The following is a 54,099-nucleotide window of genomic DNA, read 5'->3' as shown; positions in this document are numbered from 1 at the left end:
GGTTGAAAGCACCGGTCTTGAAAACCGGCATACGTTAATAGCGTATCTAGGGTTCAAATCCCTATCTCTCCGCCACTATTAAGAAGCCTTGCTAGAAATAGCGAGGCTTTTTTCATTTCCGTACATCTTTATTACTCTATCTGTGCTTGCCAAAAATCAATTCCATATGCGATCTACTTTTCGACAAAGTAATATTGGTATCGGTATTGGTTGTGACATTTTGATTTTTGCTAAGAAGTGCAGTTGCTTCTAAAGCTGTTCATCCTCATCACTGCATGCTGTCCCGATAAGGTTGTTGGAGATGCTTTGTTAAGGTGTTGAACCATCTATTGTCTTATCGTTCTCTTAAAGCACTACCATTGCTTCTCTAGCCCCTTTTACCGGATAGACCGAACAAATAAGCATACTCAAATAGCCACTGTTTCACTGATGTATCTTTTTGTTTTACTCAGTCTAGCGACGCGTGTGCTCTATTGCCTAAATCTAGCTACGTCTTAAAACCATACATCAACAGGCTAAAGTTACGTATTCCTGCATCTTTTAAAATTGTTTTGGATTCTGCTGGAATGACAGGATCAGAGTAGTCAAAAGAGAAGAGGAAAGTGAAACGATAGTGAGTTGCTAGGAAGTTGAGAACTACTTGGGAGCCAATGAATTGGATAAACATATTGATGACTAAGGACTGAAGGGTTAATAGCAGGCAATAAAAAAGCCGACAGGTAAGCTGTCGGCTTGGTTAGGTCATCTTAAGTTAGTCATTCTGTACGAGCGTGAGAGCTTTACGAGAGACTTCGTGAGCAGCTTTGGTTAGATTTTGCTTCTCTAGTGTGTCTGCTAGGAATGCATAGTCAGAGACGTCAGAGCGAAGCTTTAAGGCGATCTCAAAGTGATCCTGGGCTTCTTGCCACCTCTCTTGACGGAAATAGAAGTGCGCTAATGCGCTATGGGCAGCGGCGTTATCCGGTTCTTTCTTCACTACTCCCTCTAAGAAGACCACGACAGGGTGGGTATCTGGCAGGTTTAGATCTGGCAGAAGTTGATAAAGCTCTGGGGCAGGTTGTTTTTTTAATGCTTCTTTTAGCACGGTAAAGGCTTCTGCATCAGCTTTTCGTGTGATGAGTTCTCGAGCAAAACAGGCAACGAGGTTTGTGTCTTGTTTCACTTTACGTGAGAGACTATTCCAATGGGAGATTAGCCCTTCGCTACCTTGTTGTTGCGCTACTTCATGGAGTAAGCCGCACTGCGCCTTTTGAATCAGCTCTGCATGTTCTTCTTCCGTGATGAGTTTTGCTTTGGTTAGTTGTGGCAAGAGGTCAATAAGAGGTTGCCACAACTTTAGCTGCATGTACGTTGTTTTCAGCAAGTTCAATACAATAGAGTTACTCGCATACTGACTTTTTAACGATTGCAAGGTATCGAAAGCGGACTCGAACTCGTTGTCGCGGATAAATTGTTTCGCTCGAGTCAGTTCTACTGCGAGATGGGCGTTCTCTTGTTGGCTCGCTAGCTCTAGATAGTGATCTCGTTTTGCTTTATCACCTTGGCCTTGTGCGGCTTCAGACGCAACCAAGTAGCAAAGCAGCGGCATATCGTGATGATTTGCCCAGCGAGTTACTTTCTTCTCAGCACCTTTCCAGTCACCTTCTAGAAGTTTAATAATGCCTTCATTGGTGTATCGGCGGGAATGGCGCATTTTGCGAACACTGAAGTAGTTCCATGTTGTAGAACTAGCATAAACTAACTTCTTAATCAGGTACTCAAGCAGAAAAAGACCTGCGAGTGCAGCGATAACGAAAACCACTAATGTCGTTACGCTCATCTCGATCGTTTTCTCGGCAATGGAGATGAGTACATAGCCTTGCTGACCAGAAAACTGGGTGCCAACAAATAGTCCTGCGCCTAGTACAACAAATAGGAAAATAAGACGAAACATTACTTATCCTCCATGCCTGTCATCGTTGTGACTTCACGACGTAGGCGTTCACGGATGACATCTGATAGTTGAGACTGACTTTGCAGTTTTGTTGGGTATTCCACTTGAATATTTTGCTGACTTAGTAGGTTAACCGTTTTGTTGAACTCTTTAACAGAATTATCGTCTTGGTTGAAGAAAGCTAATGCCCATTTGTCGGCTGTTTTTAGAGATGTGGTGTAAATTTCACCTTGTTCTTGGTACACCGCTTTTATTGCCGTTTCCAATTTGGCTTTGATGTTTTCTTTCAGGTAAAAGTGTTGCTCAGGAGAAAGCAGTGGAATGACGTTACCATCGCGCGTGCGGAAGGTAATGAAGTTTTCTGAAAAGTCCTTCAAAGAGGTCATTAAGTTATCTTGCCAGTTTGCGATATCTTCAGACACTTCAGTGTTTTCTACGGCTTCAGCTTCAGGTAGCAGTGCATTGGCGAGAGGGAGCTTGTCTACTTGCTGTTGTAGGGCAGTTAAGCGTAGTACCAATCCATCACGGTCAATTAGCGGGATAGTGCGAAGTTTGGTGATATCGTTCGCCATTGCTTTACGTAGTTTGACGAGGCTAGGGTCATTCAGTGCTGCAATGCGTTGGTCTGCACTTTCCATCAGTTGAGTCGCGCTTTCTACATCGTGCTCTAAGAACAATTTACGACCAGCTAATTTGACAAGGTAATCGGCTTCCGCTAATAGCCAGTCGTTTGGTCGACGACCTTTCACATCGGCAACGGCGAGCTGTAAGCTTTCAATGCTCTTCTGTTGCTGTCCAAGTACCACTTCCGCTTTGTGTGTCACGGTTGTTGCTTTCTCGATGGTTTCTTCTTGTACCCGGCTGAGTTCTTGCTTCATGGAAGCTTGAGTGCTTTCTAGCTGACTTTTTAGTTGGGCGATCTGCGCTTGGTAATCGGCTTGCTGTTGATGCAGCTTGTACGCGAGGCCACCGCCAAAAATAATCGATAAGATGATAGCGACCGTGCCTAGTTTGACACCGCGTTTACCTTGTTTTTCTTCAAACTCGACTTTGGTTGGCTCTGCTGTTTTTGGGGGCTCGGCCGCTTGTGGTTGCTCTTTTTTAAGGTCCGCATCCTGCTGCGATGTGGTTTTTTCGACTAGCGGTGCCGATGAGGTTTCTTCGGAAAGGTTTTTATCGTTATTTTTTTGGTCGTTATTTTTACTTGTCATGCCTATATCCTGTGTAGCTAGGGCTGGAGAGCCGCCAGTAATTCTTGGTTGGATGCGCTTCCCGTGCATCTCACGCGAGTGAACCCCCTTTGAATTGCGATGTCAGCGATACGCTGACTGGGGATATACAACTCTTGTTGATTAAGCCAAGTCAATTGCTCCGACGTCAATTGGCTGCACAAATAATCCAGTTGTTCACCACTGGTGACAATAATCTGGTTAATTTGTAGGTTTTTCCATAGTGAGATACAGCTTACTGGATCGAATGGGATGAATTCTCTCTTGTAAGTCTCACTATAGTGAACTTTTGCGCCACGCCTCACCAATGCATCTTTGATCAGCTCTCTTCCGCCGTTACCACGAAGGATAAGAACTTGTTGTTGTGCCACATTGTTGAGCTCTGGCAGTCGCAATAAGTGTTCACTATCACTGACTTGGGGATAGTGTACTTTCTGTTGGGTACATTTGCTTAAATAGTGTGCTGTTTTTTGACCAACGGCAAGGTAAATAGCTTGTTTCGGCCATGACATCCCGTTGCTGGCTAAGATTTGCTGTGCACATTGCACTGCATGTCGACTAACAGCGATAACAATTTGAGCTTGATGTAGATGTTTAGAGAGGTGCGTGTCCGTGAGATCGGCGACAATGTCGATCAGAGGATGGTGATATGCGGAAATGCCGTGCCTTTCGAGCAGAGAGCAAAGCGCGCTGCCTTGCTCTCCCGGCCGAGTGACCAACACTGCCATGGTTATTCGTGATCTGCGTACAGCTTAGTTAGGATTTCACGAGCGCCGTTATCTAGCAGCTCATTGGCTAGCTGCACTCCTAATGCTTCGCCATCTTTACGATGGCCACGAATTTCACCACGAACAATTTCGCTGCCATCTGGTTCGCCAACTAATGCGCGTAGCCAAATGTTGTCGCCGTCTAGTAGGGCATAGCTGCCGATAGGTACCTGACAGCCGCCTTCTAGGGTCAGATTCATTGCGCGCTCACACAAAACGCGGTCTACGGTGTCTTGGTGGTTAAGTGGCTCAAGCAGCTTAAGCAGTCTTTCATCGTCAAGGCGGCACTCAATACCGACAGCACCTTGGCCTACCGCTGGTAGTGATTGCTCTGGTTCGATAAAGCTACGAATGCGCTCTTCAAACTTCAATCGTTTAAGGCCAGCCGCAGCAAGAATGATTGCATCATACTCACCCGCATCTAACTTACCAAGGCGAGTGCCCACATTACCGCGAAGCTCTTTGATGATGATGTCCGGACGATATTCTTTCAGTTGGCATTGACGGCGCAAACTGCAAGTACCAACCACGGCACCTTGAGGGAGCTCATCAATGTGGCTATAGGTATTAGAGACGAAGGCATCACGAGGATCTTCACGCTCACAAATGGTCACGAGGCCAAGGCCTTCTGGGAAATCGACGGGTACGTCTTTCATTGAGTGAACGGCGAGGTCTGCACGTCCTTCTAGCATCGCGATTTCAAGCTCTTTTACGAACAAGCCTTTGCCGCCAACTTTTGCTAGTGGTGTATCTAAAATCACGTCACCTTTGGTCACCATGGTTACTAACTCGACTTCCAAGCCTGGGTGAGCGGCTTGAAGGGCGTCTTTAACAAAGTAAGCTTGCCATAAAGCAAGAGGGCTTTTTCGAGTTGCAATGCGAATCGGTGTGGATTGTGTCATGATCTTCTCAATGCTGTTTGGATTTGGGTTTATCCTACCATTCTCATCAAGAAATGCTTACTGTTAGTTCGTTATCTCTGAAGGCTATGAATGGAATTACATGACGTTATGAAAATAGTGTGACTGGATTCTCAATTAGACTAAGGACTATTATTAGTAATAGGTAATAAGAGCGACACTACCGCGCGATTAATTTTGTGACTAAAGTATGGTTTTGTATCCGGAGTGATACACGGGCGTGAAGCTTTACCCGCACCAATAAAAGTGTTAAATTGATCACGTTTTTAAGCCGTTTTGGTTTAAAACGTCAGCAGATTTTCGTGATTGTTCAACCAAGGAATTCCCCTTGCAGGCTTACACCCAAAAAATCATCCAGCGACTAGATAATTTGAATCAGCAGCGAGTTGATCGCGCGTTGGCGCTTATGGATTCGCAAAGCCAGCAAGTCTTCCACTTGATTCCTGCCTTGTTGAACTACAACCATCCTGTAATTCCTGGCTATTATGATGCCGATGTCCCGTTTGGTGTGCATGGGCTTGAACTAAATAGCATTCAGCAACAATTCATAGATGATATTCAACTTGCCATTGGTCAGCCGCTCAAGACGGTAGAAAAGCCCGCTATATTGGGTTTGTACACCATGGGCAGTACCTCCTCGATTGGTCAAAGTACTTCCAGTGATTTGGATATTTGGGTGTGTATTTCACCAGAGATGGATTGTGACGAACGCGAGTTATTGACCAATAAATGCCTACTCATCACGGATTGGGCACAAAGCAAAGGCGTGGAAGCGAACTTTTTCTTAATGGATAAAGAGCGCTTTAGAAGCAATCATTCTGAGGAGATGACAGGTGATAACTGTGGTTCATCTCAGCACTTACTTTTGTTAGATGAATTCTATCGTAGTGCGGTGCGTATTGCCGGACAGCGTTTGTTATGGCAAATCGTGCCGCCAGAAATGGAAGAGTGTTACGACGAGTACGTTTCTCAATTGTGCAGTGATGGTTACATCGATTGTAGTGAATGGATCGACTTTGGTAAATTGAACTGCATTCCTGCTGAAGAATACTTCGGCTCGAACTTGTGGCAGTTATACAAAAGCATCGACTCTCCCTACAAATCGGTATTAAAAGCCATCTTGCTAGAAGCTTACTCGTGGGAATACCCGCATACTCAATTGTTAAGTATCGACACTAAGCGTCGCTTCTTTGCCCATGAGCCTGATCTCTATGGCATGGATGCGTACTACTTAATGTTGGAAAAAGTAACCCGTTACTTAGAGCGAATTCAAGACGATACACGTTTGGATTTGGTGCGTCGCTGTTTCTATCTCAAAACCCATGAAAAATTATCTCGTGAGCCGAATGTTGGCTCAGTAGCTTGGCGCCGTGAAGCGCTGAGCGATATGATTGCAAAATGGAATTGGGATGCAAGTGTCGTTGCAGAGCTCGATGACCGCCGTAATTGGAAGGTTGAACAAGTGAAGGTGGTACATCATGCATTACTGGATGCGTTGATGCAAAGCTACCGTAACTTGATTCAATTTGCGCGTCGTAACGACATCACTTCTGCTATCAGTCCGCAAGACATCAGTATTTTGGCCCGTAAACTCTACGCTGCTTTTGAAGTATTGCCGGGCAAAGTAACGTTACTAAACCCACAGATTTCACCTGATCTGCACGAGCCTGACTTGAGCTTTATCGAAGTGAAAAAAGGGGGAGTGAACAAGTCTGGTTGGTACCTCTATAAACAACCGCTTATTGCGCACCGCATTTTGGGGCAACCATATCTAGAGCATCATGAATACTTGAGTAAGTTGGTTGCTTGGGCATTCTTCAATGGCTTGATCACTGAATCGACTCGTTTACATGCCGTGGTACGTGAAGCGCAGCTAGATATTGATAAGTTTTACCAAATGGTGAGTGACTTACGAAATACTTTTGCGTTGCGTAAGCGTCGTCCATCTATGCAGGCGCTAGCGAGTCCTTGTGAAATAAGCCAGCTTGCGATGTTCATCAACTTCGAAAATGATCCGACGTCTGAACTTTCTGGTCGTTCGTTGAAAGTGGATGTTAAGAACACCGATATTTTTAGCTTTGGTCCAGAACATAAAAATTTAGTCGGCAGTGTTGACCTTGTTTACCGTAACTCTTGGCATGAAGTGCGTACGCTGCATTTCAAAGGGGAAACGGCTATGCTGGATGCACTGAAAACCATTTTGGGCAAAATGCACCAAGATGCGTTGCCACCAGAATCAGTGGATGTGTTCTGCTATGCGAAGAACATGCGTGGTGTGATGCGTAATATGGTTTACCAGCTTTTAGCTGAATGTATCGACTTACGCTTGAAACCAGTAGAGCAAGAGAAACGCCGCCGCTTTAAAGCGATGCGTCTTGGTAACCAGACTTATGGGTTGTTCTTTGAACGTCGTGGTGTGTCGGTGCAGAAGCTAGAAAATTCCATCGATTTCTACCGCAGCATTTCTACTAACAAACTCAAAGGCTCGCCGCTGTTAATGCTCGATCGTGAGCAAGAATATCAAATGCCGGAGGCGGTGGATGGGTTTGCCAGTGAAGGTCTGGTGCAGTTCTTCTTTGAAGATAACGAAGATGGCTTCAATATTTATGTGTTGGATGAGTCAAATCAAGTAGAAGTGTATCACCAATTTAGTGGCTCCAAAGATGAAATGATTTCGTCTGTAAACAGCTTCTACACGTCGGTAAAAGACGATAGTCGCGTCGCGTCGAAGTTTATTAATTTTAACCTGCCTCAGTACTATCAAATTATTCACCCTGAAGAGGGGAATGCGTATATCATTCCTTACCGTAATGACGGTTGTTCACCGAGTCGCCCGACCAAAACTGTGAACGCGTAATTAAACCCTTATCAATAAACAAAAAGAGCACTTCGGTGCTCTTTTTGTTTTGGTGACGATTGACCAGTATTATACCCAATCAATGGCTTCGCCCGCGTGCTTTTCACACTCTTGCTTCACCATTTCAAATAGCTCCATACCCGTTTTTGAGCAGGTCCATTTATCTTCAATAAGTTTGAAGTGGAAACCACCAGATTTGGACGCTAGCCAGATCTCATGCATCGGCTCTTGGCGATTAATGATGATTTGGCTGCGGTCTTCAAATTCCAATGTCATTACGTTGCCAGTGACTTCGTAATCAATGTCTGCGCCTGAATCATCGATGGATTCTTCGATGATTTGCATCTGCGCATCCACCAGTTGATGAAATTCAGTATCGTTCATCCGTCTATCCTATTGCTTTTCCTGAGTGTGGTGCGATTATAGGGGGCATTGATTCAATAATCACGATATGCGAAATGAAAAAATTAGTTACTGTGTTGTTTGTGATGGTTGCCGCGACCTTAGCGGGGTGTGGTCAGTCTGGCTCACTATACATTCCAGATGACACTCAACAGAATGAGCAATCACAATAAATAACCGCACCTTAGGGTGAAATTAGGGTTCAGCAGTCGAATAAAATAAGGGAAGCGAATTTTGGATTACTTCAACTATCAGGATGATGGCCAGCTTTGGGCCGAAGACGTCCCACTTCAAGCTCTTGCAGAGCAATATGGCACTCCTCTTTACGTATATTCTCGAGCCACGCTAGAGCGCCATTGGAAGGCGTTTGATAGTGCTGTGGGTCAGCATCCTCACCTGGTTTGCTACGCGGTGAAAGCCAACTCAAACTTAGGCGTATTGAACACGCTAGCGCGTTTGGGATCGGGTTTTGATATCGTGTCGGGTGGTGAACTTGAGCGTGTGATTGCCGCAGGCGGTGATCCGAAAAAAGTCGTTTTCTCTGGTGTTGGTAAAACACCGGCAGAGATGAAGCGCGCTCTTGAGCTAGGTATCAAATGTTTCAACGTTGAATCTGAGCCAGAGCTAGAACGTTTGAACAAGGTTGCGGGTGAGCTTGGTGTGATTGCGCCAATTTCTCTTCGTATCAATCCAGATGTCGACGCGAAAACACACCCTTACATTTCGACTGGTCTTCGCGACAATAAATTCGGCATTGCGTTTGATCGTGCGCCAGATGTTTATAAATTCGCGCAAAGCCTGCCGAACTTGAATGTGCAAGGCATCGACTGCCACATTGGTTCTCAGCTGACCAATATAGACCCATTTATCGACGCGACAGACCGTTTATTAGCCCTGATTGATGATTTAAAAGCGCAAGGCATTAACATTCGTCACCTTGATGTCGGCGGTGGTTTGGGTGTGGTCTATCGTGATGAATTACCACCTCAGCCTTCTGATTACGCCAAAGCGTTACTTGGTCGTCTTGAAAATCACCAAGACTTGGAGCTGATCTTTGAGCCAGGCCGTGCAATTGCTGCGAACGCAGGTATCTTGCTAACGCGTGTTGAGTTTTTAAAACATACTGAGCATAAAAACTTTGCGATTATCGACGCTGCAATGAACGACTTGATGCGTCCTGCGCTATACCAAGCATGGCAAGATATTGTGCCAGTTTCACCGCGAAAGGGTGAAGCTCAGACTTACGACTTGGTTGGTCCTATTTGTGAAACCGGCGACTTCTTGGGTAAAGATCGCGCACTCGTTTTGCAAGAAGGTGATCTACTCGCGGTTCGTTCAGCAGGTGCCTATGGTTTTGTGATGTCTTCGAACTACAATACTCGTACCCGAGCAGCAGAAGTGATGGTGGACGGTAAACAAAGCCACTTAGTTCGCCAGCGTGAGGAGCTGACCAGTTTGTGGCAGCTGGAACAGATTCTACCGGAGTAACACACAACAAATGCATTTCCACTTTTCCAAAATGCACGGTTTGGGCAACGACTTCATGGTCGTCGACTGTATCACCCAGAACGTGTTTTTCTCGCAAGACCTGATCCGCCGCTTGGCGGATCGTCATACTGGCGTTGGTTTTGACCAATTGCTTGTGGTAGAGGCCCCTTACGACCCTGAAACCGACTTCCATTATCGGATTTTTAATGCCGATGGTAGTGAAGTTGAACAGTGTGGTAACGGTGCACGCTGTTTTGCCCGCTTTGTTCGCTTGAAGGGGCTGACCAATAAATACAGCATCAGCGTGAGCACCAAGAAAGGAAAGATGATTCTCAACATCGAAGATGATGGGGAAGTGACGGTCAACATGGGCGTGCCAGAGTTTGAACCGAACAAAATTCCTTTCAAAGCGAAGCAAAAAGAGAAAACTTACATCATGCGAGCAGGCGACAATACCTTGTTTTGTGGTGCTGTGAGCATGGGTAACCCGCACGTAGTGACCGTGGTCGACGATGTGGATACGGCAGAAGTGGAAACTCTCGGTCCGCTGCTTGAGTCGCATGAGCGTTTCCCAGAGCGCGTCAACGCTGGCTTTATGCAGGTGATGAGTCGTGACCATATTCGTCTTCGAGTTTACGAGCGAGGCGCAGGAGAGACACAAGCTTGTGGTAGTGGTGCATGCGCGGCAGTCGCGGTTGGGATTCTGCAGGGCTTGTTGGATGAAAACGTTAAGGTTTCTCTACCTGGTGGTGAATTGCGAATTGCATGGCAAGGCCCTGGCAAGCCGTTGTTTATGACCGGACCTACAACGCATGTATTTGATGGTCAATTGTCTTGCTAGTTGAAGAAAAAGGAAACGGTTTGTCTCAAGTAGAAGCAGATGCCTTAACGGCTGAAGTAGTGGCCGAGTACCTCAAAGATCATCCAGACTTTTTTGTGCAACGTCCGGAGCTTGTGGATCGTTTATCTTTCCCACACTCAGACTTAGGCGCGGTATCTTTGGTACACATCCAAATGAATCGCCAACGTCAGCGCATTGAAGAGTTAGAGGAAGAGATCACTACACTAATGTCGCTTGCGGCGAACAATGATCGCACCTTTTACGAATTTATGGATTTGCAGGGGCAGATTCTAAAGTGTGGTGACTTTAAACAAGTCATTCATTCTATCGAAGAGAAAGCCAAAGCATTGGGCTTACGTGCGTTTGTTCGATTGTTTAGTCAATGCGACGCATCGATTCAATTGAGTAAGGAAAGTTATCAACGCTTTGCGACCACTCACTTAAATGGCAAAGATGCGTACTTAGGACGTCTTCGCAAAGTGGATCGTGAAGCTTTGTTTGGCAACATGGAAGTGCCGGAAATGGGGTCCTATGTGGTACTGCCGCTCGTGAAACAGCAAACTCTGGGCGTGCTTGCTTTTTCTAGTGAAGATGGCGGCCATTTTCAGCCAGATATGGATACCTTGTTTTTGCGTCACCTATCATTAGTAGTGGCACATCTCGCTCAAACACTGGTATGGCAAAGTTACGATGACGACAACTCCCAACACTCCTCTGCCAAATAGTCTGCAAAAGCCTCTTGAGCGCTTCTATGAATTCTTACGAAGCGAAAAGGGGCTTAGCCTACATACTCAGCGCAATTACAAACAGCAGCTAGAAACTATGGCGCAGCACTTAGCTGAAATGGGGCTCAAAGATTGGTCTCAAGTGGATGCTGGTTGGGTGCGCCAATTAGCAGGTAAGGGCATGCGAGAAGGCATGAAAGCCAGCAGTTTGGCAACGCGACTCTCATCGCTGCGTAGCTTTTTCGATTTCCTTATTCTGCGTGGCGAGATGTCGGCTAACCCAGCCAAAGGGGTTTCAGCACCTCGCAAAAAACGCCCGTTGCCCAAAAACCTCGATGTTGACGAAGTGAGCCAATTACTTGAAGTCAACGAGGACGACCCGTTGGCTGTGCGCGATCGCGCCATGATGGAGCTGATGTACGGCGCCGGTTTACGTTTGGCTGAGTTGGTGGGTGTGGATGTACGTGATGTACAACTGCGTAGTGGTGAGCTTCGTGTTATTGGTAAAGGCGATAAAGAACGTAAAGTACCGTTCTCTGGGATGGCAACCGAGTGGGTCGGGAAGTGGTTACGCGTTCGTGGTGATTTAGCCGCTCCAGGTGAGCCCGCCTTGTTTGTATCTAAGCTCGGAACGCGTATTTCGCATCGTAGCGTGCAAAAGCGCATGGCTGAATGGGGGCAGAAACAGTCTGTCGCAAGCCATATTAGTCCGCATAAATTGCGTCACTCATTTGCGACACATATGCTCGAATCAAGCAATAACTTACGTGCGGTGCAGGAGCTTTTAGGGCACGAGAACATTTCGACGACCCAAATCTACACGCACTTGGATTTCCAACATTTGGCGCAAGCCTACGACCAAGCCCACCCACGCGCACGCAAAAAGAACGGGGAGTGAGCCGAAGTATGAAATTTTATCGCCGTATCGAGCCTATTAAGGCAATGACCTTTGACCTAGATGATACCCTCTATGACAACTATCCTGTGATCGTTCGCATGGAGCGTGAGTTGCTATCTTGGCTCAAGCACCATCATCCAGCGGTTGCTCATATGAACAAAGCGGATTGGTTTGCTCTCAAACAGCGAGTTGTGCAGCAACAACCCGAGCTGAAGAGCGATGTCACTTTATGGCGTTTAGTGCAACTTCAGCAAGCTTTCTCCCAAGTAGGCTACGACGAAGACGCAGCACATGCCGCCGCGAAAGCCGCAGTAGACGTTGCGTTGGACTGGCGTAACCGTTTTGAAGTGCCGCAGCAAAGCCTCGATGTACTGGAGAAACTCGCGCAGCACATCCCGTTGGTGGCAATCACCAACGGTAATGTGGATTTAGACCGCATCGGTCTTACGCCTTATTTCCAACAGGTACTTAAAGCAGGACCAGATGGATTGGCGAAACCCGCAACCGATATGTTTACTAAAGCGAAGCGATTCTTGGATATCCCTGCGGAGAATATTCTGCATGTCGGTGATCACCTAACCACGGATGTGCATGGTGCAAAGTTGGCTGGTTTTGCAGCCTGTTGGTTTAATGATATGAATAAAAATGTCATTAACCATTCAAAAACACGTACTTTACCTGATATTGAAATCAATAGTTTGCAGCCGTTACTCACACTTTTTTAATTGCTTTCGCATTAATCCATTCTAATCTCATTTTGTGTCTAGAAAAGCAGCGCAAAGCCACGTAAATTATTCTCTATTAAATAAAAATAGTAACGCCACACGTCGTGGTGAAGATAGTGTTACGGCAGTGGTAGGTCCATGCGAGCTTTTTCAAAACTGGTTCACGATGTCAGTCAACTGAATGACTTTTTAGTCACTTTTCCGACTTCCTCAGATAAACAATATTTAGTACAAATATTGTCGACGCAATCGCGCGAAATTACGACCACACTTGCAGACGCCGTTTTGTCGTCGCTGCCGAATGCTCATGTAATGGGGCATAGTACGCGTAATGTGATTCTGGAAGGGGAGATATTTACCTCTGGTTGCCTAGTGAGTGTGATTGAATTTGAGCAAACCACGCTGACTTCTGCGGTACAAACATACTCTTACTCCCCTGACATTGATGGCGGGGAACTCAAGCGCTCTCTTCTAATGCAGCATAATTCACAGGTGATCCTCAGCTTTGCTGTGCAAATTGAACGACGTGACTATCCCTTGTTTCAAACCTTCGCCAGTGAAGAAGTAGTGATTTCTGGAGGGTTGGCGCAGAGTATTGACGATGGCTGCTGGGTGCTATATCAAAACCGAGTTTACGATAACGCTGTGGTTGCCGTAGCTTTGCACAGTGATACCTTGAAGCTATGGACTGATGCGTATTCGGAATGGAACCCGATTGGCATGCCACACAAAGTCACTCATGCAAAAGGAACGCGCTTGTATTGTTTAGGTGAGAAGAAAGCGCTGGACGTATACAAGCGTTACTTGGCGGATGGCCATGACGTGACGCTGAGTCAACTGCTCAGCTTTCCTTTGTATCGAGAAAGCTTAGGACGAAAGGAAGTTTGTACGGTAACGGAGCTACACGCTGATGGCAGTATGAGCTTCGACAGGCCCTGGTGTCTTGGTGACGAAGTGCAATTTTGCTATAACCATCCCTCGTTAACGCTCGAGCAAGTGCGGCATGGTGTGGTTGAGTTAGCCATGCACCAACCTGAAGTCGTTATGATTTTTAACTGCGCGTCACGGTTAGACTTTATTGACAGCAGCGACGAAGTCCAAGCCTTCAAAGATATTGCGACGACGTTTGGTAGTTACTGTATGGGGGAACTGCATGGTGGTATTGGTCAGCCCGAAATTCTTCATCACAGCCTGACGTATTTAGCGATGCGAGAGGGAGACGAAGTGCAAACATTGAACTTGCCTAAGTCGCCCGTTAGCTCCTCTATTTCACCGCTGTTTAGCTTGATTCGAAATGCGATCGGCGATCTCAACCATATGAACGCGCATATGGGATATCAACTCGATCGCCAAACGCGCAAGTTACAAGAAAGCTATCGACGCGACAGTCGTACGGGGTTACAAAACCGGGTCGCATTGCAAGAGCGGTTGAGTAACATCGATTTGGATGAGCATTTGTTGACTCTAAAGCTACTTAACTTTAGTCATATCAACGAAAAATACGGCTACCGAGTGGGAGATCAATTACTCAAAGATCTCTCAATGCACTTTACGAATCGATTACGAAAGCGTTTCGGCATGCCAACGGCTTTGCAGCTTTATAGTATTGGGGTTGGTGAATGGGCGTTCATATTTAAAGCTGATCAAAGCAGCGAGACCATCAAACAGCACTTTACGCGTTTTGCTGACGCGGTAGAACAAACTAATTTTGAGCCAATTGGCCTACGTGAAATAGATTATCTTTCTATCTCGCTATGCGGCGGCTTAGTGAGTCGTCGAGACTTTCCATCCGCTTCAGTAGATGAGCTCTTACTCAAAGGCATCGAAGCGAGGCGCTCTGGTGTACGCAGTAATACCCATATCTGTAATGCGAAAGATATTGAAGTCAGTGAGGATGTGCGCAAAGAGCAACTTGGATGGCTAAGTTGCGTCAGTAGAGCCATTCTCAAACAGAATATCATCACCTATAGCCAACCGATTGTGCATGCGGGTAGCCACAAATTGGCAAGCCAAGAATGTTTGGTTCGTATTCTGGAAGCCGATGGAACGGTGATTGCGCCAGGGCGTTTTCTGCCAATTATCTCTGATACGCATCTTTACACTCGACTAAGTCGGCACATGATTCATTCTACGTTGCATTACATGCGAGATAAGCAAGGTGACTTTTCTATAAACTTATCGCCGCAAGATTTGCTCAGTGATAAAACTTTAATACTTTTAGAGCATGAAATTAGCCAGCTAAATGACCCAAGGCGAATTGGTTTAGAAGTGCTGGAATCTGAGCAGATCAAAGACTATGGCCGAATGATAGAAGTGTGCAGTCATTTTAGAAGCTTAGGGGCGCGTATCATTGTTGATGACTTTGGGTCCGGCTATTCGAATATCGATGAAATCCTAAAGTTGGAGCCAGAAGTCATAAAGCTCGATGGCAGCTTGATTCGTGATATTGATAAAGACTTAAAACAGCGCAAGATCGCTTCCCAGTTGGTGCGTTTGTGCCAGGTGTTTAACGCGGAGACGGTGGCGGAGTTCGTCCACAATCAGGAGGTGTGTACCATTGCACAAGACATGGGGGTGGATTATTTGCAGGGTTACTATCTTGGCGAGCCGACTCGACTGTTTTAATGATGTTTCACGTGAAACTTCTTGTCGTAAAAAACGCAGCGTAGGCTGCGTTTTTTGTTTGGTTCTTCTACTGAGCTTAATGTTTAACGCTTAAGAGCGTGTCCACTCTTTTCAGCTTGGAACAGAGCGAGGTAATGGACAAAAAAGCGCTGCATTTGTTGTTGGTTGTTTTGTTCTCCAAGTTGCCCGAGCAAATGTGCAGCGACTTCAAACGTACACAAATTACCTTGTTGTTGGTTGCGTCGCAGCTGATATTGTGAGTCCGCCGACGCAGACAATCCCATAGTAGGGATACCTTCTAACCAACGGCTCTTATTGATCATCTTGCGCGCCTCTTGCCAGGTGGCATCTAAAATAATAAACAGCGGAGTTTTGGTTTGTTGCTGGCTTTGGAGTACCACATGTTCGAGTGTGATACTTTCTTCACAGGGGAAGAGCAACACCGGATACCGCGACGGATCAGCTAATAGAGTGAGCGATTCTGCTGGTGGCTGTTTGCGATCCCAGATTACTCGCTCAATGTTGAGTTGGCACTGCTCTAGTAGCTGGCCGGTATTAGTATCACGCTTCAGTTCATTCGGATGCATTAACAGCAGGATGTTGTGCTCACTGTTAAGTTTCGGCATTAGCGAGCACATACAATTGAATTGAAAACCGCAGGTTGGACACGGTTGTGACATTACAGACGAACTCCTTCTCGCACCGGGCTTACCCCATCAGAGAACAGACGCACGCCACTGACTTGGTTCGGCGTTGCCGTTGGCGCCATGCTTGGGTTGAGTGGGTAGCTAACCCCAGTGTATTGCATCACGTGTTGAGCCGCTTTAGCTCCGCCACCGCTGACATTAAAAATCAGATCTCGCCAACCATGAGAGGTTTGTTGGCCGAGCATAATCGGGCTTTGCACTAGTGTAATGCGGCTATTAAATCGCCATTCCTTTTCGTGATGTTCAAATATTAGCAATGTACAGCCACCGGAACCACACCAATCCAACTGTACCAATAGCTCTTCGTTACCATCGCTGTTGAGGTCGTAAGTTAGCCAACGGTATTGGTTATTGTTGGGGTTGGTTTGATGGATAAAGAAGTAGTTGCGCACCGCGGCATCTACTTTTGAATCAAACTCTGCACTAGAAGGTACGTCAGCACTACCGATGGGGTTGTTGGTGCGTTTTTCGGCTGGTTGCATGATGCCTTCATCACGAACGGTGGCAGGATAAAGGACTAAACCACCATCGGCGATTGGGTATACCAAGTTACCGACTTTTTCTTTGGTCGCTTTGAGCTGATTGCCTTCTCGAGTAAACAGTCGCTCTGACATTAGCCTTTGCTGTTGATGATGCGTCATGACAACTTGAACCTGAGACGGACTTAACTGTTGCCAGTAACCACGCTCGATTAATGGTGCTTGTCCATTGGCGTAACGGTATTTTGTTGTGGCGCTGTGGTCTGGGTTTAAGGTCATTTGTACTTCAAAGCCTTGTGATTGGGTTGAGGTCGCGACATAGGTATTAGCCCAGCCAAGCGTTGCATCGACGTTTGCAGCCATACCACAACCTTGATACGTCTCGCCATCATGTTTTAGTGTTGCTTTCCAGCCATATAAAGAATCGCTCATTGTGTCTGAGCAGAGGTTTTCTGTTAAGCGAAGCTCACCACCTTGCAGTTGATAAGTGCGCTGGCGAGGTTGAAGCTGACTGCTGTTAATCGCTAATTTTGTGGTTTGTTTGCCGATTTGCTGGAATGTTAGTCCATTAGCCTCAAAGCTTGCCGACCAAGAAGGCTCATTACCAAACACGCGAGTTGGTTTGTTTGGTTGCTGACAACGGTTTGGGTTTTCCGTTGTGAGGAAGTTCACTTGTTCCACTACAAAGTTAGCATCGAAATCAGCAGAAAACCCATCGATGCCCGGTGGGTTGAGGTGGCCGATAACCTCGCCATACATAGTCTGGTAAGGCTCGTTATTTAACTGAATTGCTCGTTGCATTTGCTGTGGTGATAGTTGCAACCAATATTGCTTGTCGCTGCCACAAGGCATGATGTATTGGCTCTCGTGACCGACGATCACTTTTCCGCGTAGCATAAAAGTTTGAGGTTGAATGGTTTCAGGCTTATCTAAGGTTGCTGGTGGAGAGGTTGGGTCAGCAGCACCAGATTGTGGCGGCTGTGAACTACATGCTTGCAGAACCAGCAGGGTGGCAAGCGCCACTGGGTTTTTCAAAGCCTTCATGTTATATCTTCCTCATTATTGTTACTCAATCGGCATCGGATGGCATTATGGCATATTGGTTATTTAAAACTGAACCAGATACCTTTTCTATTGACACGCTTCGAACTCAAAAGGTTTCATGTTGGGAGGGAGTTCGTAATTATCAGGCGCGCAATATGATGCGTGACCAAGTGAAGGTGGGCGATTTAGTCCTGATTTACCACTCTTCTTGTAAACATGTTGGCGTGGCAGGTATTGCTAAAGTTGTGAGAGAAGCCTATCCCGATCATTTCCAATTCGATCCCGAAAGCGATTATTACGATCCAAAGTCAGACCCAGACAACCCGCGTTGGATTATGGTGGATGTAGAGTTTGTACGTAAAACGGCGCGAGTGATTCCGTTGTCGGTGATGAAAGCGATGCCAGAACTTGAGAACATGCCGTTGGTGAAACGTGGAAATCGCTTGTCGATTATGCCCGTGACAGAAGAAGAATGGGACGCGATTCTTGGCAAAGAGAAGCTGCCAAGTCAGCGATAAAAGAAAAGGGCTGCGAATGTGCAGCCCTTCATAATTTGGAGTATTGAAGCTTACAGCAAGTGTTCTTGTAGGTAGTGTGCAACCGCATCTTCTGCATTGCTGCCAATTACTTCATTATTTGGTAGAGCTTTCATCACTTTTTCGTGTGATGTACCCATAACTAGCCCTTTACCTGCCATCGACAGCATTTCTACGTCATTCATGCCATCACCAAATGCTACGCAGTTTTCTAACGTGAGGTCGAGTTTTTTCGCTACCGCTTCAAGAGCATGACCTTTAGACACGCCAGCGCTCATTACTTCCAAACACCAAGGCGTTGAAAATGCGATGTTCAGCTTATCACCAAACTGCTCACGTAGTTTGTTTTCAAATACGACCAAACGTTCGTGGTCTTCTCCAGGATGCGTGAAGAAAACTTTCGCAATACCGTCAGTTGGGGCTTGGTCTTCATCAAATAAGACGTAAGTGAATTCATCGTGGAAGTCACGTAACGTTTCATCATCCTTGTTCATCAACCAGCTATCATTTTGATACATGTGAATAAGTATTTCTTGATCATGTTTGATCGTGTCGATCACGCCTTGTACCAGTTCCGCAGGGACATTCTCGCTGTACATTAGCTGATCTTCCTGGTCATGCACTCGGGCACCATTCGACGTGATCATGTAAGCTGGAATGCCAACTTGGCGACGGATGCTCGCAACGTCTACGTGGTGACGGCCGGTTGCAAAGACAAAGGTATAACCCTTTTCATGTAGCGCTTTTAGCGTCTCTTTTGAGTAAGCACTGAGCTGATGGTTTGGTGCGAGTAACGTGCCATCCAGATCAGAGGCAACGATTTTGGTGATCTCTTTGCAAGGTAGCGATGTGCTCATGAAGTCCTCGTAAACGGTTTGGATAGTGTGGAACAGGTGAATTGCAAACGGAGTACAGCAGACTGACTAGATCGTACTGCTCCGAATGCGGGGGAACTTGGGCCCGTAGCACTATGCGGTTAAACACTGTGTCAAAGTAGCCAAGTTCAAGCAGTGTACGCCAAAATGAGGATGAAAAAGAGGGTAAATCGATGTGTAGACATTTCCTCTTTAATCTTAGTCGTGAAATGGTCGCCTAGAGTTCTTATTGTGCTTGTTCGTTTGATGGCGATTTAGGGTCATTCATAAAGCGGAAAATCGCATCGAGCGCTTGATTACGATACTTGTCGGTCTCGAATAAGATTTCATGCTGTGCGCCTTCGATGGAAAGCAGCTCCGCGTGCGGGTTGGTTTTCCGCAATTTATCAATAAAACGCTTTTGCGCGAGGTTGCTAACAATCCGATCGTTTCCGGCTTGGATTAGGATTACTGGTATTTTGACTTGGCGAGTTAATAAAAAGCACTGCTTAGCGGCCATGAGCCCTTGCCAAACCCAGCGAGTGCTTGGCCCACCGACTTGCAGTTCCGGTTTTTCCGTATATAGGTTTCGGAACCATTGGTAGCGGCCGTAACTTTGGCTAAGTGGGTTATCTTCAAAGGGCTTAGGGAAGTAGGCCTGATGTCCTGGTGCATAGCGTGGCAAAGTCGATACCGCTGACATAATTTGTGTGACCGGAATCGCTATTGGTGATAGGTACCATGGCAGGTTAATGCCAAACATGGGCGCACTTAGAATCAAACCAGTAAAAGGGTGTTCTGGGTGAGTTTGCAGGTAACGTGTGGCGATCGCGCCGCCCATAGAGTGCGCGATGATGAAGCATTGTTGATATTCGCTAAGGTCGTGTTTTTTTACGACGATGTCCATATCATCAATATAATCAGTAAAGTCATAGACGTGACCCATATCTGAGTCAGATAATAAACGATCTGATAAACCTTGTCCGCGGTGGTCAAAGGAATAGACATCGAAACCTTGGCGGTAGAGATCGTAAAACAGCTCTTGGTATTTCCAGGAAGACTCAATGCGTCCATTTACGATGAGCACGGCTTTTTTATGCTCTGGGTTGGTTAGCTTGCACCAGTAAATGTTCTTTTTCTCAGTCCCTTTAACAAAGCCCTCTTGGCGAGTTTGCCAAAGTGCTGCGATCGGACCACCAATTGCTTGCTCAAATAATGTCTCTTGAGTATAAGTCAAAGGTGAATGGTTAGTCGCCATTAGTTGATTACCTGAAGATACGTTGTTTACGCGATGTATCATCGAAGAATTAGTGAGGAAATGCAATGGATACCCATGTCTGGTTAGCTTATGTAGTAACAGCAATCGTTTTTAGTTTGGCTCCGGGCTCTGGCACGGTGAACTCAATCAGTAATGGTTTGAGTTACGGTACCCGTAAATCACTGGGTGCCATTATTGGCTTACAAATTGGTTTAGTTATCCACATCGCGCTGGTGGGGGCGGGTATTGGTGCGCTTGTCGCGCAGTCAGCAACCGCATTTTCTGTCATTAAATGGGTTGGTGCCGCTTATCTGGTTTGGTTGGGGATTCAGAAATGGCGCGATACATCAAGCTTAGTCGCAGCTGAAAACCACAACGAGATGTCAGGCACGGCGCTGTTGTACAAGGCAGTGTTAATTAACCTCACCAACCCTAAATCGATTGTTTTTCTGGTGGCGTTGTTCCCGCAGTTTATTGACCCGGCAAAAGACCAAATCACGCAACTGTTGGTGCTTGGCGTCACTACGGTCGTGATTGATGCGTGTGTAATGTTGGGTTACACGAGCTTGGCAGCACAAATGGGACGCTTTATTCGCTCCGATAAAATCATGGGAAAAATAAACAAAGTATTCGGTTCAATGTTCATGGGTTGTGGTGCATTATTAGCAGCTGCAAAGTCATAAGCCATTTATAGGTCCTTCTTTAGCATGAATACAACGTATGTCGCTCGCCAGCCGATCTTTAACCGAAAAAGACAGACGCTGGGTTATGAATTGTTGTTTCGAGACGGGGAGAGTAACGCATACCCTTCACATATTGATTCAAATCGAGCGACATACCGACTGATTGTCGAAAACTTCCTATCGCTGGGTACTAACCCAGTGATTGCCTCTTCTAGATGCTTTATTAACTTTCCTCATCAAAGCTTGGTGCGACGTTTGCCGCGCAGTTTGCCGAAAAACAAAATTGTCATCGAAGTGTTGGAAACGTGCCAACCTACGGATGAGCTTCTTGATGCGATTCGTGAGTTTTATCGAGAAGGTTACTTGATCGCTTTGGATGACTTCACCCTAACACCAGAATGGCGCCGTTTTTTGCCATATGTGCATATTGTGAAGCTCGACATTATGGCGATGGGGCTTGAAAAGGCCTGTGAACTGGTCAAAACACACCTTGCCAAACGCGTCAAATACCACTTTTTAGCAGAACGTGTTGAAACCGCAGAAGAGTTTGAGCAAGCGAAAGCGGCTGGCTTTAAATTTTTCCAAGGTTATTTTTTTAGCAAGCCACTCGTCTCGCAGACTAAATACGTCAGTCCTGAGCAAGTGTTGGCATTGCAACTGTTTCGTGAAGTTTGTGCTCCTGAGCCTGACTTTACTCGTATCGAGTCCATCATTACGCAAGATGTCGCGCTTTCGTATAAATTATTGCGTTTTGTAAATACGCAAGCGCCGAATTTGGCTGTCGAAATCAGCTCTTTTCGTCAGGCATTGATTTATCTTGGCCAGGATAACCTTAAGCAGTTTGTCTCTTTGGTTGTGGCATCGTATATCTCCAGTAACAAGCCTCGAGAGCTGTATCACCTTTCATTGCAACGAGCTCAATTTTGCCAATTGATGTCGCGCTATCAGCCATTCTCTCATCTCAACGAACAAGGTTTCATGGTTGGTTTGCTGTCGATTCTAGATGCGTTGCTGGATCTTTCGGTGGAATCTTTAGTTAGGCAGTTACCGCTTAGTCATTCAGTACAACAAGCGCTATTACATCGCAAAGGGGTTTATGGCGCACTTATTTCCCTTGAAGAGTGCTACGAGCGTGCCGATTGGTCAGGGGTTGAAAAAATCACGATGCAATTGGGGTTGCCTTTAGAGGAAGTGAAGCTCTCCTTAGGTGAAGCGGTTCGCTGGAGTCAAAGCATCGCGACTGCATAATTTCTTGTCTTATCTTTTATCTCTTTGAATCTCTCTCTTTACAATCAAGCTGTTCGTTAGATGTGAAACTTTTATGACGATGGACGGTTTCCTCTTGACGATATACCTTAATTAAATAAACATATACGCATATCCATATATAGGTATGTTCATTATGCTTCCACATCAGTTTTTTAAGCTGTTATCCGATGAAACACGCGTACGTTGTTTAATGCTCGTGGCCCGTGAAGGTGAAACTTGCGTTGGTGATTTGGCGTTTGCTCTGCAAGAGAGCCAGCCGAAAGTTTCTCGTCATCTTGCTCAGTTACGATCCAGTGGCATCTTGGTGGATAAACGCCAAGGGCAATGGGTGTATTACGAGTTATCACAGCAATTACCAGGTTGGATGCGAAAGTTAATTGAAGACTTAGTGGCATCAAACTGTTTGAAGCAGGAATACCAAGACGACATCACACGCTTACACGATAAAAGTCGTGAGGCTTGCTGTTAACAGCGAATAGAGATTCAAGGTAGAAGATTAGAGGGTAAAACTATGACAATTAAAGTAGGAATTAATGGCTTTGGCCGAATTGGTCGCTTAGCGCTGCGAGCGGCATTTGATTGGCCAGAATTGGAGTTTGTGTTAATCAACGATGTCGCAGGTGACGCAGCTACGCTTGGTCACTTATTAGAATTCGATTCAGTGCAAGGTCGTTGGCATCATGGAGTTCAGGTCGAAGGCAGTGAGCTCGTCATCAACGGCAAGCGTGTTGCCACGACTCAACAACGCGATATCGATGCGGTGAACTGGTCTGATTGTGATGTTGTGATTGAAGCGACAGGCGTACATCGCAAAACATCATTCCTAAACAAATACCTAGAGCAAGGCGTGAAACGTGTCGTGGTAAGCGCACCTGTGAAAGAAGAAGGTATTGCGAACATTGTGGTGGGCGTGAACGACCATATTTTCGACCCTGAAAAACATCGTATCGTGACAGCAGCTTCGTGTACGACTAACTGTATCGCACCTGTGGTTAAAGTCATTCATGAGAAATTGGGTATCGAACAATCTTCTTTTACGACCATTCACGACCTGACGAATACGCAAACTATTTTGGATGCGCCACACAAAGATCTACGCCGTGCAAGAGCATGCGGCATGAGCCTTATCCCGACCACGACGGGGAGCGCGAAGGCGATTGTCGAAATTTTCCCAGAATTAAAAGACAAAATTAATGGTCATGCGGTTCGCGTACCTCTAGCAAACGCATCGTTAACAGACATCATTTTTGATGTGAAGCGTGATACCACAGCAGAAGAAGTGAATGCACTGTTAAAAGAAGCATCTGAAGGTGATTTGAAAGGCATCCTTGGCTTCGAAGAGCGTCCTTTAGTTTCTATCGATTATAAAGGCGACCAACGTTCAACCATCGTTGATGCGCAATCAACCATGGTTGTGGGTTCTCGTATGGTTAAGATTTACGCTTGGTACGATAACGAAATGGGTTATGCAACGCGCACAGCAGAGCTGGTTCGTAACGTTGGTTTGGCTTAAAAGGGGGTCACAATGTCTCATCCTACATGGCAATTAGATTTGGACTCCGGTGCTTTAATCTTAACACCGTGCCCAGGAACGAAAGGTGTCGATTTGCATGCGTCGTTAGAACAGTTGAAAGAGCAGGGTGTTCAAGCGGTCGTTACTGCATTAGATGATAGTGAATTAGCTGCGAAGAATGTCTCTGCATTGGGTGAAGCCACTCAGCAACTGGGTATGAAATGGTTCCAGATCGAGATTGAAGACGACTGCGCACCAAATGAAGAATTTGCGACGAAGTGGCAACAAGCCAGTCCGGAACTGCACGCGATTCTTGCTCAAGGTGGCAAAGTTGCGATGCATTGCATGGGTGGTTCGGGGCGCACAGGTTTGTTCGCTGCTCACCTACTCCTAGAAAAGGAATGGCAGTTAGAAGATATCGTGCGAGAAGTGCAGGCATTGCGCCCTGGTGCATTTACAAAACCTGTGCAAGTTGAGTACATCGAACGCGTGGCTCAAGACGCTTGATCAGCTTAAATAGCTTTTGGTTCATTATGATCCAAAAGCTAAATTCGAGCTTCTTCAGGATACGACTGTTTACAAAAAAAGCCATTAATATTAACTAATGCATTGTTTTTAAGGTGTATTTTGCTTTTTATTGATGTTGGGGCATTTTTTGAAAATCACAGCAACATTGTATTGGTCAATGTTGCTGTACAGGTTAGGAAGTATTTAGAACATGATGATCTAAATGCTTCTATCGCTGTACATATGAGGTCAATATGATTTCTCAATTAAGCAAAAGTATTCGTCAGTACATGTTAGTGACGTTTAACTATTGGAACTTTACGGTGACCGATGGCGCACTGCGTATGCTGGTGGTGCTCTATTTTCATGACTTAGGTTATTCCACGTTAGCTATTGCCTCACTGTTTCTTTTCTATGAATTTTTTGGTGTGGTGACAAACCTGGTTGGTGGTTGGTTGGGCGCAAGGTTAGGCCTAAATAAAACCATGAACATTGGTTTAGCGATGCAAGTGTTTGCGTTGCTGATGCTCGCAGTACCAAATGCATGGCTGACCATTCCTTGGGTGATGGCAGCGCAAGCTCTGTCGGGGATTGCCAAAGATCTGAACAAAATGAGTGCTAAGAGCGCGATTAAAACGCTAGTACCAGACGAACAGCAAGGTGCGCTCTACAAATGGGTAGCGATTTTGACTGGCTCGAAGAATGCACTCAAAGGAGCGGGCTTTTTTGTTGGTGGCTTGCTGCTGTCTTGGGTGGGTTTTCAAAACTCGATGTTTATTATGGCGGGTGTACTTACATTAGTGTTTGTTTGCAGCATGATCTGGCTAGAAGCGGACATGGGTAAAGCAAAGAGTAAACCTAAGTTTCGCCAAATATTCTCCAAGTCTGAATCGATAAACATTTTATCCGCAGCACGCATGTTCTTGTTTGGTGCTCGTGATGTGTGGTTTGTCGTTGCTCTGCCTATTTATCTTGGTAGCGTGTTTGGCTGGGATCACTTGTGGGTTGGTAGCTTTCTCGCAGCGTGGGTCATTGCTTATGGGTTTGTGCAAGGCTTTGCGCCGCGTATTACTGGCAAAGCGCAAGGTCGTGTGCCTGATGGTAGTGCAGCATTGGTGTGGGCAGGAATCCTAGCGTTAATTACGGCTGGTATTGCTTATGGTGTGCAAATCGGTTGGCAGCCTGAATTGGTGATTGTGGTAGGTTTGATGATTTTTGGCGCTGTGTTTGCCATTAACTCTTCGCTGCACTCGTACTTGATAGTGAGCTACGCTAAAGGCGATGGCGTCTCGTTGGATGTCGGTTTTTACTACATGGCCAATGCGATGGGACGTTTGATTGGCACGGTATTATCGGGTTGGATCTACCAAGAGGCTGGTCTTGCAGCGTGCTTATGGGTTTCTTTTGCTTTCTTGGCACTGACGACGCTGATTTCAATTAAGTTGCCAAAAGCTAATGTTGCTACTGCGTAACTACCCCCAGTATCGCTATCTGTAGATGGTATAAATGGCTCCAAATCGGAGCCATTTTTGTTTCTTATGCGCCGTTTGCTGTAATCAGATTGTGTCGGTTTGGCATCGAGAGTGAATACTGATGCTTGGTTTTTGGTTCTCGTTAAGTGATTAGAGTGGTGATGAAATCCCCGTTGTAGGTCATTGTTGAGTTAAAAATAAGCAAAAACAGATTGTTAACTATTTCACTGGTTGAGATTTACCCTATGCTATAAACGATAAGCGACTCAAAGTAGGGAAAGGTATGAGAGAAAGGGTTCTGTTTTTTGATTTATTGCGCTGCTTCGCAGCGGTAGCAGTGATCGCCATTCACGTCTTGGCACCGTATCGAAATGAGTTAGGAGTGATTCCATTTGACCAATGGCTGACAGCGGTAGGCGTGAATAGCGTAACCCGCTGGGCAGTGCCAGTTTTTATTTTGATCACCGGAGCGCTAATGCTCAGTGACACTCGACCATTTGACGGTAAGTATTATATCAAAAGGCGTTTGGGCAAAGTTTTAGTTCCATTTCTTATTTGGTCGATGTTTTATGCATACCTTTCAGGCTGGACTTCTCAAGGCTTTGATTTTGAAACCGTAAAAGAGGTATTAAGCAATAGCCCATTCCACGCAACGTATTACCATCTCGGCTTTTTCTATTACTTTATACCACTGTATTTTGTGATTCCGCTGTTTCAATGGATGGTACGCAACGTGGATGACAACGTCTTGTATACCTATCTCGCATTTTGGCTTTTCACCAGCACTCTGTTCTTGTTCAAGATTGATGGCCCTTGGAGTAATCAGATGTGGCTTTATATGGGTTACCTTCCACTGGGGTATGTTTTATTTCAAAAGGTACCTTTGAATCGCTCTATGGTGACCTTATTTGTTGGGCTAGGACTCGTGGCGTTGGCAGTGACCTTTACGATGGTTGTGACAAATAGCTTAGAGGCGGAGAAGTATACGGTTGGGCGCTGGCTCTCTTATAAAACACTGAATGTGATTCTAGCGGCTTCGATGATTTTTATGATCGGGCGTTACTTTGGTGAAGGCTTATCACCAAAAGTACAAAAAGCGGTCAGTGTGATCAGTCAGCACAGCTTGGGGATTTACTTACTTCACCCTATTTTCTTATGGCCGATGAAAGAGTTCGGTTGGTACACAGGACATCCTGCTTGGGTGATTCCAGTCTGGATCGTTCTAAGTGGATCTGGAGCCTTGGCGATGAGCTATCTCTTTTCTCGTTCTGCCAAGACTCGTTGGTTACTGCCTTAACGTTTGATAGCGAAGTGAAGGAACTTGTTGCCGCGATAGGTCAGTGTTCCCTTATCTCCAGGGTTGAGTGCATGGTAGTAATGCACTCCAATTTGGAATTCACGCTTTGGACCGATAGAACCACGTTGAACGTAAATCCAATACTCTTGATCGTCTTGACCTGGTGGTGCGTTTGGTATGTCTATCGCTTGTTTATCTAAAACCGTTACCTGCGCGCTTTGCTCTGGAGCGTCTTCGCCCACATAGTGCTTACTATAAAAACGGAAAAACACCCACGCGCCCAAGGCAATAAGGGCGAATAGGGCGAAAATAAGTGAGATTGGCATATTAACCTCCAATGTTTTATCGGGTCCCATTCTACAGAACTCGCTGACGAAACGATGAGTTGAGGTAACTTATTCATAATCTAATGAAAGGGACATGAATTTTATTCGGCGCACTTTACGGTTTATCTCAATGGGGACGCGATGAAATTGTTGCTTCATCTGTAAGCTACGTCACTAAAGCTGAACTAAGCAGCTTTCACTTGTCTGGCTATATGAGCTCAAGGGCACAAATTGAAAGTAAAATTGCACTTAACGGCTCGAAAAAGCTCTAAATTTATAGAAGAATAAAAATAATGAACATAGGAAGGGTCTGGTAAGGAGGGTTACGATGTCAGATATTGAAAAAGTAGTCATGCGTACCCGAACGATCGAAAAACTTTTGCGTACTCAGTACCATGCAGAAGGGAAAGGGTTGCACCAACTTATTAATAGTTGTGAAGAACGTTTACCGCATGACGTGATAGCAAAGCTTCGATTCATCGCAACCGTGCGTAACAAAGTGGTGCACGAAGACGATTACAAGCTGGATGATCGTAAAGGCTTTATGGCGGCATGTGATGCTTGTGAAAAAGAGCTGACACCAAGAAGCTCTCGCTTTATTTGGCGTACAGCAATTTTGCTAATGACGTTGATTACGCTGGCCGCTCTTGGTTTCTACTATATGCACTGGGATATTTTGTCTAAGCACATTCAGTAGAGCTATACAGATAAATAAAAAAGGACGCATTTGCGTCCTTTTTTATTTTAAATCATTGGGTTAGTACATCATTGGCAGTGTCATTAAACCCACAACCACTGCAATCATAACCAGCCCTTGTTTTTGAGAAGATGAAATCATAACACTACCCCTTAATCTTTGATGAACTCGATGAATTTAATATAGCACTGTTTTTGGGGTTTGATCAACATATGCTCGTTAATCTTTTCAAAAACCACACTTAACTTGTCTGGTTTTACGTGATTCTGACTAATGAAACTATGTTTTTTGTGCTGTATTTAAAGTGTTCACATTGTTTTATTTCTATCCTTTTTTGTTTTAAGTATATGATTTTATAATGTTAAATGGTTTGTGGTGTTGGCTTTGTAATTGTTTTTTGTTTCGAATGGTATGTTGGGTGTTTATTTTGTCTGTATTTCTCAAAAATTGAGAAAATTAAAAAATGTGCTATGAGGTTGCATCGTCAAATCGAAAGCATGGAGTGAGATTTTCTTACCTTATGAGAAAATATGGGCTTCAAAAGTGTTTAGTGATTTTATGGTTTATGAAGTCCGCACTTTTATCTGTTATTGAAATTATGGTTTTATTTATCATTGACTTACTTTTCTTGTCTGATGTTTTTTTTACTGAATTAAGGTCGGTTTTCTTAGTTTTTACCCCTAGTCATCAGTGGTTTCTCCTCTCTTAGAGCGCTACTAAGACTATTTTCTATTTTGTGTCTGTTATTTATTCTTGTTGCCTGCATTACATACATCCTGGTGGTTTAATCGTCAGTTTGTGAAATGGCGGCTTACCTGGAGCACTTATCTGTTTTTCAGTTAAATAGTTTTAGAAAGCGTTGGTTATTGTGTCGTGTGATTTGATGGGTTCGGCTGATGAGCAAAGCTTGGCCCCAATGTTTAGTGGCATCATTCAGGCTCATCGGCTTTATTATTACGTAGGCTGAGGGTTACAAAATGTTTCGAATCGCTAGCGAGATCCAACTTTCGTAGATTGTGTCTTTACATCAAAACTGGTCTACCTAGACTAGCGGCGAGTTTAAGTAAAAGGTGTATACTGCATGTGGAGTTGGCTGGCGATAGGGCTATCAGGTGTGTATTCCGTGTTGGGAGCAAAGCAAGCTAACCCGACACAATCCCTCGTGTTTAAAATCTTTACTCTGCTACTTCTTCTTGTGTTGGTGTTAACTCAAGGTGCATCCGCAACATATACCTACTGGATTGCGGGTGGGCTGATTGTGTCTATGGTGGCAGATACGCTGCACTCGTTTAAAACTCGTAAGCTAATCTATTTTACGGCTTATCTGGTTGCCCAGGTATGCTACAGCAAGTCATTTTGGGTGCAGCTTAATGGTGAGATTGTCTGGTGGCTGTTGGCCCTGTTGCTTGCAGCGAGTATCGTGGCGTTCTTTTTGTTGCTACCTCAACTCGACTCTCTGGTATTCCCCGTTGTGATCATGGGGATGATGCTGGTTCAACTTGCTTGGGCAGCCGGTGAAGTTTGGTTACAAGTGCCGAGTTACGCCAATGCTATCGGCTTTAGCGGAACCTTAGTTCTGATCTATTCGGCGCTGGCATACGCGATACACGGTTATCGAAAACCGATGAAACACGCCTATTTGTGGGTGAGTGGTAGTTACTTTTTTGCTCATGCCCTCATTGTTGCCTCAATCATTTACTAATTTAAGTCAAAGCAGCTCTTGAGGATTTCAGTAAACTGAACGCATTGTTCTTAATAACTGGAGTCAATAATGAGTGAAATCCATGCTCACGAGCTGCTAAACCTACTTAGAGAAACACCAATGGATCGCGAAGCCCTCACACAGCACTTTGGCGCTAGCGTTCGCTTTCACACCTGTAAACTGAATGATCTAGACTTAGATGCATTACTAGCATTTTTGCTCAAGCGCGACAAAATTCGTGAGCTTGAAGGTAAGTTTGTGGTCAATATGGCGCGAGTTTGCAATCACTAAACGGCGGCTAAGATCGAGGGTGAATATGGTGTTTTCGCCCTCAGTCATATACTCATGTTGTCAGTTTGCTATACACTGGCCGCCATTTTTTAGGTGAGGCCAGAATATGGACATTCTTTCTGCAGCGACCATGCTGTTTCTAATCATGGACCCTCTCGGTAACTTGCCGATTGTGTTGTCTATTCTCAAACATATCGATCCCAAGCGTCGTCGTAAGGTATTGATTCGTGAACTACTGTTTGCCTTACTGATCTTGATGCTATTTCTGTTTGCAGGACAAAGCATCTTAAGTTTTTTGCATGTCCAGCCAGAAACGCTCAGCATTTCAGGTGGCATTATTCTCTTCATTATTGCGATTAAGATGATTTTCCCGAGTGCTGGCAGCATCACTGGACTGGCAGCAGGCGAGGAGCCCTTTATTGTTCCGATGGCCATTCCTATGATCGCGGGCCCTTCAGTGATTGCAGCCTTGCTTTTACTGTCTTCGCAACATCCAGAGAAAATGTTGGAAATGTCAGCATCAGTCGTAATTGCGTGGGGCGCAACATTTTTTATACTGATGTTTTATGGCTTCTTTAATCGCTTGTTGGGTGAACGTGGCTTGAAGGCGGTAGAACGCTTAATGGGCTTGTTACTGGTGATGATCTCCACTCAAATGTTCTTAGATGGTGTAAAAAGTTACATTGGGTGACGAACGAAACGCAGAAAAAAGCCGCTCACAAGAGCGGCTTTTTCGTATCTGAGCGATTACATCATGTGTTTACGACGAATATCGAGTAGGGCAAAAATACCAAAAATCAGTATTGAATATTTTTCCCAACTGCTCATTTTTATTTTGTCGCCAAATGCACCAATGAAGATGGCCATTTGTAAACCGTGCATGATGAACAAAAAAGCGGTCATGATGTAAAGCGCAATCGCGGCATTGCCGGGAAAGGGCATAAAAATATTTAGGATTAATACTAACCAAACAAAGGCGATAGCCGCTTTGGCCAGCATAATTAGTGCTTTCATTTAAGTATCCTTTTAAATCGAGGCGTTATGCGGAGGTACGTTCGTACAGACGATAGCTCACTTGGCCTGCTGTTTTTTCTCGATGTAATTGCCAGTTTTCTGGTAAGTCGGCAATATTGAGTTCTTTTTCTGTTTCAATATAAATCATCGCATCTTCCGCGAGCCAGCCATTTTGTTCTAGCAGAGCCACGGTCTCATCCAATAGACCTTTGCGAAACGGTGGGTCAATAAACACCACATGGTGAGCAGAACCCGGTTGCTTCAAAAAACTCAGTGCGTCGGTATTTACCACTTGGATGTTGTTCGCGTTAAGAGAGGCAACATTCTTTTGTAACTGTTGGAAAGCTTGTGGGTTTAGCTCAACCATGGTCACTTGCTCTGCTTGGCGTGAAGCTGACTCAAATCCCAAGCCGCCAGAGCCAGCAAACAAGTCGAGACATTTTGCCTGTGGTACATCTTGAGCTAACCAGTTAAACAGCGTTTCTTTGACGCGATCGGTCGTGGGGCGTAAGCCTTCAGCATCGTGTACAGGAAGTTTTCTGCCTCTCCATAAGCCACTAATAATGCGAACAAAGCCCGTTGTTGGCTTTTTTTGTGATGAGTTTTGCTGGCGACGTCTTACCATAGATTTTTTGACCGCTAATAAAGTGATACTATATCTAATCGCCCAAGCAATGAGCTTGGAGCTTGGATACAGCCCAGAATATTCAAGATGACAGAGTGTAACACTAATAAGATTAGAATTACCTAATCGGAAAGTTTTCAGAACTTTGTCATTAGCCTTTTTTAGACAGATAATAATCTTGTCAAAAAAGAGTCATTAATAGATAAAAGAACAATCTAGGATAGCCCCAGATGACGGAAAAAAAGAAGCGCGGATTACTTTCGTGGCTAGGTTTTGGTGACGAAGAACAAAGCCCAAAACCAAAAACTGAAGAAACAGTAAAAGAAGAAGCAGTGGAAGCGCCTTCTGAAGAGCAGCAAACCGAAGCGGTTGCTGAGCAAGCGGAAGCAACGCCAGAACTTGAAGAAGAAGCGAAACAATCAGAGGCTGCCCCAGCAGAAGCAGAAGCAGAAGCAGAAGCAGAAGCAGAGGAGCCAGAAGTCGTATCGGCCGCGCCTCGTGTTCAAGAACAAGAAAAGCCAACAGAAAGCTTTTTTGCTCGTCTTAAACGCAGCCTAAGCCGAACAAAAGCAAATATTGGTGCTGGCTTCTTCGGTCTGTTCAGCGGTAAGAAAATCGATGAAGACTTATTTGAAGAGCTAGAAGAGCAACTGCTTATTGCTGATGTGGGCATGAATACCACAACAAAAATCATCAACAACCTGACAGAAAAAGCCACACGTGGCGATCTGAAAGACGGCGAAGCCCTTTATGGTTTGTTGAAAGAAGAAATGGCTGAGATTCTTTCTAAAGTTGAACAGCCACTAGAAATCGATAGCAACAAAACGCCTTACGTCATCTTGATGGTGGGTGTAAATGGCGTGGGTAAAACCACGACCATCGGTAAGTTAGCGAAGCAGTTCCAAACTCAAGGCAAAAAAGTGATGCTTGCAGCGGGCGATACTTTCCGTGCCGCAGCGGTTGAGCAGCTACAAGTGTGGGGTGAACGTAATAATGTTCCTGTGATTGCTCAACATACTGGAGCAGACAGTGCCTCTGTTATCTATGATGCGATTGAAGCGGCAAAAGCACGTGGTGTGGATGTGGTGATTGCTGATACAGCAGGTCGTCTACAGAACAAAGCGAACCTAATGGAAGAGCTGCGTAAGATTGTACGTGTGATGAAGAAAATTGATGACTCTGCACCACATGAGATCATGCTAACGCTTGATGCAGGTACAGGACAAAATGCCATTAGCCAAGCGAAACTTTTCAGTGATGTTGCCCCTCTAACCGGGATTACTTTGACTAAGCTGGATGGTACAGCCAAGGGCGGCGTAATTTTCGCTATTGCTGATCAGTTCGGTATTCCAATTCGTTACATTGGTGTGGGTGAAGGTATCGAAGACTTGCGTCCATTTGAAACTCAAGAGTTTATTGACGCACTGTTTAGTCGTGAAGAATAAAAAGAGTTAGAGGAAATCAACGGTGATCAAATTTCAGCAAGTAAGCAAAGCTTACCGAGGTGGTCGACAAGCACTGCAAAAAGTCGATTTTCACCTGAGGCGCGGTGAAATGGCGTTTTTAGGCGGACATTCCGGGGCTGGTAAAAGTACCTTGCTGAAATTGATCTGCGCGATAGAGCGACCAACCGATGGCAAAATCCATTTTAATGGCCACGACATCACGCGTATTCCAGGCAAAGACATCCCTTTTTTGCGCCGCAATATTGGGATTGTTTTTCAAGATCATCGCCTATTGATGGATCGCAGTGTGTACGACAATGTCGCTCTGCCAATGCGTATCGAATCGATTTCTGAAAACGAAATCAAACGCCGTGTTTCTGCGGCGTTAGATAAAACGGGCTTACTCGATAAAGCTCGTTGTCTACCTAGTCAACTTTCTGGTGGTGAACAACAGCGCGTCGGTATTGCCCGTGCTGTGGTTAATCGACCAACGTTGCTGGTGGCTGATGAGCCGACGGGTAACCTTGACCCAGAATTATCCAACCGTGTGTTGCGTCTATTCGAAGAATTTAACCGTGCGGGCGTGACTATCCTACTTGCCACGCACGATGTGGGGTTAGTAAACACTCGCCCACAGTATCGTCATTTTGAATTGAACCAAGGCTTCCTAAGTGAGGTAGAAGACTATGGCAGGTAACAAGCACTCCCAAAAGAAGGGGAAAGGCCGCAGTGCCAAGCGTGCGAATACCGATGGTTTTTTCTCTGTCCACGCAAAACAAGCTAAATCCTCTTTTAGCGCCTTATGGCAACGACCACTAGGCAACATTCTGACCCTAGCGGTCATCTCTATGGCACTTGCCATGCCAGCTTGTTTGTATCTATTGGGGAAAAACGTTGCGGGGGCAGCGGAAGATGTCGCTTCTCCTTCACAAGTTAGTGCTTACTTAGTTGAAGGTATGCCGGATGCGCGAGTGATGGTTCTCAAAGATCAAATTGAAACTTGGCCTTTGGTAAAAGAGGTAGAGTATATTTCACCGCAACAAGGTCTATCTGATTTAAGCCAATATGCAGGGTTCGACCAAGCTATCAGCCTCTTAAGTGGCTATGCGCTACCTGGTGTGTTGGTGATTACGCCAGATTCGGAGCTAAAAAGTGATATTCAGTCATTAGCCAAAGACGTTCGAGAGCAACAAGATGTGACCGACGTGAGACTTGACGAAGACTGGCTAGCGCGTCTTGATGCCATCAAAACTCTCGCGAGTATTATTGTCATTACCCTGACAGTGCTGATGCTCGGTGCGGTATTTTTAATCGTTGGCAATACATTGCGATTTAATGTGCTGGCGAATAAAGAAGAGATTCAAACCATGAAACTGATCGGTGCGACGGACAGTTTTATTCTGCGCCCTTACTTGTACACAGGCATGTGGTTTGGCGTGTTAGGTGCCACTATTGCGTGGTTGGTAACGGCTTTAGTGACCATTGTCATGAATAGTGCGGTGGAAGACCTTGCTGCGTTGTACGATAGCCAGTTCCGCCTGATTGGTCTAAGTTGGGATGAATCTTTGTTATTAATCATCATTGGGAGTCTTTTGGGATGTATTGCGGCGCGTTTTTCTGCGCAACGACATTTAAAAGAAATTGAACCAGTTTAAGTGATGGCGGTCTTATTACTTGGATTTCATTAGCACTAGCTAATTTTGAACCCTTGCTTAGACCAAATGTTTATGGATAATTGCTTCCCCTTCTTGAAACTTGTTCATTTTGAGTTCAAGATATCGAAGCTAAATTGCAATGTAATGCTCCAGATCAGAGATTGATGAGGAATTGAATGACAAAAGAAGCGTATCCGATGGCTCTAGTCACGCAAGATAGCCTTGATAGCTATATTCGCTCAGTAAACAGCTACCCAATGCTGACTGCAGACGAAGAGCGTGAGCTGGCAGAACGATTACACTATAAAGGTGAGATTGAGGCTGCAAAAGGTCTAATTCTTTCGCACCTACGATTCGTTGTTCACGTTGCTCGTGGTTACTCTGGCTACGGTTTGCCGATGGCGGATCTTGTGCAAGAGGGTAACATCGGTCTAATGAAAGCCGTTAAGCGTTTTAACCCAGAAGTAGGGGTTCGCTTGGTTTCTTTTGCTGTCCACTGGATCAAAGCAGAGATCCACGAATACGTGCTACGTAACTGGCGTATCGTGAAAATTGCGACCACTAAAGCGCAACGTAAATTGTTCTTCAACCTGCGTAAGTCGAAAAAGCGCTTGGGTTGGTTTAACAACGGTGAAGTGGAAACCGTTGCGCGCGAGTTAGGTGTTGAGCCTTCTGAAGTTCGCGAGATGGAATCACGCTTAGCGGCGGTGGATTCAACCTTTGATATGCCAACTGATGAAGACGACAGTTCAAACGCTTACACAGCGCCGATGCTATACCTAGAAGACAAATCGTCTGATGTGGCCGACAACATTGAAGCCGCCAACTGGGAAATGCATACCAACAATCGCTTGGGTCATGCATTAGCGAGTTTGGATGAGCGTAGTCAGCGCATCGTGCGTTCTCGTTGGTTAGATGATGAGAAAGCAACATTGCAAGACTTAGCTGATGAGTTCGGTGTTTCTGCCGAGCGTATTCGCCAGCTAGAAAAAAATGCAATGAAGAAACTAAAATTGGCTGTGGGTGAATTTTAATTTCCACTGCTAATTGAAAGTAAGATTTTCATAGAAAGCCGAGATCATGTGATCTCGGCTTTTTTATTGTCGATCGAAAATCGATAGCGTTTGCGATCCGGATTTTATGTGCTACCTGTGTATAACTCTGTGAAGTAATTATTTATCAACTGTTCGAAACCCGGACAAAGCAAGGGATTCAAGCACTTTTCCATCTGGGGATAGTTATAGATATACACACAGTTAGATCAGGATCATCACTACATATTGTGGATCAAAAGATCCAAATACACTTTATCAACGCAATTCACAGCTTTATCCACAAATGGTTGGAATGTGTACACTTTTGAAAACCCTGATTATCCATGTGTCTAAGTTTGCCGTTGGATAGGTTACAATAGCGGCAGTATACCCAAGCAGCTTCAAATATGGATTTTATGCTGTACCACGGGTGCTGATTAGTACGTTAGGTTCGAGGTTGCTTGGGTATATTAATAAGACAATGAGAAAGTAAATGGATCAGTTTAAGCATATCGATGTACAAGGTGCGCAAGCGCTGCTCGAGCAGGGTGATGCGAAGCTTGTAGATATCCGTGACCCTCAATCGTTTGCCGTTGCGCATGCGGAGTCCGCGTATCACTTAACTAACGATACGATCGTTGCGTTTATGGATGAAGTGGAGTTCGAACAACCTATTCTAGTGATGTGTTACCACGGCATTAGTAGCCAAGGTGCGGCGCAATATTTGGTTAACCAAGGCTTTGAACAGGTGTACAGTGTAGATGGTGGCTTTGAAGCCTGGCATCGAGCAGAACTACCGATAGTGAGAAGTTAATGAAGAGATTGGTAACGTTAAATAATCCACGTATGGCGCAAGCCTTTATTGATTATATGGCCTCTCGCCAAATTGACATCGAAATGATGCCTGAAGGGGATGGGCAATTTGCGCTGTGGCTGACTGATAGCCAGCATGAAATAGAAGCGGAAGCCGAACTTAAGCTGTTCCTTGCTAACCCGTCTGATTCAAAATACAGCGCCGCCTCGTGGGACGTTGCCGATACTCGTAAGAGCACATTTCATTATTCCAGCCCGAGTATCATAAGCATGGTCAAAGCGAAAGCTGGCCCCATGACTTTGCTGATCATGACAGTCTGTATCATCATCTACTTGTTACAAATGTTTGGCTTTGGCAATGGCGTGTTTAAGTTGTTGCACTTCCCGGCTTTTGAGGGGCAACAATGGCAAGTGTGGCGATGGCTAAGTCATGCGTTACTGCACTTTTCAGTAACTCACATCGTGTTTAACTTACTATGGTGGTGGCAGTTGGGTGGCGACATCGAACGTCGTCTCGGTTCCGGTAAGCTATTGCAACTCTTTGTGGTGTCGGCAGCGCTTTCAGGGGCAGGCCAGTTCTATGTTGAAGGGGCTAACTTCGGCGGCTTGTCTGGCGTGGTCTATGCACTGCTTGGTTATTTGTGGATATTGGGTTACCGCTTGCCACATTTAGGCCTTACGCTACCCAAGCCAATTATCGTCTTTATGTTGGTATGGTTAGTTCTTGGTTTTGTGCAGCCATTTATGGCGATTGCAAACACCGCTCACTTAGTTGGGCTACTGTCGGGGATGGCGATTGCGCTGTTTGATTCAGGCAAGATGAAATACCAACAGCAAGCCTAAAGCAGATGAAATGAAAAGACCGCTTAAGAGCGGTCTTTTTTTATGTTCAAAACGGATTTGGGTTTATTGATAAAGGTATTTTGTAAACAACAAATCGGCAATGATGGTTTTACCTGTTTCAGGCAAAAGCGTTTCGTTGAGGGTCGTCACTAAGGTTTTGCGCAGATCTTCTCGGCCAGACAGGGACTTAATCGTATCTTCTGTTTGCTTACCCAGTAATTCAATCACTGCATCGCGAATCAAAGGTTGGTGATGCTCAACAACTGATAAATCTTGTTGACTCATTACCATGATGTCGATGCGCACTTGCACATAACCTAACTTTTTGCCTTTGGTATAAAAGTTAGTAGTGAGGTCAGGCTCTAGGGTAAAGTATGCCAACTTAGGTCCAGCTTCTTCCGTTTCAGCCCAACTTGGTGCGGCGAATAGTATGGTTAACGCAAAAATAATTTGGGCTATATAACGTTTGTACATATTTCTAACTTTTCTTTCTCTGGATCGCGATATTCGAATCGCTTCAGTCTTGATACAATGGGCCGTCTATAACAAATAACGGAACTTACGGTTACATACATTACTATGGACGGTAAGTTGTTGCTTTATTGTACGCATAAAGCCTCCAATTGAATACTAGTATGAATCAGCCAACATCACTCTATCTTGCTTCTTTATTGGAAGTAGAGTGGCAAAACCCCGAAGAATTCGAATTTCCAAATGAATTTGCCAAGCACTGGCTTGAAGAGCAAGGGTCTTTGTCACGTCGTTTAAAACAGCACTGCCAAGCGTTAACGGTAGAATTGCTACAAAATCAGATCGTCACTGCAGCGACATTAAAACAGGACGAAAGCCAGTTATTGTCCGAACAAGATTGCTTACTGAGAGAGGTAATTTTGTGCGGTGACAATAATAACTGGGTTATTGGGCGGACATTGATTCCTCGTTCAACCTTAGTTGATCAGCAGTATGATTTGGCTCAACAAGGGGATATCCCATTAGGACTAACTGTGTTTAGCGCAGATAACGTTGAGCGGGACTCTTTGCAAATGGGATGGGTAGCCGTACCAGAAGGACGTTTGTTAGCACGACGCTCAAGGTTGTGGATGAATCACAAACCGATGCTAGTCGCCGAGCTATTCTTATCTAATTCACCAGTTTACGCTAAGGAGACAGTGTAAATGTCCGCAGAAAAAGCCAAAGCATATTGGCAACTGATGCGCATGGATCGCCCGATTGGTTCACTGTTACTGATGTGGCCAACGATTTGGGCGCTAATTATCTCAGCCCAAGGGATGCCGAGTTGGGATGTATTTATCGTGTTTGTATTGGGTGTATTCCTAATGCGTAGTGCGGGGTGCGTGATTAATGATTTTGCAGATCGCAAAGTCGACGGCCATGTAAAGCGTACTAAGCAACGTCCACTGCCATCAGGGAAAGTGACAGCAAAAGAAGCGATTGGATTATTTTTGGTTTTGGGTATCAGCTCGTTTTTGTTAGTGCTGACCATGAACCCGCTGACGATTCAGCTATCCTTCGCTGGCATTGTGTTGGCGTTCATCTATCCATTTATGAAGCGTTACACTCATATTCCACAGCTATTTTTAGGCTTGGCTTTTAGCTGGGCGATTCCAATGGCGTGGGCTGCACAAACTGGGGAATTACCATTGATTGTTTGGTTTTTGTTCCTCATTAACGCTTTGTGGACCATTGCGTACGACACTCAATATGCGATGGTAGACCGAGATGATGATCTAAAGATTGGCATTAAATCGACGGCAATTCTGTTTGGTCGTCATGACAAGCTTATTATTGGTGTGTTGCAACTGATTACACTCGCGATGTTGGTTTGGTTAGGACAGTTCTACCAATTGGGACAAAGTTACTACTGGACCCTTTTGATTGCAGCGTCGTTGTTTGTTTATCAGCAGCACTTAATTCGTCACCGTGAGCGTGAGTTGTGCTTTAAGGCTTTCCTTAACAACAATTATGTTGGCATGGTGATAGCGATAGGGTTACTGGTCGCATTTTGGTAAGCGAAGAAATAGAAAAAGGCATCCGATTGGATGCCTTTTTCTTATTGAAAGAAGATAAAACGGTTACGACCGAAGTTGGTGAATACTCTCTTCGATCGTCAGTTTCACTTCTGGATAAAGCAGAGTGAACAGTAGTCGTGCAAATTGCTGCGTTTTCTTCGTGTCACAGTTACCATCGTTATCGAGGTATTTTTGCTGTTTGAGCGTATTGAACATCGCGGTAAACACACCTTTATCGAAGAATTCTGGCGCATTAATACCGTGCAAACGCCCTAGGCGCTGAGCAATATCTTGGCTCTTCTGCTCTAGGTCCGATTTACCGAGTTCAGGGTAAGCAACAAGCAAGTTCATCGCGATAGAGTAGCGTTGCAGCGTTTCAGTTATCGTGCGACCTAACAGAACCAAAGGCTGGTTGTTCGACTGATTGATCTCTAGCTTATCACCATCCAGACTAATCATTTTCTGATCGGCAAATTCATGCAGTGTTTTAACGACCAATTCATCTAACTCGTCTTCTTGGTAACTTAAGAACAGCTCTTTCTTCAAGAATGGGTAGACTTGCGCGACATTCGCTTGAATCTTGGCTACCGAAAGGTTGCGCTGACGAATGAGCATTTGGGCAATTAATGACGGCAGAGCGAACAAGTGAATGATGTTGTTGCGATAGTAAGTCATCAGGATCGATTGGCTACGGTCCAGCGAAATGATGTCACCCATGCTATCGGTTTCAATCACGAACTTATCAAGCGAAATTGCATGATCGACCAACTCCTCAGCACTTTCGGTAGGGATAGTGGAGGTGCTTGAGTACGGATTATTTTTGAGTAGCTTTAAGTAACACTCGATCTGGTTGATCAGCGAGTCACGAGAAAGTGCACGTTGACGAGAAGCAAGCAGTGCGGTTGCACACAAGGTCAACGCGTTTGCCGCCGCCGCATCATTGATGTGCGTCATCATCTTATTAGCGAGGTCGTTCACCACAGGATTCATCCATTGTGGTTTGTTACCACCCATGCTGTCGATGTCTTTCGTCCACTCAGGAGCATGCTCGTTCAAGTATTGGTTGAGCTGAATTGGCTCACCGAAGTTCACATAGCCCAAACCAAAGTTACGCAGTTTACGCAGAGTACGCAGTACAAGCCCTGCGTTTTCTTTCTCTTTGCGTTTGCCACGCAGCTCTTTCGCGTAAGTGCCTACTTCCATTACGTGCTCGTAACCGATGTAGACCGGCACTAGTGTTACTGGGCGGTTTAGACCACGTAGCATTGCTTGGATGGTCATAGCCAGCATACCCGTTTTCGCTTGCAGTAAGCGACCTGTACGTGAACGACCACCCTCACTGAAGTACTCGACTGAATAGCCTTTGGCAAACAGCTCAGCTAGATACTCACGGAAAATGGTTGAGTACAGTTTGTTGCCTTTAAAACTACGACGAATAAAGAACGCCCCACCACGACGGAAAAGCGGACCGGCCGGGAAGAAGTTCAAGTTAATGCCTGCCGCAATGTGCGGAGGCACCATGCCTTCATGGTATAAAACATAAGACAACAGCAGGTAGTCCATGTGACTACGGTGACACGGAACGTACACAATTTCGTGGCCGTCTTGCGCTAAACGACGCACAGTCGAGGCGTTATTGATGTGCAAACCTTGGTATAGTTTTGTCCATAACCAACTCAGGATGCGGTCGCCGTTTTTCACTAGACTGTAGGAGAAGTCGGCGGCGATTTCATCCATGATGTCGTGGGCTTCTTTACGTGCCTTATCAATCGAGATGTTTTTGATCTTGGCTTCGTCAGCAATCGCCAGTTCAATAGCTGGAGATTTTAGTAAACGAGCAAACAACACTTGGCGTTGTGGCAGGTTTGGGCCTGAAGCAGCCAGTTTCTGGCGTGAGAAGTGGATACGCGCCACGCGAGCCAGTTTGTGCGCAATTGCGCTGTCGGTACCGTGAGAGTCTGCCATATAACGCAGAGATACCACGGGACTAAAGCGAACTAAGCAGTCGCGTCCCGCCGCCATTACTGCTTTGGCTTTTTGCGGACCATTCATCGGTTGAAGGTAAGGCTTTTGGTTCTCTTCTTTACCTGGCTTACGACCCCAAAGCACGGTTGCAGGGATCATTTGAACATCCAACTCACTATCCAGCTTGTGCAGTTCCAGTAAGTCAGTGAACAGAGAAACAGAATCGGTTGGGACATCATTATCGTTGTTCATCACAGTTGGACGCGCAGCGATAAAGACGAAACGGTTCAGCGTTTTGCCATTGATTTCCAGCGGGCTGAGCGGGTCGGGTAGACCAAGGCTCATGGCTTGTTTTTGCAGTGTCAGCAAATCCACGTTCGAGCGGAACGGCAGGGCATATACAATCGGTTTAGTTAGGTCGATGTTCAGATCTTCAATCGGGTTCGACGGGATTGTGGTGCCCTTTACCAGTACCGATAAAGGTAGTTTTAGTAATGAACGTGAAAATGATTGTCCAGAAGACATAAAGTTCACAGCCTCAATAGGTATTCAAACAGGCCTAACCTTATTTCAGTTTCCGCTTTGCATGTCTTCTCTATAAAAAGAGATGAGTACGGCAATAGAAATAAGCCTAGGCGATAAAATTTAAGCGCTGCAAGGATACCAGAAACTGGTCAAACCTTTTAATTTTATTGGCTGTAAATTAGTCGAACCCCTAAGTTATTGCTTTGACTTGATTAACTGAAAAGTCGGTGTTTTAAACGAATAAAGAATGAACTTAATCGGTAAGCTGAAAGCTCTCCACAAATAAATTAAAAAACAACCAATTGGGTTTTCATTTGAGCATTTACTGGATATACTCACAGTTAACTGTATAAAAAGACAGGTGAGACATGAAGCCGTTAACGCCACGCCAACAACAAGTCTTCGATTTGATTAAAAGTAAAATCGATGACACCGGAATGCCACCAACTCGTGCAGAGATTGCGCGTGAGCTTGGCTTCCGCTCTGCGAATGCCGCAGAGGAACACCTAAAAGCGCTTGCTCGTAAGCAAGCAATTGAAATTATTCCAGGCGCTTCTCGTGGGATTCGTATCCTGCTTGAAGACGCAGCCAATGATGAGCAGGGTTTGCCTTTGATTGGTCAAGTCGCAGCGGGTGAGCCAATCTTGGCTCAAGAGCACGTAGAGGCGCACTACCAAGTCGATCCTGCGATGTTCAAACCGCAAGCGGATTTCTTACTTCGTGTAAATGGCGAGAGTATGAAAGACATCGGGATTATGGATGGCGATTTGCTCGCGGTGCATAAAACCCAAGACGTGAGAGACGGTCAAGTTGTCGTTGCGCGTGTTGATGATGATGTGACTGTGAAGCGTTTGGAGCGCAAAGGCTCAACCATATTACTGCATGCTGAGAATGAAGAGTTTGCCCCAATCCAAGTGGACTTAACGTCTCAGCACCTTACGATTGAAGGCTTAGCCGTTGGTATTATTCGTAATACCGATTGGATGTAAGTGTATTTAAGCAGCCCAGTTGATCTGGGCTGTTTTGTCTTTTCTCTTCTTTTCTCTTTTTCTACTTCCTCCAAAAGCTTGCTCATCATCTTGACCTTGTTTGTTTTGGCCAATTTATAAGCTTGATAATGTAATTGATATTCATTATCATCTTTATTAATGTCTATGTTTTCTCTCTGGCGCAGGAAATGCCCATGTCTCAGTCTAAACATCAAGTTCCTAACCATCTATTGAAGCCACTGTTATTGCGTAGCCGTGAAAGCATGGTCGACAATGGCTTGGTGTACGATCCGATAGCTGCTAAAGCGTGTTTGAGCTGTAAGATGGCGCCGGATTGTTTAAGTGGTGATATTGCGCAGAAGCAATTGCTGCACGTGACGCTGACTCAGCTTTGTGACCAGCAGGTTAGTCACTTCTTACAGCAGTATCCCGATGCTTGGATAATCAATGTCGGAGCGGGGCTGGATACCCGCTTTTATCGTTTGGATAATGGACGCTGCCATTGGATAGAGCTGGATGTGACGGAAAATTTGGTATGGCGTCAGCGCTTGTTCCACAAAAATGAACGTTATGAACATCGCTGTGGCAGTGTGGATGAAATGTCGTGGCTAGAGACGTTAGCCATTCCAGAGCAAGCACCGGTACTCATTTTATGTGAAATGGCACTGCTCGATTGCACAGAGCGTCAAGTCGCGAAATTTATTCAAACCTTAGGTCGACATTTTGTTTCTGCTGAACTGTGTATGGTGCTGGCAGGAGATTTAACGGAAACCAAGTGGGGACAAAAGCTTGGCTCTGATCGTTATGCTCATGGCTTTGAAGCGCCTGCAGCACAGATATTGCAATGGTTACCATGGGCACAGTGGGTGAAAGCTTTCTCGCCATTCGATAGATTCTGTTCTCGTTGGAAAGCTTGGCAGCGTTGGCTTAATAAGATTCCAATGTTGAAGCATCGCCTCACGCCAGTACTCGTTCATATCAAGTGGTAATTGGCTAGTCGTTAAGCGCTCAGGTACACTCGTCGATCTTACTGATGAGGTGCCTGTGACAAATTCAATCTTCTCTCCTTTATCTAACCCAAAAGTTCATCGCCAAGTCTTAGCTTTAGCGATACCTATGGTGCTGTCGAATATTACTGTTCCATTGCTCGGTTTGGTCGATGCTGCGGTGATTGGTCATCTAGACCACGCTTGGTATTTGGGCGGTGTTGCGTTGGGCAGTACCATGATCAGCGTGACATTTTGGCTGCTTGGTTTTTTGCGTATGTCGACTACTGGGTTGGCGGCGCAGTCCTATGGCGGTGAAGACCGAAAGCAACTTGCCTTAGTGTTCATGCAAGGCTCACTTATGGCGCTGCTGTTTGCGTTAGTCTTCCTTATTGCCCATAACCCGATTGCTGATTTGATCTTTGGCTGGAGTGACGCCAGCGCAGAGGTAAAACACTACGGCATGCAATATTTCTCTATCCGTGTGTGGAGTGCCCCCGCTGCGCTAATGAACTTTGTGTTGTTGGGGTGGCTGCTCGGAACGCAAAATTCCAAAGCACCAATGTGGATGGTGATCATCACTAACGTGACGAATATTGTCCTCGATTTGTTGTTTGTGATTGGTTTGGGGTGGAAAGTAGAAGGCGCTGCACTGGCATCCGTGATTGCTGACTACTCAGGCATGGGTTTTGGTCTCATGTGTGTCTGGAAAACCTGGCGAGAGAGGCAATTACCATCACCTCAAAAGTTGCTAACCAGCACTCAACACGGTTTAGGGCGATTCGTGAAATTGAATCGTGATATTTTCTTACGCTCTTTGTGTCTGCAAGCGGCCTTTAGCTTTATGACGTTCCAAGGTGCGAGCTTTGGTGATGAGGTTGTCGCTGCAAATGCGGTTCTGATGAGCTTCCTGATGATTATCTCGTATGGCATGGATGGCTTTGCTTACGCAATGGAGGCCATGGTCGGGAAGGCGATTGGTGCCAAAGATAGGCAACAATTGAGTGCATCGCTTGTCGGCACTTTCTTTTGGAGTTTGGTTATTTGCTTAGGACTGACCGCGCTCTTTGGTTTGGCGGGATCGCAGTTGATCGCCATGATCACTTCAATTGAGGTGGTACAACAGCAAGCAGCGGTGTATCTACCTTGGCTGGTGGTGATGCCACTTGCGTCGATGTGGTGCTTTCTATTGGATGGCATTTTTGTCGGTGCAACCAAAGGCAAAGACATGCGCAATAGTATGTTTGTCGCGACCAGCAGTTTCTTCGTTGTCTTTTACTTGTTCGCCGAGTGGGAAAATCACGCGCTGTGGTTTGCAATGACGAGCTTTATGTTGATGCGGGGTATTGGTTTAGGGGTTATCTTTCTCTACCAATGGCACAAGGATACCTTCCTAACACAATGTTGATATAAAAACAGCAGGTCCAAGCCTGCTGTTTTTCTGTCTGCTATCAAGAAGCATAGATTAGAACAAGCGGTTCAAACCATTCAACGCAGCGACACGATACGCTTCGGCCATTGTTGGATAGTTGAAGGTGGTATTGACGAAATACTCGATGGTATTCGCTGAGCCTTTTTGCTCCATAATGGCTTGACCGATGTGGATAATTTCCGCGGCACGTTCGCCAAAACAGTGAATCCCTAAAATTTCTTTGGTTTCACGATGGAACAATATCTTCAAGCTACCGATGTCTTTTCCTGCGATCTGTGCACGAGCTAGATGCTTGAACGAAGAGCGTCCTACTTCATACGGTACTTTCGCAGCTGTTAGCTCTTGCTCGGTTTTACCCACAGAGCTAATCTCTGGGATGGTGTAGATACCCGTTGGAATATCATCAATCAGGTAGTTTTCTGCCTGACCTTTCGTAATGGCTTGTGCGACAAATCGCCCTTGGTCATAAGCGGCGCTTGCAAGGCTAGGGTAACCGATGACATCGCCTACAGCGTAAATGTGTTCGATATCGGTTTGGTAGTTACGGTTTACTTTTAGTTGTCCGCGAGAGTCCGCTTCCAGACCCACTGCACCCAAATTCAACTTATCGGTGTTACCTGTTCGACCATTCGCATACAACAAGCAGTCTGCCTTCATCTTCTTGCCAGATTGTAGGTGAATAATCACGCCATCTTCTGTGCCTTCGATTTTTTCATAGGTCTCATCATTACGAATTACCACACCACTGTTCCAGAAGTGGTAAGACAGCGCATCTGACACTTCGTTATCCAAAAACTCCAACAAGCGGTCGCGGGTATTGATAAGGTCGGTTTTCACTCCAAGGCCGCGGAAGATAGAAGCGTATTCACAACCGATAACGCCCGCACCGTAAATGATGATATGGCGAGGGTCGTGTTTCAGGCTCAAAATGGAATCACTGTCGTAGATGCGCTCATGCAAGAAATCTACGTCGTTAGGCTGATACGGGCGAGAACCCGTCGCGATGACAAACTTATCCGCTGAATAGATTTCTTCTGTGCCGTCGCTTTGCATCACTGCAATTGAGTAGTTATCGATAAATCGCGCGGTTCCGAACAAAAGTGTGCATGAGTTACGGTCATAAAAGCCCTGACGAAGTCGAGTTTGCTTATCAATGACCGATTTAGCATGACCTAAAATGTCAGAAAATGTTGCATGAACGCTGGTGTTGTTTCGACAAAATAGCGGGTTGCTATTAAATTCGATGATGCGGCTAACGGCATGACGCAGTGCTTTTGATGGAATAGTACCCCAGTGAGTACAACCGCCACCGACACTGCTTTCTTTCTCGACAATGGCAACATTCAGTCCCGCTTTGGTCAATCCCATTGCAGCCCCCTCTCCGCCAGGGCCACTACCGATTACGATCACGTCATAGTGATTAACATGCGCCATGATGCCTTCCTTGTTATATTTGCTTAACATTGCTTTAGCGCGATTTTAACTCATTTACTCTATTGGTACACGTCATGCCTGTTAGAGAGTGGAAGTGATCACGCAGAATCGACCAAAAGGGTGATTTGGTATGTTGTATGTCTATAAATTGCATCGAGAACATTGCAATTAGATGCATGCCAATAGTAACGTTCTCGGCGCTCAGAGCGAGCGAAGCAACATATCTTTCTCCGTAGGAGCAAATTGCGTTATATTGAGGCTCTTGTACCCTACAGAAAAAGAGCAAGTTAAGAATGAAATCGATGGGAATCCGCGCACAGCAAAAAGAGAAGACACGTCGATCATTGATCGATGCGGCATTTAGTCAATTAAGTGCGGATCGCAGCTTTTCCAGCCTTAGCTTGCGAGAAGTCGCCCGAGAGGCAGGGATTGCACCGACTTCTTTTTACCGCCACTTCAAAGATATGGATGAGCTAGGCTTAACCATGGTCGATGAAGGCGGTTTGCTACTACGTCAACTGATGCGTCAGGCGCGTCAACGTATTGTGAAAGAAGGTAGCGTAATTCGTACCTCGGTCGAAACCTTTATGGAATTCATTGAAAGTAGTCCGAACGTTTTTCGTTTGTTGTTGCGTGAGCGCTCCGGCACTTCTGCTGAATTTCGTACCGCTGTTGCTCGAGAAATCCAGCATTTTGCGGCAGAATTAACCGAGTATTTAATGAGCACCGGCGTGACCAGAGAAGAGGCGTATACTCAAGCAGAAGCGTCTGTGACTTTGGTTTTCAGTTCGGGGGCTGAAGCTTTAGATTTAGATCGACGTGAGCGCGATGAACTCGCCGAGCGATTGATCATGCAATTGCGAATGATAGCCAAAGGGGCCTATTGGTATCGCAAAGAACGTGAACGTAACCGATTAAAAGGCGGGATAGAATAATGTCGAATGGAAATAAATCTGAAAAGAAAACGCTGATTTTGGCACTGGTTGCAGGTATGTGTGGTGATGCTTTGTTGTCATGGTTGACCATGAGTGAAGTGTCTTTTTCAATCTTCCCATTGATTGCACTCGTACTGGCTGTACAAGCTCTTTACCAAGAGTACCTAAATAATCCGGTATCAGAAGATATCCCATTAGTTGGCTTGGCGTGTTTCTTCGTAGGTGCGTTTGGTCACTCTGCGTTTATTAAAGCGCAATACCCAGAAGCAGGCTCAAACTTCTTCGCGATCATGGTTTCAATGATCTTACTCGCATGGATTGGTAAGAAGCTAGGTTTTGTCAGCAAGAAGACTTCTGCGGAATAAGTAAAACGAATTAAAAAAAGCGAGCCATTGAGCTCGCTTTTTTTGTCTGAAGCTGGTGGACTAAGCTTTACGTTCCAATAGCACGCCAGCTTCCATGTGGTGGGTATAAGGGAATTGGTCAAACAGAGCAAAACGCGTCACGTTGTGTGTTTCGCATAGAATGTCCAAGTTCTCTTTTAGAGTCTCAGGGTTACAAGAGATGTACATGATGCGCTCGTAACCTTGCACCATTTTACAAGTATCGACATCCATCCCAGCACGTGGTGGGTCGACAAAAATCGTGTTGCAGTTGTAGCTCTTCAGATCTACACCTGCATCTTGTAGACGACGGAATTCACGCTTACCTTCGATCGCTTGAGTAAATTCCTCGGCTGATAGGCGTAAGATTTGTACGTTATCAATCTTATTGGCGGCGATGTTGTACTGTGCAGATACCACAGATGGCTTCGCTAGCTCAGTTGCCAGTACGCGGTCGAAATTCTGTGCCAACGCCAGCGAGAAGTTACCGTTACCACAGTAAAGCTCTAGTAGGTCGCCAGTGCTTTCTTGGGTACAGTCGACCGCCCATTCCAGCATCTTCTCTGCGACTTTGCCGTTCGGCTGAGTGAAGCTGTTCTCTACTTGTTGGTAGATGTAGCTTTGACCATTTACATCGAGCTTCTCGATAACGTAGTCTCGGTCTAGGACAATCTTCATCTTACGAGCGCGACCAATGATGTTTAGGTTAAAGCCTTCATCATTCAAACGCTGTTTAAGGGCTTTCGCGTTTTCAATCCACTCTTCATCAAGTTGGCGATGGTAAAGGAGTGAAACCAGAATCTCACCACTTAGCGTCGATAGGAAATCCACTTGGAACAGTTTACGACGTAGTGAGTCGTTGTCTTTCATCGCTTCAACCAATAGCGGCATCAGGTCGTTGATCAGACGGCTTGCTGCAGGGAATTGGTCAACACGGTACTTCTCACGAGTTTCTTGGTTGAACATGATGTAGTAAAGATCTTCGCCTTCATGCCAAACACGGAACTCAGCACGCATGCGGTAGTGCTGCTCTGGTGATTCAAACACTTCCAGTTCTGGCATGTTGTATGGCGCGAACATATCCGTGAGACGTTCGACTTTTTCAGCCAGTTGTTCTTGGTAGCGTTGTGGGTTTACATCAAGAGTAGCCATGATCTTACCTTTTATGGTGCATTCAATTTAAGAGCGCAGATTTTATTCAATCTCAATAGGATGTCCAGTTTTGTACTGGAATTGATTTAAAGATAGTGCGTACAGGCAGAGTAGAAAGCAAAATCAATCAAAACGTTACAACTTCTAAGGGCAATATTGGCTGGACAAATAATCAATAGCTGAATAATATTTGCCTCAAGTTGGTGCTATCTAGCAATCTAGATGGCTGAAATGGGAATCTGGTGTGAATCCAGAACTGACGCGCAGCGGTAAAAGAGAACGAACGCTCATCAGACACTGCATTAGTTTATGTGGGAAGTCGAGCAAGTAGGCGGTACACCCGTGCTCTTGAGTCCGAATACCTGCCAACAACTGAGCCACAGCACTGGACTGTCATGATGACAGGGCTCGGAAGGAATTACGCGATTTAGGACAATACAATGAGAAAATCCGCACTGGCGATAACTTTGGCATCGCTGCTTTCACCTGTCTCTTATCTACAGGCCCAAGAAACCTCCACTGACGAAACCATCGTTGTTACTGCAAACCGTTTTGAGCAAGCCGAAAGCCGTACGTTGGCAGATGTCGAAGTAGTTACTCGACAAGACATCGATCGCATTCAAGCGAAAACCCTACCAGATGTATTGCGTCGCCTTACCGGAATTCAAGTTTCACAAAATGGTGGTCGTGGTCAGTTAGCGTCTTTATTTGTTCGTGGAACCAGTTCCGACCAAGTTTTAGTACTGGTTGATGGCGTACGTTTTGCACGAGCAGCGAAGGGCGCTGTGGACTTTAACCAAATCCCACTTACTTACGTTCAACGTATTGAGTACGTGCGTGGTGCGCGTGCGTCACTTTATGGCTCAGAAGCGATTGGTGGCGTGATCAATATCATCACCATTGCGCGTGCTGACGAAGAAGGAACGAAGTTAAGTGCGGGTTTAGGTAGTTTAGATTATCAAGAATTGAGTGTGGCATCTGGTATTAAAGTCACAGAGAGCGGCCAGCTAAATATCGCGCTTGGTAGTGAAAGTGATGATGGTTATAACGTTCGTCCTGTACCGGGAGTTAATGACGGTGATCGCCATGGCTTTGATACAAAGAATGGTCTGCTAGGTTACGTGCATAACTTCAATGACCAGTGGTCTGCATTTGGTAACCTGCGTGCTTACGAAAATGTTTATCAATATGACAGCAGCTACGGCAGTCGCGGTTACTACGAAGCAGAAAAAGACGATCTTTCTGTCACTCTGGGCGGTAAGTATCAGTCTGATAATGTGATGTCAGAACTACAAGTAACAGCACAGAAACAGAAGTCTTGGAACTATGAGCAAGCAAAAGGCAAACACTCAGGTACTGAAGATGAACTTGAGCAGCAAAATGTCCAGTGGACCAACAGTTACTTGCTAAACAACAATACGACGTTTGCTGGTGGTATTGACTGGCGTAATGAGTCTTATAAAGACAAGAGTGCGAATAAAACGTTTGATCGTACCAATGGCGCTCTGTTTGGTATGGCAACCACCAGTATTGATAAAGCAATGCTTGAGGGCAGTGCTCGCCTTGATGATAACGAAGAATACGGTAGTGATTTCACTTACAGCTTAGCGGCTGGTTACCAGTTTGTGCCAGAGTTTGGGGTTAAAGCTTCTTTTGGTACTGCGTTTAAGGCTCCAAACCTATATCAACAGTATGACCCAACATACGGTGAGAAAGATCTTAAGCCGGAAGAGTCAGATGCTTGGGAGCTAGCATTCAGCGGTGATGTCCAAGGCGTTTTTTGGTCCGTAACGGGTTATGACTATAAAATCACGAATCTTATCGATTACCATCCAACCACATACAAATATTTGAATGTCGATGGTGAAACACATATCCAAGGTGTGGAGCTTGTTGCTGAGTTTGATACAGGGATTGTGCAGCACCAGTTGAGTGCAGATTACAAAGATGCTGAAGACGATAAAGGGCATCAGTTGCAGCGTCGCGCTAAAGAAATGTATAAGTGGAATGCTTTAGTGAGCTTCGATAAAGTGGATTGGTCGGTTAGCTATCAGTACGTCGGTAAGCGTCCAGATGTGGATTACAGCACTTGGCCTTCACAAGATATTACGCTTTCTTCTTACTCGTTGGTTGATACGGCAGTGACTTACTATCCGAATGAGTCGACCTCTATTAGTGCTCGTATCGATAATCTACTTGATGAAGAGTATGAGATGGCAAAAGGTTACCCTGCTGCAGAGCGAGCGTACTATATCAACGTTGGCTACGAATTCTAATCGTGAATGAGCACAAACCGCCTTCGGGCGGTTTTTAATATTTTGTGGTGGAAAATCGAATGAAGAAACCCAAGCGAGTGGTGATCAGTTGGTCCAGCGGTAAAGATTCGACATTAACGCTTGAGCGCCTTAACGAGAATCCAAATTATCAAGTTGTCGGTTTGTACACGACTTACGTAGGAAAAGAAGTCCCTTTTCAAGCAACTCCGCTTGAGGTTGTACAAATGCAAGCAGACTTGCTTGCGCTTCCGCTCATTACTATCGAACTGCCTGAAGTCTTTCCGAGTAACGAAATTTATCAATCAACCATCGTTAATGCATTACAAAGTAGTGGTCTGAACATAGAAGCTGTCGCATTTGGTGATATGTTTTGCAATGGCATTGCCGATTACCGACGCAGCTATATTGAACCTGTTGGCTGGGAATGCGTCTTTCCTCTATTAGGGGAGAGCAGCGAAAAACTAGCGATGGAAATCATAGAGCGTGGTATTCAAACGATGTTAATCACCATCGACGGAAGAGTTCTCCCTCCAGAGTGGTGTGGTAGCTGGTATGACAAAGCCCTAATAGAGTCATTACCAAGTCAAATTGATCCCTGTGGGGAAAATGGTGAATTTCACACATTGGTTACGTCTTCGCCATCTTTTCAAGGACATATCGAGTTGACGAAGCGAGATGTAGAATCTGGAGATAGATTCAGCCATCAAAGATACCATGCTAAAGCATTGCCAAAACAAATCTACGCAGTATGATCGCAACGTTTCTGTTCTTTAGGTAAGACTCGTGCGAGTAGCAAGTAAGAAAAAAGTCCTAGTTTTTGACTCTGGTGTTGGTGGTCTTTCTGTATTCCAAGAGATACATCGCCTATTGCCCCAGTTAGACTACTTATACTTATTCGATAATCAGGCTTACCCTTATGGTGAACTCGATCAGGCTGTACTCATTTCACGAGTTAACCAACTGGTCTCTTCATTAGTCGAAGAACACCAAGTCGACGTTGTTGTCATTGCTTGCAACACGGCGAGCACCATAGTGCTTCCTTCCTTACGCGAAAATTTATCGATTCCCGTTGTTGGTGTTGTCCCTGCGATTAAACCCGCATCGCTTTTAGCATCAAAAGGGGTAGGGCTGATCGCCACTCCGGCGACAGTAACACGCCAATATACTCACGAGTTAATACGGGACTTTGCGCAAGGCAAACCAGTTGAGCTGGTGGGATCAACTCGCTTGGTAGATATGGCCGAAGAGAAGTTGCGAGGCAACAGCGTTTCTCTCGACGAACTGACAAATATCCTGCTTCCCCTTCGCGATAAAGTCGATGTTGCGGTGCTCGGTTGTACTCACTTCCCTTTAATCAAAGAGGAGATTCATCAAGCTTTGGGTGGGGACGTTACTTTAATTGATTCAGGCGCAGCGATTGCACGTCGAGTAAAAGCATTGCTATTAAGTGATGAAATTGAGGATACAGAAGAGGGAAGTAAGTCGATTTATGCCAGTGCAACTCCTTGGCAGGAAGATGCACTGAACATTTGTTTAAAGAAGCTAGGTTTTAATCCTGTTCAGGTTTACCACCATCCGGATGTTTAGGATCGTTCGCAATTCTCACTTTTAGCGTTCTCTCCATATATTCCTTTTCATTAAGTTTAGCGATAGCTGGCTTGGCATCTGCCGCAGCCATCACTACAAAACCAAACCCTCTTCTTTTTCCAGTACGCTTATCTTTCATTAAGCGTACCGCATAGACCTGTCCATATTCAGCAAACAAATCGCGAACATGACTCTCATTGGCCTTATAAGGAAGGTTGCCGACATACAGCGTTTTAGTTGAAGGATCAGGCTCCGAAGATTGAAGAACAGGTGTTTTGCTAGAAAATGAAAAAAGAAAAGCAGTAGCGATAACACCAATGAGGAAGCTCAAGGCTGGTGGGATGATGAATTGAGAGAAAATGATTCCCCCAACGATGGCCAGCCCAACACATAAAATCAGATTTTTTTTAGACGTCATTTTAATTACTACACATAGTGATAAAGAGATCGATTGTCCATTAACAGAATAGACACATGAATCTTACGTATATGGTTGGTGTTTTTCCAACCAATTGCTGTGATATGTCTCAAATGTGACGAAGAAATATGCAAATATCGCACTTTTGGATAATTTGTGACCGGTTGGTTTTTTATTTGCAAAAAACGCTTGTACTAATTTCTCAACTCCCTATACTGCGCATCCACCGACACGGAGTGAGACGAAAGTCACACAGCGAGTCGGAATTGAGAGAAAAGAAATTTGAAAAAAATGCTTGACTCTCTTACGGTGTGAAGTAAGATACGCACCCCTAACGACGAGCAACTAAGTTGCTGAAAATGTTAGAAAAGCTCTTTAAAAATAAGAACCTATCAATCTGTGTGGGCACTCGTTGATGATAATCCAATTCGATACTTCGGTATCAAATTAGGTTTCAATGAAACGAAGTGACCATTGAATCTTCGGATTCAGCACAGTCAATTCAAACATTAC

Annotated in this window: 53 protein-coding genes and 1 riboswitch; of the genes, 36 read left to right on the top strand and 17 right to left on the bottom strand. The window is 45.3% G+C overall.

What is annotated here, in order from left to right; genetic code table 11:
* Positions 1 to 751: 751 nt before the first annotated feature.
* Genes R8N28_RS19305 through hemC form a run of 4 tightly spaced genes read right to left on the bottom strand, consistent with a single transcriptional unit; the run spans position 752 to position 4,831 of the window.
* Positions 752 to 1,933: a heme biosynthesis protein HemY gene (locus R8N28_RS19305; protein WP_005378752.1), complete on the bottom strand. Its 1,182-nt coding sequence runs from the start codon at positions 1,931 to 1,933 to the stop codon at positions 752 to 754.
* Positions 1,933 to 3,144, bottom strand: a complete 1,212-nt coding sequence (locus R8N28_RS19300) for a uroporphyrinogen-III C-methyltransferase (RefSeq protein WP_005378751.1) — start codon at positions 3,142 to 3,144, stop codon at positions 1,933 to 1,935. The genes R8N28_RS19305 and R8N28_RS19300 overlap by 1 nt, the downstream gene beginning before the upstream one ends.
* A 17-nt stretch (positions 3,145 to 3,161) precedes the next feature.
* Positions 3,162 to 3,890, bottom strand: a complete 729-nt coding sequence (locus tag R8N28_RS19295; RefSeq protein WP_053350816.1) for a uroporphyrinogen-III synthase — start codon at positions 3,888 to 3,890, stop codon at positions 3,162 to 3,164.
* Between the two features lie 2 nt (positions 3,891 to 3,892).
* Positions 3,893 to 4,831: a hydroxymethylbilane synthase gene (hemC, locus tag R8N28_RS19290; RefSeq protein WP_065274953.1), complete on the bottom strand. Its 939-nt coding sequence runs from the start codon at positions 4,829 to 4,831 to the stop codon at positions 3,893 to 3,895.
* 346 nt (positions 4,832 to 5,177) lie between these two features.
* Between hemC and R8N28_RS19285 the strand changes: the two genes are divergently transcribed.
* Entirely contained in the window at positions 5,178 to 7,706 is a 2,529-nt protein-coding gene (locus R8N28_RS19285) for a class I adenylate cyclase (RefSeq protein ID WP_053350817.1), read from the top strand.
* 69 nt (positions 7,707 to 7,775) lie between these two features.
* Here the strand turns inward: R8N28_RS19285 and cyaY are convergent, their stop codons facing one another.
* Positions 7,776 to 8,090, bottom strand: a complete 315-nt coding sequence (gene cyaY / locus R8N28_RS19280; protein ID WP_017636091.1) for an iron donor protein CyaY — start codon at positions 8,088 to 8,090, stop codon at positions 7,776 to 7,778.
* 74 nt (positions 8,091 to 8,164) lie between these two features.
* On the opposite strand from cyaY, the gene lptM reads away from it, so the two are divergent.
* From lptM to R8N28_RS19245, 7 genes are all read left to right on the top strand, one after another.
* Positions 8,165 to 8,281, top strand: a complete 117-nt coding sequence (gene lptM, locus R8N28_RS27475) for an LPS translocon maturation chaperone LptM (protein ID WP_005378746.1) — start codon at positions 8,165 to 8,167, stop codon at positions 8,279 to 8,281.
* Positions 8,282 to 8,342: 61 nt separating this feature from the next.
* A complete protein-coding gene (lysA, locus tag R8N28_RS19270) occupies positions 8,343 to 9,596 on the top strand; it encodes a diaminopimelate decarboxylase (RefSeq protein ID WP_005378745.1) in 1,254 nt (417 codons plus the stop codon).
* A gap of 10 nt (positions 9,597 to 9,606) precedes the next feature.
* Positions 9,607 to 10,437 carry a diaminopimelate epimerase gene (dapF, locus tag R8N28_RS19265; protein ID WP_005378744.1) on the top strand — a complete coding sequence of 277 codons (831 nt, stop codon included), beginning with the start codon at positions 9,607 to 9,609 and terminating at the stop codon, positions 10,435 to 10,437.
* Positions 10,431 to 11,162: a DUF484 family protein gene (locus R8N28_RS19260; RefSeq protein WP_005383398.1), complete on the top strand. Its 732-nt coding sequence runs from the start codon at positions 10,431 to 10,433 to the stop codon at positions 11,160 to 11,162. Before dapF ends, R8N28_RS19260 begins: the two co-directional genes overlap by 7 nt.
* Complete coding sequence (gene xerC / locus R8N28_RS19255; RefSeq protein WP_005378742.1) at positions 11,128 to 12,060, top strand: tyrosine recombinase XerC; 933 nt, start codon at positions 11,128 to 11,130, stop codon at positions 12,058 to 12,060. Before R8N28_RS19260 ends, xerC begins: the two co-directional genes overlap by 35 nt.
* 8 nt (positions 12,061 to 12,068) lie before the next feature.
* Positions 12,069 to 12,785, top strand: a complete 717-nt coding sequence (gene yigB, locus R8N28_RS19250; RefSeq protein WP_065275092.1) for a 5-amino-6-(5-phospho-D-ribitylamino)uracil phosphatase YigB — start codon at positions 12,069 to 12,071, stop codon at positions 12,783 to 12,785.
* A gap of 138 nt (positions 12,786 to 12,923) precedes the next feature.
* Complete coding sequence (locus R8N28_RS19245; RefSeq protein ID WP_025768161.1) at positions 12,924 to 15,410, top strand: EAL domain-containing protein; 2,487 nt, start codon at positions 12,924 to 12,926, stop codon at positions 15,408 to 15,410.
* 83 nt (positions 15,411 to 15,493) lie between these two features.
* On the opposite strand, the gene R8N28_RS19240 is transcribed toward R8N28_RS19245, so the two are convergent.
* Together R8N28_RS19240 and R8N28_RS19235 are read right to left on the bottom strand one after the other, a co-directional pair.
* Entirely contained in the window at positions 15,494 to 16,090 is a 597-nt protein-coding gene (locus R8N28_RS19240) for a tRNA-uridine aminocarboxypropyltransferase (protein WP_065274952.1), read from the bottom strand.
* The gene (locus tag R8N28_RS19235) at positions 16,090 to 17,640 is read right to left on the bottom strand and encodes a COG3650 family protein (protein ID WP_065274951.1); all 1,551 of its coding nucleotides are present in this window, start codon (positions 17,638 to 17,640) and stop codon (positions 16,090 to 16,092) included. Before R8N28_RS19235 ends, R8N28_RS19240 begins: the two co-directional genes overlap by 1 nt.
* Positions 17,641 to 17,687: 47 nt before the next feature.
* On the opposite strand from R8N28_RS19235, the gene R8N28_RS19230 reads away from it, so the two are divergent.
* On the top strand, positions 17,688 to 18,158 hold the full coding sequence (locus R8N28_RS19230) for an EVE domain-containing protein (protein WP_005378735.1): 471 nt from the start codon (positions 17,688 to 17,690) through the stop codon (positions 18,156 to 18,158).
* Positions 18,159 to 18,208: 50 nt separating this feature from the next.
* On the opposite strand, the gene R8N28_RS19225 is transcribed toward R8N28_RS19230, so the two are convergent.
* Positions 18,209 to 19,033, bottom strand: coding sequence for a Cof-type HAD-IIB family hydrolase (locus R8N28_RS19225; protein ID WP_005378734.1), 825 nt, complete (start codon positions 19,031 to 19,033; stop codon positions 18,209 to 18,211).
* A gap of 244 nt (positions 19,034 to 19,277) precedes the next feature.
* Entirely contained in the window at positions 19,278 to 20,288 is a 1,011-nt protein-coding gene (locus R8N28_RS19220; protein WP_005378733.1) for an alpha/beta fold hydrolase, read from the bottom strand.
* Between the two features lie 65 nt (positions 20,289 to 20,353).
* Between R8N28_RS19220 and rhtB the strand changes: the two genes are divergently transcribed.
* The 7 genes from rhtB (at position 20,354) to R8N28_RS19185 (ending at position 27,029) form a co-directional block, all read left to right on the top strand.
* Complete coding sequence (gene rhtB / locus R8N28_RS19215) at positions 20,354 to 20,971, top strand: homoserine/homoserine lactone efflux protein (protein ID WP_005378732.1); 618 nt, start codon at positions 20,354 to 20,356, stop codon at positions 20,969 to 20,971.
* 24 nt (positions 20,972 to 20,995) lie between these two features.
* Positions 20,996 to 22,219 (top strand): EAL and HDOD domain-containing protein, encoded by a 1,224-nt coding sequence (locus R8N28_RS19210; protein WP_053304474.1) that lies wholly within the window; start codon positions 20,996 to 20,998, stop codon positions 22,217 to 22,219.
* A 154-nt stretch (positions 22,220 to 22,373) separates the two neighbouring features.
* Positions 22,374 to 22,709, top strand: a complete 336-nt coding sequence (locus R8N28_RS19205; RefSeq protein WP_005378730.1) for a metalloregulator ArsR/SmtB family transcription factor — start codon at positions 22,374 to 22,376, stop codon at positions 22,707 to 22,709.
* A 42-nt stretch (positions 22,710 to 22,751) separates the two neighbouring features.
* The gene (locus R8N28_RS19200) at positions 22,752 to 23,753 is read left to right on the top strand and encodes an ArsJ-associated glyceraldehyde-3-phosphate dehydrogenase (protein ID WP_005383630.1); all 1,002 of its coding nucleotides are present in this window, start codon (positions 22,752 to 22,754) and stop codon (positions 23,751 to 23,753) included.
* Between the two features lie 12 nt (positions 23,754 to 23,765).
* Positions 23,766 to 24,260: a cyclin-dependent kinase inhibitor 3 family protein gene (locus R8N28_RS19195; protein WP_005383629.1), complete on the top strand. Its 495-nt coding sequence runs from the start codon at positions 23,766 to 23,768 to the stop codon at positions 24,258 to 24,260.
* Positions 24,261 to 24,514: 254 nt separating this feature from the next.
* Entirely contained in the window at positions 24,515 to 25,732 is a 1,218-nt protein-coding gene (arsJ, locus tag R8N28_RS19190) for an organoarsenical effux MFS transporter ArsJ (protein ID WP_005378722.1), read from the top strand.
* A 283-nt stretch (positions 25,733 to 26,015) separates the two neighbouring features.
* A complete protein-coding gene (locus tag R8N28_RS19185; RefSeq protein ID WP_017821298.1) occupies positions 26,016 to 27,029 on the top strand; it encodes an acyltransferase in 1,014 nt (337 codons plus the stop codon).
* On the opposite strand, the gene R8N28_RS19180 is transcribed toward R8N28_RS19185, so the two are convergent.
* Positions 27,026 to 27,355, bottom strand: a complete 330-nt coding sequence (locus R8N28_RS19180; RefSeq protein WP_005378719.1) for a DUF2500 domain-containing protein — start codon at positions 27,353 to 27,355, stop codon at positions 27,026 to 27,028. The two genes, R8N28_RS19185 and R8N28_RS19180, sit on opposite strands and share 4 nt — an antisense overlap.
* Before the next feature lie 328 nt (positions 27,356 to 27,683).
* Between R8N28_RS19180 and R8N28_RS19175 the strand changes: the two genes are divergently transcribed.
* The 4 genes from R8N28_RS19175 (at position 27,684) to R8N28_RS19160 (ending at position 30,736) form a co-directional block, all read left to right on the top strand.
* The gene (locus R8N28_RS19175; protein ID WP_005378717.1) at positions 27,684 to 28,052 is read left to right on the top strand and encodes a hypothetical protein; all 369 of its coding nucleotides are present in this window, start codon (positions 27,684 to 27,686) and stop codon (positions 28,050 to 28,052) included.
* Positions 28,053 to 29,133: 1,081 nt separating this feature from the next.
* Positions 29,134 to 29,754, top strand: a complete 621-nt coding sequence (locus R8N28_RS19170; protein ID WP_005389670.1) for a lysoplasmalogenase — start codon at positions 29,134 to 29,136, stop codon at positions 29,752 to 29,754.
* Positions 29,755 to 29,823: 69 nt separating this feature from the next.
* Positions 29,824 to 30,045 carry a YecH family metal-binding protein gene (locus R8N28_RS19165; protein WP_005378711.1) on the top strand — a complete coding sequence of 74 codons (222 nt, stop codon included), beginning with the start codon at positions 29,824 to 29,826 and terminating at the stop codon, positions 30,043 to 30,045.
* A gap of 106 nt (positions 30,046 to 30,151) precedes the next feature.
* A complete protein-coding gene (locus R8N28_RS19160) occupies positions 30,152 to 30,736 on the top strand; it encodes a YhgN family NAAT transporter (protein ID WP_005389671.1) in 585 nt (194 codons plus the stop codon).
* A gap of 56 nt (positions 30,737 to 30,792) precedes the next feature.
* Here R8N28_RS19160 and R8N28_RS19155 read toward each other — a convergent pair whose 3' ends face one another.
* Positions 30,793 to 31,059 (bottom strand): DUF1145 domain-containing protein, encoded by a 267-nt coding sequence (locus R8N28_RS19155; protein WP_005378704.1) that lies wholly within the window; start codon positions 31,057 to 31,059, stop codon positions 30,793 to 30,795.
* A 25-nt stretch (positions 31,060 to 31,084) separates the two neighbouring features.
* Entirely contained in the window at positions 31,085 to 31,684 is a 600-nt protein-coding gene (rsmD, locus tag R8N28_RS19150; protein WP_005378702.1) for a 16S rRNA (guanine(966)-N(2))-methyltransferase RsmD, read from the bottom strand.
* Positions 31,685 to 31,914: 230 nt separating this feature from the next.
* Between rsmD and ftsY the strand changes: the two genes are divergently transcribed.
* The 6 genes from ftsY to glpG all read left to right on the top strand — a co-directional run bounded on the left by ftsY (position 31,915) and on the right by glpG (position 37,474).
* Positions 31,915 to 33,129, top strand: coding sequence for a signal recognition particle-docking protein FtsY (gene ftsY / locus R8N28_RS19145; protein ID WP_033907268.1), 1,215 nt, complete (start codon positions 31,915 to 31,917; stop codon positions 33,127 to 33,129).
* A 22-nt stretch (positions 33,130 to 33,151) separates the two neighbouring features.
* The gene (ftsE, locus tag R8N28_RS19140) at positions 33,152 to 33,826 is read left to right on the top strand and encodes a cell division ATP-binding protein FtsE (protein WP_005378697.1); all 675 of its coding nucleotides are present in this window, start codon (positions 33,152 to 33,154) and stop codon (positions 33,824 to 33,826) included.
* The gene (gene ftsX / locus R8N28_RS19135) at positions 33,816 to 34,784 is read left to right on the top strand and encodes a permease-like cell division protein FtsX (RefSeq protein ID WP_005378695.1); all 969 of its coding nucleotides are present in this window, start codon (positions 33,816 to 33,818) and stop codon (positions 34,782 to 34,784) included. Before ftsE ends, ftsX begins: the two co-directional genes overlap by 11 nt.
* A 176-nt stretch (positions 34,785 to 34,960) precedes the next feature.
* On the top strand, positions 34,961 to 35,818 hold the full coding sequence (gene rpoH / locus R8N28_RS19130) for an RNA polymerase sigma factor RpoH (RefSeq protein ID WP_005378693.1): 858 nt from the start codon (positions 34,961 to 34,963) through the stop codon (positions 35,816 to 35,818).
* Between the two features lie 493 nt (positions 35,819 to 36,311).
* Entirely contained in the window at positions 36,312 to 36,632 is a 321-nt protein-coding gene (gene glpE / locus R8N28_RS19125) for a thiosulfate sulfurtransferase GlpE (protein ID WP_005378691.1), read from the top strand.
* Positions 36,632 to 37,474: a rhomboid family intramembrane serine protease GlpG gene (glpG, locus tag R8N28_RS19120; RefSeq protein WP_031781355.1), complete on the top strand. Its 843-nt coding sequence runs from the start codon at positions 36,632 to 36,634 to the stop codon at positions 37,472 to 37,474. Before glpE ends, glpG begins: the two co-directional genes overlap by 1 nt.
* Before the next feature lie 63 nt (positions 37,475 to 37,537).
* Here the strand turns inward: glpG and R8N28_RS19115 are convergent, their stop codons facing one another.
* Entirely contained in the window at positions 37,538 to 37,948 is a 411-nt protein-coding gene (locus R8N28_RS19115; protein WP_005378687.1) for a flagellar basal body-associated protein FliL, read from the bottom strand.
* Positions 37,949 to 38,109: 161 nt separating this feature from the next.
* Between R8N28_RS19115 and R8N28_RS19110 the strand changes: the two genes are divergently transcribed.
* Positions 38,110 to 38,649, top strand: coding sequence for a chorismate lyase (locus R8N28_RS19110; protein WP_005378686.1), 540 nt, complete (start codon positions 38,110 to 38,112; stop codon positions 38,647 to 38,649).
* Entirely contained in the window at positions 38,650 to 39,504 is an 855-nt protein-coding gene (ubiA, locus tag R8N28_RS19105) for a 4-hydroxybenzoate octaprenyltransferase (protein WP_005378684.1), read from the top strand.
* A 63-nt stretch (positions 39,505 to 39,567) separates the two neighbouring features.
* Here ubiA and plsB read toward each other — a convergent pair whose 3' ends face one another.
* Positions 39,568 to 41,994 (bottom strand): glycerol-3-phosphate 1-O-acyltransferase PlsB, encoded by a 2,427-nt coding sequence (plsB, locus tag R8N28_RS19100; protein ID WP_053304470.1) that lies wholly within the window; start codon positions 41,992 to 41,994, stop codon positions 39,568 to 39,570.
* Positions 41,995 to 42,362: 368 nt separating this feature from the next.
* On the opposite strand from plsB, the gene lexA reads away from it, so the two are divergent.
* The 3 genes from lexA (at position 42,363) to dinF (ending at position 45,377) form a co-directional block, all read left to right on the top strand.
* Complete coding sequence (gene lexA / locus R8N28_RS19095) at positions 42,363 to 42,983, top strand: transcriptional repressor LexA (protein ID WP_005378682.1); 621 nt, start codon at positions 42,363 to 42,365, stop codon at positions 42,981 to 42,983.
* A 194-nt stretch (positions 42,984 to 43,177) separates the two neighbouring features.
* Complete coding sequence (locus R8N28_RS19090; RefSeq protein WP_005378679.1) at positions 43,178 to 43,972, top strand: class I SAM-dependent methyltransferase; 795 nt, start codon at positions 43,178 to 43,180, stop codon at positions 43,970 to 43,972.
* A 55-nt stretch (positions 43,973 to 44,027) separates the two neighbouring features.
* Positions 44,028 to 45,377, top strand: a complete 1,350-nt coding sequence (gene dinF / locus R8N28_RS19085) for an MATE family efflux transporter DinF (protein ID WP_065274949.1) — start codon at positions 44,028 to 44,030, stop codon at positions 45,375 to 45,377.
* A gap of 57 nt (positions 45,378 to 45,434) precedes the next feature.
* Here the strand turns inward: dinF and sthA are convergent, their stop codons facing one another.
* On the bottom strand, positions 45,435 to 46,865 hold the full coding sequence (sthA, locus tag R8N28_RS19080; protein WP_005389689.1) for a Si-specific NAD(P)(+) transhydrogenase: 1,431 nt from the start codon (positions 46,863 to 46,865) through the stop codon (positions 45,435 to 45,437).
* Between the two features lie 263 nt (positions 46,866 to 47,128).
* Here sthA and fabR point away from each other — a divergent pair, with 263 nt between their 5' ends.
* Both fabR and R8N28_RS19070 read left to right on the top strand, forming a co-directional pair.
* Positions 47,129 to 47,770 (top strand): HTH-type transcriptional repressor FabR, encoded by a 642-nt coding sequence (gene fabR, locus R8N28_RS19075; RefSeq protein WP_005378632.1) that lies wholly within the window; start codon positions 47,129 to 47,131, stop codon positions 47,768 to 47,770.
* Positions 47,770 to 48,135 (top strand): YijD family membrane protein, encoded by a 366-nt coding sequence (locus R8N28_RS19070; protein WP_005378634.1) that lies wholly within the window; start codon positions 47,770 to 47,772, stop codon positions 48,133 to 48,135. The genes fabR and R8N28_RS19070 overlap by 1 nt, the downstream gene beginning before the upstream one ends.
* Before the next feature lie 60 nt (positions 48,136 to 48,195).
* Here R8N28_RS19070 and trmA read toward each other — a convergent pair whose 3' ends face one another.
* The gene (trmA, locus tag R8N28_RS19065) at positions 48,196 to 49,305 is read right to left on the bottom strand and encodes a tRNA (uridine(54)-C5)-methyltransferase TrmA (RefSeq protein ID WP_033907263.1); all 1,110 of its coding nucleotides are present in this window, start codon (positions 49,303 to 49,305) and stop codon (positions 48,196 to 48,198) included.
* A 184-nt stretch (positions 49,306 to 49,489) separates the two neighbouring features.
* Positions 49,490 to 49,690, top strand: a riboswitch (cobalamin riboswitch).
* Between the two features lie 55 nt (positions 49,691 to 49,745).
* Here trmA and btuB point away from each other — a divergent pair.
* Genes btuB through murI form a run of 3 tightly spaced genes read left to right on the top strand, consistent with a single transcriptional unit; the run spans position 49,746 to position 53,168 of the window.
* Positions 49,746 to 51,581, top strand: a complete 1,836-nt coding sequence (gene btuB / locus R8N28_RS19060) for a TonB-dependent vitamin B12 receptor (protein ID WP_065274948.1) — start codon at positions 49,746 to 49,748, stop codon at positions 51,579 to 51,581.
* Positions 51,582 to 51,640: 59 nt separating this feature from the next.
* Positions 51,641 to 52,333, top strand: coding sequence for an ATPase (locus R8N28_RS19055; protein ID WP_065274947.1), 693 nt, complete (start codon positions 51,641 to 51,643; stop codon positions 52,331 to 52,333).
* Between the two features lie 31 nt (positions 52,334 to 52,364).
* Positions 52,365 to 53,168 (top strand): glutamate racemase, encoded by an 804-nt coding sequence (gene murI, locus R8N28_RS19050; RefSeq protein ID WP_053809005.1) that lies wholly within the window; start codon positions 52,365 to 52,367, stop codon positions 53,166 to 53,168.
* Here murI and R8N28_RS19045 read toward each other — a convergent pair.
* Positions 53,131 to 53,586, bottom strand: a complete 456-nt coding sequence (locus tag R8N28_RS19045; protein WP_017821270.1) for an RNA-binding protein — start codon at positions 53,584 to 53,586, stop codon at positions 53,131 to 53,133. The genes murI and R8N28_RS19045 overlap by 38 nt on opposite strands.
* Positions 53,587 to 54,099: the final 513 nt, after the last annotated feature.

Source organism: Vibrio sp. Vb1554, from assembly GCF_033344235.1.
The sequence above is the reverse complement of the archived record's forward strand: the minus strand, read 5'-3'. Positions and strand labels throughout refer to the sequence as shown.

Bases quoted from the DNA above. Each gene is read 5' to 3' on its own strand.
- R8N28_RS19305 (WP_005378752.1), bottom strand. From the start codon at position 1,933: ATGTTTCGTCTTATTTTCCTATTTGTTGTACTAGGCGCAGGACTATTT.
- R8N28_RS19300 (WP_005378751.1), bottom strand. From the start codon at position 3,144: ATGACAAGTAAAAATAACGACCAAAAAAATAACGATAAAAACCTTTCC.
- R8N28_RS19295 (WP_053350816.1), bottom strand. From the start codon at position 3,890: ATGGCAGTGTTGGTCACTCGGCCGGGAGAGCAAGGCAGCGCGCTTTGC.
- hemC (WP_065274953.1), bottom strand. From the start codon at position 4,831: ATGACACAATCCACACCGATTCGCATTGCAACTCGAAAAAGCCCTCTT.
- cyaY (WP_017636091.1), bottom strand. From the start codon at position 8,090: ATGAACGATACTGAATTTCATCAACTGGTGGATGCGCAGATGCAAATC.
- lptM (WP_005378746.1), top strand. From the start codon at position 8,165: ATGAAAAAATTAGTTACTGTGTTGTTTGTGATGGTTGCCGCGACCTTA.
- dapF (WP_005378744.1), top strand. From the start codon at position 9,607: ATGCATTTCCACTTTTCCAAAATGCACGGTTTGGGCAACGACTTCATG.
- xerC (WP_005378742.1), top strand. From the start codon at position 11,128: ATGACGACAACTCCCAACACTCCTCTGCCAAATAGTCTGCAAAAGCCT.
- yigB (WP_065275092.1), top strand. From the start codon at position 12,069: ATGAAATTTTATCGCCGTATCGAGCCTATTAAGGCAATGACCTTTGAC.
- R8N28_RS19245 (WP_025768161.1), top strand. From the start codon at position 12,924: ATGCGAGCTTTTTCAAAACTGGTTCACGATGTCAGTCAACTGAATGAC.
- R8N28_RS19240 (WP_065274952.1), bottom strand. From the start codon at position 16,090: ATGTCACAACCGTGTCCAACCTGCGGTTTTCAATTCAATTGTATGTGC.
- R8N28_RS19235 (WP_065274951.1), bottom strand. From the start codon at position 17,640: ATGAAGGCTTTGAAAAACCCAGTGGCGCTTGCCACCCTGCTGGTTCTG.
- R8N28_RS19230 (WP_005378735.1), top strand. From the start codon at position 17,688: ATGGCATATTGGTTATTTAAAACTGAACCAGATACCTTTTCTATTGAC.
- R8N28_RS19225 (WP_005378734.1), bottom strand. From the start codon at position 19,033: ATGAGCACATCGCTACCTTGCAAAGAGATCACCAAAATCGTTGCCTCT.
- R8N28_RS19220 (WP_005378733.1), bottom strand. From the start codon at position 20,288: ATGGCGACTAACCATTCACCTTTGACTTATACTCAAGAGACATTATTT.
- rhtB (WP_005378732.1), top strand. From the start codon at position 20,354: ATGGATACCCATGTCTGGTTAGCTTATGTAGTAACAGCAATCGTTTTT.
- R8N28_RS19210 (WP_053304474.1), top strand. From the start codon at position 20,996: ATGAATACAACGTATGTCGCTCGCCAGCCGATCTTTAACCGAAAAAGA.
- R8N28_RS19205 (WP_005378730.1), top strand. From the start codon at position 22,374: ATGCTTCCACATCAGTTTTTTAAGCTGTTATCCGATGAAACACGCGTA.
- R8N28_RS19200 (WP_005383630.1), top strand. From the start codon at position 22,752: ATGACAATTAAAGTAGGAATTAATGGCTTTGGCCGAATTGGTCGCTTA.
- R8N28_RS19195 (WP_005383629.1), top strand. From the start codon at position 23,766: ATGTCTCATCCTACATGGCAATTAGATTTGGACTCCGGTGCTTTAATC.
- arsJ (WP_005378722.1), top strand. From the start codon at position 24,515: ATGATTTCTCAATTAAGCAAAAGTATTCGTCAGTACATGTTAGTGACG.
- R8N28_RS19185 (WP_017821298.1), top strand. From the start codon at position 26,016: ATGAGAGAAAGGGTTCTGTTTTTTGATTTATTGCGCTGCTTCGCAGCG.
- R8N28_RS19180 (WP_005378719.1), bottom strand. From the start codon at position 27,355: ATGCCAATCTCACTTATTTTCGCCCTATTCGCCCTTATTGCCTTGGGC.
- R8N28_RS19175 (WP_005378717.1), top strand. From the start codon at position 27,684: ATGTCAGATATTGAAAAAGTAGTCATGCGTACCCGAACGATCGAAAAA.
- R8N28_RS19170 (WP_005389670.1), top strand. From the start codon at position 29,134: ATGTGGAGTTGGCTGGCGATAGGGCTATCAGGTGTGTATTCCGTGTTG.
- R8N28_RS19165 (WP_005378711.1), top strand. From the start codon at position 29,824: ATGAGTGAAATCCATGCTCACGAGCTGCTAAACCTACTTAGAGAAACA.
- R8N28_RS19160 (WP_005389671.1), top strand. From the start codon at position 30,152: ATGGACATTCTTTCTGCAGCGACCATGCTGTTTCTAATCATGGACCCT.
- R8N28_RS19155 (WP_005378704.1), bottom strand. From the start codon at position 31,059: ATGAAAGCACTAATTATGCTGGCCAAAGCGGCTATCGCCTTTGTTTGG.
- rsmD (WP_005378702.1), bottom strand. From the start codon at position 31,684: ATGGTAAGACGTCGCCAGCAAAACTCATCACAAAAAAAGCCAACAACG.
- ftsY (WP_033907268.1), top strand. From the start codon at position 31,915: ATGACGGAAAAAAAGAAGCGCGGATTACTTTCGTGGCTAGGTTTTGGT.
- ftsX (WP_005378695.1), top strand. From the start codon at position 33,816: ATGGCAGGTAACAAGCACTCCCAAAAGAAGGGGAAAGGCCGCAGTGCC.
- rpoH (WP_005378693.1), top strand. From the start codon at position 34,961: ATGACAAAAGAAGCGTATCCGATGGCTCTAGTCACGCAAGATAGCCTT.
- glpE (WP_005378691.1), top strand. From the start codon at position 36,312: ATGGATCAGTTTAAGCATATCGATGTACAAGGTGCGCAAGCGCTGCTC.
- glpG (WP_031781355.1), top strand. From the start codon at position 36,632: ATGAAGAGATTGGTAACGTTAAATAATCCACGTATGGCGCAAGCCTTT.
- R8N28_RS19115 (WP_005378687.1), bottom strand. From the start codon at position 37,948: ATGTACAAACGTTATATAGCCCAAATTATTTTTGCGTTAACCATACTA.
- R8N28_RS19110 (WP_005378686.1), top strand. From the start codon at position 38,110: ATGAATCAGCCAACATCACTCTATCTTGCTTCTTTATTGGAAGTAGAG.
- ubiA (WP_005378684.1), top strand. From the start codon at position 38,650: ATGTCCGCAGAAAAAGCCAAAGCATATTGGCAACTGATGCGCATGGAT.
- plsB (WP_053304470.1), bottom strand. From the start codon at position 41,994: ATGTCTTCTGGACAATCATTTTCACGTTCATTACTAAAACTACCTTTA.
- lexA (WP_005378682.1), top strand. From the start codon at position 42,363: ATGAAGCCGTTAACGCCACGCCAACAACAAGTCTTCGATTTGATTAAA.
- R8N28_RS19090 (WP_005378679.1), top strand. From the start codon at position 43,178: ATGTCTCAGTCTAAACATCAAGTTCCTAACCATCTATTGAAGCCACTG.
- sthA (WP_005389689.1), bottom strand. From the start codon at position 46,865: ATGTTAAGCAAATATAACAAGGAAGGCATCATGGCGCATGTTAATCAC.
- fabR (WP_005378632.1), top strand. From the start codon at position 47,129: ATGAAATCGATGGGAATCCGCGCACAGCAAAAAGAGAAGACACGTCGA.
- R8N28_RS19070 (WP_005378634.1), top strand. From the start codon at position 47,770: ATGTCGAATGGAAATAAATCTGAAAAGAAAACGCTGATTTTGGCACTG.
- trmA (WP_033907263.1), bottom strand. From the start codon at position 49,305: ATGGCTACTCTTGATGTAAACCCACAACGCTACCAAGAACAACTGGCT.
- btuB (WP_065274948.1), top strand. From the start codon at position 49,746: ATGAGAAAATCCGCACTGGCGATAACTTTGGCATCGCTGCTTTCACCT.
- R8N28_RS19055 (WP_065274947.1), top strand. From the start codon at position 51,641: ATGAAGAAACCCAAGCGAGTGGTGATCAGTTGGTCCAGCGGTAAAGAT.
- R8N28_RS19045 (WP_017821270.1), bottom strand. From the start codon at position 53,586: ATGACGTCTAAAAAAAATCTGATTTTATGTGTTGGGCTGGCCATCGTT.